This is a genomic window from Streptomyces sp. NBC_00286 (genome assembly GCF_036173125.1).
In the GTDB taxonomy this organism is placed as follows: domain Bacteria; phylum Actinomycetota; class Actinomycetes; order Streptomycetales; family Streptomycetaceae; genus Streptomyces.
This window is the reverse complement of record NZ_CP108054.1, coordinates 5480486-5536181: the sequence shown is the minus strand read 5'-3', so window position 1 is coordinate 5536181 and position 55696 is coordinate 5480486. Positions and strand designations below refer to the sequence as shown.

Here is a 55696-nt window from a genome sequence, read left to right as displayed (position 1 = left end):
CGGTGAACGCCCAGCAGGCGGCCGGCCGCCTTGTGCCGTACCTCCAGGCCCAGGTCCAGGGTGCGCAGCAGCTGGTCGCGGCGGCTCATGGGCAGGGTCAGCAGGGGGTGCAGCAGGGTTCCGGCCCAGCGGCGCGCCGTCTTCGGGGGCAGTACGTCCACGAGATGCATCCGGTCCTCGCCGAGCGCGACCCGGTCGGGCAGCCGGCTCGCCTGCGCGAGGGCGTTACGGGCCTCCTCGTAGGCGTCCGCGACCTCGCCGAGCTGGCACACCCGGCTGCCGCCCATACGGTGACTGGACAGCGAGGTGACGATCCGGCGCAGCTCTTCGGCCGTCTCCGATGGCGAGGTCAGCGGGAGGCCGGAAGGGTCGTACGTGTTCCCGGGGGCGCCGTCGCGCGCCGGATCCAGGATGATCAGGTGGTTGAAGGCGGGGCAGCGCACCATCAACGCGTGGTCGGCGACCGCACGTTCGGCGAGCCGGGCGGTGATCTCGCGGTCCTCGTCCGCGCAGTCGATCACGTAGACCCGTAGGGATTCCATGTCCAGCAGCCCCGGCGCGAGCGGAGCCATCACCCGCTGGGCGGCGGCCTCCTCGCCGATCATGAGGAGCTGGAAGGCGCTGAGCCTCAACTGCCGCTCGGAGTCGGCCACTTGGTGGTGCCGTCGGCCGGCCTGGTCGATCAGGCCCAGCACCTTGGCCGCATGCCGCGTCAGATCCGTACCGGCATCGTCGAACGGGCGACTCGCGGTCACCGCAAGGACCGCGCCCGAACCCGCCCCGGCGAGCGGCACGAACCGCGTGTTCGGCGTCACGGCACCGGGCGGCTCCACACTCCGGCCCACCAGCAGCGGCGCGAACGTCCCCGGCGCCGTCGCCGGCGACGCGGCCAGCACACCCCGCTGCGGATCGCTGACCAGCACCTCGCCTTCCAGCGCCGCCGCCAGCCAGTCGGCGACGCGCTGCATCACCGCCGCGTCCGCGTCGTCGAGGCGGTCGGGCAGCCGGTTCAGGAGGGCGGCGAGCTGCTCGGCCTGCCACTCCGCGTGCCGGCGCCGGTACTCACGCACCCGCGGCGCCAGCTCGCTCCACTGCTGAAGCGACTTCGTCGTGGTCAGCAACGGCAGGCTCAGCCGGGCCGCCGAGACGCGGATCGCGGCAGGAACGGCCGCGGCCCCGTGCCGGTCGACGGCCACGACCAGGGCCGCGGCCCGCTGCCGCGCCAGCTCGCGCAGTAACCGCTCGGCCGCTTCCCTGGCCTTGCTCTTGCCGTTGCCCGACTGCCGGTCGGCGAGCCCGTCCGCGAACGGGCGGATCACCACGAGCTCGTCGCCGACATCCGCGAGCGGATCACGTTCCCAAGAGGTCCCCGGCAGCACCCGTACGGCATCGACGACCCGGTCGGCGGCCGGCGGACTGCCGTCGACGATACGCAGCGAGAAGTCAGGCTCCGCGCACATGTCGCCCAACGTGAGCATGACGTCCTCCCTCCGGGATGCCCGGTGAGCTGGCAGTTTCGAGCGTCCGCCTGGACTTCGCAAAGCGTCATTGTCGCCCAGTCGACTCCAGGAAGCCACAGGGCACCGGGCCGCCGCAGCAGTCGTACGCGGCCGTAGCCGCGGTCATACGGACTCACCGTCCGCCCACATTCTCTGAGACGTCTCTGATGAAACCGTGATGGTGCTGTGAAGTACTTCCGCTTCACTGGCACTTGACCGGCGGCCCCCGCACCTCTTCTCGGCTCCTCAGCCTCTCCGACGCCGCCGGGCTCTGCTTTTCCCCCACGTAAGGCAAGACCGGCGTCATCCGGTGCCGGTGAGCAAGCAGGAGCGTACATACGTGAAATCCGCACTCAAGTCCGTGCTGAAGAGGGGCGCCCTGGTCACGATGACCACCGCCCTGGCCGTCACCGGCCTCGCGGCCACGGCCGGAACCGCCAACGCGGCCCCAGGCGGCCCGGGCGGCTCCACCAACATCCGGGGTGTGGACCCCGGCGACACGGACCTCATGATCGAGCGGCTCTGCAGCCAGGAGGCCGACGACGACGGCCGGGTCCACGGCTCCCTCAACGTCGAGACCGGGCAGTTCCGGACTTACGACGAGGTGTACGCCGAGGCCGAGCGCCTCGGCCACTCGCCCACCGGTCCCTGGGAGTACTTCAGCGGATACTGCACCTACCCACAGTCCTCCACCTGGTCCATCAAGGGCGAGACGGTCCGCACCTCCCGCTGGATCGGCAACCAGGGCACGACGGACGACAAGGAAACCATCGTCCGGAACTACACCACGAAGACGTCCGCCAAGAAGAGCGTGGGCGCCAAGATCAGCCTTTCCTTCGCCAAGGGCCTCTTCGGCGGTGGCGTGGAAAGCAGCTTCAGCTACGAGTGGGGCTGGGAGAAGAGCTCGTCCTTCGAGCTCCGCAGCGAGAAGTCCATCCCGGCGTGCGCCCAGATCGCCACGACGTGGACGCCGTACCAGCGCGTGGTGCGCGTGAACCCCGTCTTCAACGTCACCAACTACAGCTGGCACAAGGGCGGCGACCCGAACGACGCGGACAGCTGGGAGAACACCACCACCTGGCGCGGCCGTGACGCCTCCTGGCAGAAGATCTACTCGCACGGCTACTACATCGACGGCATCTCCGACAAGCTCCTCCCCGACGGCTCCCCCGACGGCCGCGAGGACAAGATCCAGGAGAACCTCGACCCGGCGACCTGCGCCAAGTGACGTAGCCTGCACCGCCCTCCACGGCAGCGTGCCTCCGCCCAACCTGAACTCGGGCGGAGGCACGCTCAGTTGATACCGGGGGCCGGGGGCGGGCCGGGGGCTAACCCCCGATCGACAGCCCCTCTCCCGTGACCCGCACCCGGATCCCGTCCTTCTGTACCCGTACATCCTGCAGTCGTACGTCCCCGTCCGCCGGCTTCGGGAGGCGGAAGCCGAGGGAGAGGCGGTCGACCAGGACCGGGCGGGTGAGCTGGGTGAGGCCGTCGAGGAGGGCCGGGTCGAAGCCGAGGCGCTTCAGCAACGCGGGGTTGTCCGCGGCGATGTCGATGAGGTTGAGGTTCATCGCCTCGCGGGCGAAGTCCGCGGAACCGGTGAGTTCGGCGAGCTTGGTGTCGTCGCGGAGCGCTTCCTGGACCGCCGACTGCGGTACGCCGAGGCGTTCGACGATCGCGGGGATGGCGAGCAGGGCCTTGGCCTTCTTGGTCTCCTTGGCCAGGCGCTCGGCCGACGTGGACGTCAGGTGCAGGCCCTCGGAGGGGCGGGAGCCCGGCCGGTAGGTCGCCAAGTCGCCGATGTCCAGGCGCATTCCGTCGATCTCGGTCGAGATCCCACGGTCGCCGTCCCGCTGGATCCGCGCGTCGGCGCGCAACCGCAGATTCTGCCCGGCGACGGGCAACGTGCCGCGCGCCCGCACCTCGTCCGTGCCATGACCGGTGAACGTGACCTGGGATGCGCCGAGTTCGCGGTTCAGGTCCGCGAAGGAGAGCAGCACCTCGCCCTGCAACTGGGGGATGGTGGCGCCCCGTACGGAAGTGAGGCCGCCCTCGATCCGGATGCCCGTGGCCGTGGCCGACACCTTCGCGAGCGAAACCCGGTCCGCCGCCACGTCCGGCACGGTCACCTTCACCGAGTCGACCCGGCTGTCGGCGAGCTGCGTAAGGAAGGGGAAGCCGCCGATCTCCACCTCGGGCGCGGCGCTCAGGTCCAGCTGGTCCTTGAGCTTGTCGGCCGCCTTGTGCTCGGCGTAGAGGAGGGCCCAGCGATCGGCGAGGGTCAGGAACGCCGCGAGGACGACGAGCCCGACCACCGCCTTCAATGCAAGCGGCAGGCCCGCGAAACGGTTCTTCCGGCGGCGAGTACGGGCGCCCCGGCGGTGGTTGGGCGGGGCCCAGTCCTCGCCGGTCTCATCGGAGGCCTCACGATCTTCGTAGTCGTCGTGCTCCTCGTGCAGAAACTCCTCCAGCGGCCCGTCGTCCAGGGCGCCGAGCTCGTCGTACGGGTTCGTATAGGGAGGCGTCGCTGCGGGATGCGTCTCTATGGGGTGGGGGGTACGCATCGGCTCATCTCACCATGCGTACCGACCCCACCCGCAAGTTCTACTGCTAGTAAGGGAGATTCCTCACGGGACCCCTCAGGACATTCCTGAGGAGATCCCTGACGAGGGTCCTGACGACGTCACTGCACGACCGTGATCCGGTTCGCCGCGGGAGGCGAAATCGGGTTCGTGGCCGATGAGTTGGCGGTGAGGTACTTCTCCAGGGCCGTCAGGTCGTCGGAGCCGACGAGCTCGTTCGTGCCCTGGCCCAGTGTGGTGAAGCCGTCGCCGCCGCCCGCGAGGAAACTGTTGGTGGCGACACGGTAGGTGGCGGCCGGATCGATGGCGGCACCGTTCAGCTTGACCGAGTCGGCGACGACACGGTCCGCGCCGGTCTTCGTCAGGTCCAGGGTGTACGTCAGACCGTCGGAGACCTGAAGGACCTTGGGTGCGGCCGCGTTGGCGCCGGTCACCTGCTCCTGGAGCACCTTGATGAGCTGGGCGCCGGTGAAGTCCTGCAGGTTCACCGTGTTGGCGAACGGCTGCACCGCGAAGCCCTCGGCAAACGTGACGACTCCATCGCCCTCGGCGCCCTTCGCCGCGAACGTCAGCCCCGTACGGATACCGCCCGGGTTCATCAGCGCGAGATCGGTCTCAGGGTCCAGCTCCTTGCCGTGCGCGAGCTGCGCGTCCGCGATCAGGTCGCCGAGCGGGGACTCGGTGCCGGTGGCGGGGATGTCGGCCGAGATATGGCCGATGGCGCGGTTGCCGATCGGCGCCGCGAGCGTGTTCCACTTCTTGATCAGCTCGGTCATGTCCGCGGCCTTCGGAACATCCCGGGTGACCACGTGGTTCGCGGAGTCGACGGCCGTACGCGCGATGTCGCCGGTCCAGCGGTCGTACGTCAGCGTCGTGTCGGTGTAGAGCCGGCCGAAGGACGCGGCCGAGGTGACCGTACGCGGCTTGCCCGAGGGGTCGTTGATCGTGCAGGCGTACGCGGTGTGCGTGTGGCCGGTGACCAGGGCGTCGACCTTCGGCGTGATGTTCTTCGCGATGTCCACGATCGGGCCGGAGATGCCGTCGCCGGCGCCCGGCGAGTCGCAGTCGTAGTTGTACGCCGTGGACGCCGGGAAGCCGCCCTCATGGATCAGCGCGACGACCGACTTGACGCCCTGCTTCTCCAGCAGCTTGGCGTACTTGTTGATCGTCTCGACCTCGTCCTTGAACTTCAGGCCCTTGACGCCCTCCGCGGAGACGATGCCCGGGGTGTCCTCCAGGGTCACTCCGATGAAGCCGACCTTGACGCCGTTCTGCTTCCACACCCAGTAAGGCTTGAGGATCGGCTTCTTGGTCTTCTCGTCGAGGACGTTGGCGGCGAGGTACGGGAAGTCGGCGCCCTTGAACTTCTTGCCCTCGACGTAGCAGCCGTCGGTGGGGTGGCAGCCGCCCTTCTGCAGACGGCCCAGTTCCTTGGCGCCCTCGTCGAACTCGTGGTTGCCGACGCTGGTCACGTCCAGGTCGAGCTTGTTCAGCGCCTCGATGGTGGGCTCGTCGTGGAAGAGCCCGGAGATCAGCGGGGAGGCGCCGACCATGTCGCCGCCGGCCGCGGTGACGGAGTACTTGTTGCCCTTGCGCGCCTGGCGCAGATGCGTCGCGAGGTACTCGACACCACCGGCGTCGATGGTCTCGGTGTGACCGTCCTCGTGCACCTCGGTGACGCGGCCGGAAGAACCGGACGGCGGCTCCAGATTCCCGTGCAGGTCGTTGAACGACAGCAACTGCACGTCCTGGTACCGGCTCGGCTTGTTATAGCCGCCGGGCTTCTTGCTCGTGGCTTCGCTCTTGGTCTCGCCCGCCGCCGCCGGCAACGCGGCGATCAGCGCACCAACGGTGGCGATTCCGGCGGCGGCCGCGACGAGCCTCCGGGTCCGGCGTCTCCGGTGGTGCGGCTGAGGTTTGGCTGACATGTGCCCCCCTGTGGGTCGGCTGAGTTCTGGGCCCCGTCCGGCGGCAGCCTAGAGTCAACGCGCGTAGCGCGAACAGGGGTTCAGGGTTACGGACTGGTTGCCGTTGGGGGCAAGTCGGCGCGAAGGGGGCAAGTCGCCGTGCCCCCGTTCCTCCGGGTGCGGTACCGCGCCCCGTTTGAGGGCCGCGGGCCCGAAAGGGGCGCGGGCCCGAAAGGGGCGCGGGCCCGAAAGGGGCGCGGGCCCGAAAGGGGCGCGGGCCCGAAAGGGGCGCGGGCCCGAAAGGGGCGCGGGCCCGAAAGGGGCGCGGGCCCGAAAGGGGCGCGGGGAACTGCGCGACCAGCCACGACGAACCCGCAGGTACGAACCAACATATCCAGTAGGGCCGCGAGCCCTTTACTCTCATACTCATGACCAGCGACGACACGGCCCCCGCCGTCCCCACTCGCACCCTCGACACCCTCTCCGAACTGACCCCCGCCCAGACCGAGGCAGTCCTCGCCCTCCTCGAGGAGTCCGCCCGGACCGACGGTCAGCAAGCGGTGTCCGAGCAGGGCCGGCTGCAGCTGACCGGAGGCCCCCAATCAGAAGGGGCATCGCGAAGCGATTCCGCCAAGGGTGGTGGTGGGCGACGGGAGGGAGTCCGGCACCTGCTGCTCACCGTGCAGGGCCAGCTCGTCGGCTACGCCCAGCTCGAGGACACCGACCCGGTCGAGGCCCCGGCCGCCGAGCTGGTCGTGCACCCGTCGCACCGCGGCCGCGGTCACGGCCGAGCCCTCGGCAGCGCCCTGCTCGCCGAGTCCGGCAAACGGCTACGCGTCTGGGCCCACGGCGGCCACTCCGCCGCCCGCCACCTCGCCCAAGTCCTCGGCCTCACCCTCTTCCGCGAACTGCGCCAGCTACGGCGCCCGTTGACCGACTTCGACCTGCCCGAGCCGACGCTTCCCGCGGGCGTGACGGTACGCACCTTCGTCCCCGGCGAGGACGACGCGGCCTGGCTCGCCGTGAACGCCGAAGCCTTCGCCCACCACCCCGAACAGGGCTCCCTCACCCAACGCGACCTCGACGACCGCAAGGCGCAGCCCTGGTTCGACCCCTCCGGCTTCTTCCTGGCCTTCCGCGGCGACGAGCTGATCGGCTTCCACTGGACGAAGGTCCACGCGGAGGAGGGCCTCGGCGAGGTCTACGTCCTCGGCGTACGCCCCGGCGCCCAGGGCGGCGGCCTCGGCAAGGCCCTCACCACGATCGGCCTCCGCCACCTGGCGGCCCAGGCCCTGCCCACGGCGATGCTGTACGTCGACGCGGACAACACAGCGGCGGTGACGGTCTACGAACGCCTGGGCTTCGTGACGTACGAGACGGACCTGATGTACCGGACGGAGTCGTAGAACCGCCTGTACTGGACGGGTCGTAGCACCGCCTGTACTGGACGGGTCGTAGCGCCGCCTGTACTGGACGGGTTGTAGCGCCGCGCACAGCGCGCGAGGCTCTAGCAGCCGCGACGGCCGCCTGATCGCCCGATGCGGTTGCCGTCACTTGCCGCCAACTGCCGTCATCTGTACGCAGCCGTCTCGCAGTCCCCCTTCTCGTTCACCCCGTCGTCCCCCTTCGGCACAGGCACATCCAACAGCTCAGCCGCCCGCGTCACCGAAGTCTCCGGAGATGTCAACTCCGTCCAGTGGGCCTTCACCTTCGCCGCGACGCTGTAGCGCGGCCGCTGGAGCAACTCCTTCACCACCTCCGTCTGTTGAGCCGCCATGGACAAGGGATTCGTGGGGGTACCGACAACAGCGCCGCCCATGTCGCTGCCGTCGAGCCGCAGAGCGCGGAGTTTCGCTATCGGGTCGTCCATCGTGCCGAGGGCCAGCCACATCACCGGAATGACGCGGGCGTCGCACAACAGTGAGCCGGCTTCCTCGTTGCCCGCGACCAGCACGGAGGCGACCCCGACGGCGAACTCGGATGTGTAGTTGCCGCCCCACAAGGTGCGGACGGTGACCTGGCCCGGCGTACGGGAGGGGTCGATCGCCGCGCTGCCGGTGATGCCGTAGAGGAGGTTGACGCGCTGGCGAACCGTCAGCTTCGCACCCGCGGCGGAACCGCCGGCGAGGGACTGCACGCGCCGGACGACCGAGGCCCAGTCCCCGGTCTGCCCCTCCCACTCGAGGAACGCGCAGTACGTCGACCGGCCGTGCGGGACGCACGTCTGGAACTCCTCCGGCGCCACCGAGGCCCGCTTCCGCTCCGCGAGCAGCGCGGGCGACTCGCCCCGCGACTGGCCCGCCACCCCCACCAGGGTCAACGCCGCCGCCCCCGCAGCGACAGCCTTGACCACACGCGTCCGCCCGCCACTGACCAGCACCGCCGCGCACGCCGCAAGCACGATCAGCCCCACCAGATACAGCGCGTGCCACTCGGCGGGACGGCCCAGCAGATCGGAGGGCACGGGTATGGACTGGTTGTTGTCGACGACCGGCATCAGCCATTGCACCCAGTGCGCGTCGTCCGTGGCCGAGGTCAGCGACTCGGCCGCGACGAAGGCGCCCACCACAAGCAGCGGCACGGCGAACGCCGACGGCACCACCCGCGCGAGCAGCACTCCGACGACACCGAAGAACAGAACGGACAGCGGCCCCACGACCAGCTCGAAGAACGAACCCGAGCCGACCGCTCCAGGCCGCACCGCCGCCCAGGTGTACTGGACAGCAACCACCAGCGCGGTCGCCAGGGCGAACGGCACCACCGACAGCGCATGCGCCACCGTGCGTCGCCACGGCTCCATGACCAGGGTTTCGATGTGCCGGTCCGTGCCCTGCTGACGGGACCGCAGCACGGCCCGGTGGACACATATCACCAGCGCTATCCACAGGAGCACCGACGACCACTGCGTGGAGCGGTCCACGTCCTGGAGCACCGGGTACGGCCCCGCCTCGTCATCGCCCTGCCACAATTCCCAGCCGGCCGCGACCACATAGGCCAGGAACAGGATGAACACCGGGATCTGCAGGAACAGTTCACGCGCCTCGAAGCGAGCGAGCGCGATCACGGCTCTCCAGCGCCTGCCGGAGTCCGTGGTCACCGCCGACCCGGCGGACCGTACCTCCGAAACGTCCGTACTCACGCCGCCACCCCCGAGTCCTCAGAAGCCTCAAGGGCCAGCAAGTACCCATCCTCCAGCGTGGGTTCGAGCAGCGACGCCCCCTCCGGCGGATCCCCGAGGTGCCGGAAAGCCCCCGTCCCCGTACGCCAGGCGGCCTTCGCCCGTGGATCCCGCTCCGTACCGCTCCACACCCGGCCCTCCGCCCGCGCGGTCAGCTCGGCCGGGGTGCCATCGAAGCGGACCCGGCCGCCGGCCAGGACGATCACGCGGTGGCAGAGCATCGCGACGTCCTCGGTCTGGTGGGTGGAGAGCAGGACCGTACGCCCCTCGCCCGCCGTGGCGATCAACTCCCGGAAGCGCATGCGCTGTTCGGGATCGAGCCCGACCGTCGGCTCGTCCAGTACGAGGAAACCGGGGTCGCCCACGAGCGCGGCGGCCAACGCGACCCGCTGCCGCATTCCGCCCGACAGCCGGCGGATCCGCAGGCCGCGGTGGTCCCCGAGATCGACCGCCTCGAGAACGCGCCGCACTTCCCGGTGCCGGGCCGCGCGGTCGGTCATCTCCTTGAGGATCGCCACATAGTCGACGGAGGCGAAGGCCGTGAAGTCCGTATGGAAGCCGGGCGTCTGTGGCAGGTAACCCAGCCTGCGCCGCACCTCCTGGCGCCCCGCCGCGGTGGCCGGATCGTGCCCGAGCACGGTGAACGCGCCCCGGTCGGGGGGCACGGCCGTGGCCAGCACCCGCAGCAGCGTCGTCTTGCCCGCGCCGTTCGGCCCGAGCAGCCCGGTCACGCCGGTCGTGAGCCGCAAGGACACGTCATCGAGGGCAGCCGTTCTGCCATAGCGCAGGGTCAGCCCGGAGGCGGACACCGTGGGTGTCGTACGGAGGTCGGTCATACGGAACTCCTACGGAAAGCGGGAGGGAGGGAAGAGGCGAAGGTAAGAGCGAACGCTGTTGCCCTCAGCCGTCGTCCCCTCCGCTGGACGAAGACCCCCGGCCACGGGACGACGGCCCGAATATGAGCACGACCTCGAGCACGAAACGCAGCACCCAGACGACAACCGACGCGATCATCACCACCGTGGCCTTGAGCAGCTTCCACGTCTTGCGTGAGGCGGTGGAGAAGGTGAGGTTCATACGGCACTCCCGGTGCTCCCGTTGGAGAAGTCGAAACGATCACGTACGTAGTAGAGAAGCCAGCTGGCGAGACCCGCGACCAGTGCCGCCGCCCCCTGCCCCTGAGCCGTGAACGGCGCGAGTGTGCTGCCCGAGGACGCCATCAGGTGGGCCACCACCAGCAACACCACCCAGCCCCCACCCACCAGGGCAGGCGCGGTGCCGGGGCCGAGTCTCGGGGTCAGCGCGAGAGCGAGGGCCGTGAGCGCCAGTGCCGGCAGGAGCCAGGCCGCCGCGAGCAGGCCGTACGAAGGCATGGCCAGGCTCGCCAGGCCGTTGACCCCGAGCCCGACCGGCAGCACGGCCAGCGTTCTGATCATCAGCAGCCGGAAGCCGTGCATCGGCGAGACCACCGCCATCTCGTACGTCGGGTCCAGCACGGGCCCGTACGACAGCGCGACCCCGGCGAGCGGCAGCAGCGGTGCGAGGGCGAGGAACAGCGTGGGCGAATCCGCGGACCGTACGGAATGGGTGGCCACTATCGTCATGACCAGCACGGCGATGAGCGCGCTCAGCCAGGACAGCCGCAGCACGGGCGTGGCCGCGAGCAGCCGCGCGGTGTCGTCCCCGACGCCGAACCGCACAAGCAGCGACTCGACGAACCCGGGCCTCGGCGCGTCCAGCTCGGCGTCCAGCCGCTCCCAGCCCTCGTCCAAGGCCACCGGGTCGCCCACCTCGTTCAGCACGGACCGGCACTCGGCGCAGGCGGCGAGGTGCGCGTCGGCGGACCAGAGCATGGGCGGCGCCAGTTCGCCCCGTACATAGGCGCGGAGATCGTCCTCCGCTACATGCCAGCTCATGCCAACTCCTCCCGCAGCTGCTTGCGGGCCCGCAGCGCCCGCGTCTTGACCGTGCCGGGCGGGATGCCCAGCAGGACGGCCGCTTCCCGGGTGGTCAGCCCGTCGATGACCGTGGCCTGGAGGACGGCCCTCAGCTCCGGCGACAGCCGGACGAGGGCGCCCGCGAGGTCCCCGTGCTCAACCCCCGCGAGCACGCGCTCCTCCGCGGACGCCTCGTCCCGGTGCCGCAGCCGGGCGAGCGCCTGCCGCAGCCGGCCTCGCGCCCCGTCGTTCCGCAACGCGTCGATCAGCCGGCGCGAGCCGATCCGCCACAGCCAGCCGGCCACATCGCCGTCCTCCCGATAGCGGGCGGTGCCCCGCCACACGGCGAGAAACGTCTCCTGCACGACGTCGTCGACGACCCCGGCATCGGCGCAGCGCCCGCGCAGCCGTGCGGTGAGCCACTGCGCATACCTCCGATACAGCTCTTCGAAGGCGCGCCGGTCCCCGTCGGCCGCGACTGCCCGCAGCAGCTCCCCGTCGCTTCGTTCTTCGCTCACATCTCCTCATCGGACGAGCCCCGCCGATCGGTTCACGGATCGGTTCACATGATCCGGAAGAATCCTCGGGATCCTGAAAGACCTTGACACCCAACCCCATGTGCACCACCCTTTCACTACTCAATTAGTGAAAGGGTGGTTGTCCGAGTGGTCGCGTACCGCATCGACCGGCGCACAGGCGTCGCCACCTACGTCCAGATCGTCCAGCAGACCAAGCAGGCCCTCCGCCTGGGCCTGCTCGAACCCGGCGACAAGCTCCCCACAGCCCGCGAGGTCGTGGAGGCCACCGCCATCAATCCGAACACCGTCCTGAAGGCCTACCGCGAACTGGAGCGCGAGGGCCTGGTCGAGGCGCGGCGCGGCCTCGGCACGTTCGTACGGCGCTCCCTGGGCGCCGCCCGGGCGGACTCAACGCTGACGGCCGAGCTGTCCGACTGGGCATCCCGCGCCCGCGCGGAGGGCCTGGACCGGGACGACGTGGCCGCGCTCTTCACGGCCGTACTCGACGAACAGTTCGCCGCGGAACTCAACGAAGAACACGAAGACCACAAGCACGAAGACCACAAGGAAGACCTCAAGGGGGACCAGGAATGACCGACACCGCCATCGAGGCGGCCGCGCTGGGCAAACGGTTCGGGCGGCGGGGAAAGTGGGCGCTGCGCGACTGCACGCTCCGGCTCCCGGCCGGACGCGTCTGCGCGGTCGTCGGCCCCAACGGCGCGGGCAAGACGACGCTGCTCGCCGTCGCCGCAGGCCTGCTCGGGCCGACCGAGGGTTCGCTCACCGTGCTCGGCACGCACCCCACCGAGGCCCGCGCGCGCATCGCGTACGTCGCCCAGGACAAGCCCCTGCACCTCCAGCTCACCGTCGCCGACACCCTGCGCCTCGGCCAGGAACTCAACCCCGGCCGGTGGGACACGACCGTGGCCGAACGAGTAGTGGCACAAGGGGACTTGGACCCCAAGGCGCGCGTCCGTTCCCTCTCCGGCGGCCAGCGCACCCGGGTCGCGCTCGCCCTCGCGCTCGGCAAGCGCCCCGAACTCCTCCTCCTGGACGAGCCGATGGCCGACCTCGACCCGCTGGCCCGCCACGAACTGATGGGCACCCTGCTCGCCGAGGCCGCCGAGAGCGGCACCACGGTGGTGATGACCTCCCACGTCGTCGCCGAACTCGAGGGCTCCTGCGACTTCCTGCTGCTCCTCGGCGCCGGCCGGGTGCGCCTCGCGGGCCCGCTGGAGGACCTGCTCGCCGCGCACACCCTGCTCACCGGCCCGGCCGACGCCGTCGACACCCTCGCGCCGCACACCGTCGTCGAGTCCCGCACCACGGGCCGCCATCTCTCCGCCCTCGTCCGCGCGGCCGGACCTCTGGACGGCGCCTGGCAGACCGCCGAGCCGTCCCTCGAGGAGCTGGTCCTCGCCCATCTCCGCAGCCCGGACGCCCCGGCGCTGACCCTCGACCCCGCCGCCCGGGAGGCCGCCGTATGACCGCCCTCGCCGCCGTCCCGACGGCCGCCCGCCTCCGCAGTCGGTTCGCACCACGCGGCCTGACCTGGTCGGTGCTGCGCCTGCACCGCACGGCGCTGTACGTCGGGGGCGCCGCCCTCGTGGCCTTCGCGGCCGCCATGGTCTGGATGTACGTCATCGGGGACACCGCCCGTGCGAGCACCGGCCCCTGCACCCCTTCCGCGTACTGCCTCAACCTCACCGCGTCGACCTTCGACGACACGACGTACCGCCGCATCGTGTCGCTGACGGCCACGGCCTTGTCGTACGTGATGTTCCCCGTCGCCGCCTGGGCGGGCGGCGCGCTCATCGGCCGGGAGCTGGAGAGCGGCACCGCGCGACTGGCCTGGACCCAGTCGGTCACCCCGCTGCGCTGGCTCGCCGCCAAGCTCGCCGTCCCGGCCCTGCTGCTGACCGCCGGCACCACCACGGCCGTCCTGCTGAACGTCTGGGCCCGCCAGGACGGCGGCCCCGACCTGGCCCTGGACTGGTACTTCGGCCACACCTTCGTCACCACCGGCCCGACCGCCGTCACGTATGCCCTCGCGGGCCTCGCCCTCGGGGCCCTCGCCGGGCTGGTCACGAAAAGGGCCCTGCCCGCCGCCGGCCTCGGCTTCGCCGCCGCCCTGGCCTTCTTCAACCTCATGGACCGGTACCGGTGGGACCTGTGGCCCACCTCGTCCGTGACGGCCTCCGACCCGGACGGGTACCAGCTGCCGCAATCGGCCCTCCACATGAGCAGCGGGTACGTGCTCACCTCCGGCGAACGGAGCGAGAGCCATCCCTGCCGCGCCCTGCCGGGCCCGGGCTGCGTGAAGGAAGGGGACATCACCGGGCACTACACCGTCTTCCATCCCCAGTCCCACCACTGGCCGCTCCAGCTCATGGACGCCGGCATCGCGCTGGCCCTCGCGGTCCTTGCCACCGCCGGCGCCTTCTGGCTGCTGCGGCGTAGTACGCCCTCACGGGGGTAGGGCGTATCCGTCTCCCGGGGGTGCGGACCCCCGGGAGACGCCCCTCCATGTCCCGTACGTCATGTTGCCGTAACCATCGATTCAGACGAACTTGCGACGCTCAGTGAATGAGCCCCTCCGTCCCCGAGCCTTCGCCTCCCCCGGAGAACGAGCCCCCACCGGTACAGGAGAGCAGGAGCCTGCAGTTCGTCGCCGCGCTCCCGCCCGCTTCTTCTGACGCGCCCGTTTCGGTTCCGACGCGGAACAATGGGTTCATGACCCAGCCCGACCTCCAGGTCCAGCACGCCCAGCCCTCCGTCGGCTCCATCGCCGCGCACCGACCGCACACCGTGTCGGCCGTGGTCTCCGACCTCGAGCCCGACATCGACGCCGACCTCGACGCGTACGAGGAGACCGACGGCGTCGGCCCCCAGCTCCCGCCGAACCGCTTCCTGGACCGGGAGCGCAGCTGGCTCGCGTTCAACGAGCGCGTCCTGGAGCTCGCCGAGGATCCGGACACGCCCCTCCTGGAGCGGGCGAACTTCCTCGCGATCTTCGCCAGCAACCTGGACGAGTTCTTCATGGTCCGCGTGGCCGGCCTGAAGCGGCGTATCGCGACCGGCGTCGCGACCCGTTCGGCTTCCGGTCTGCAGCCGCGTGAAGTGCTGGAGATGATCTGGGCCCGCTCCCGTGAGCTGATGGCCCGGCACGCCGCCTGCTACCAGGAGGACGTGGCCCCTCAGCTCGCGGAGGAGGGCATACACCTGGTCCGCTGGAACGAGCTGACGGAGAAGGAACAGGCCCGTCTCTTCACGCTGTTCCGCAACCAGATCTTCCCGGTCCTCACGCCTCTCGCGGTCGACCCGGCGCACCCCTTCCCGTACATCTCGGGCCTGTCCCTGAACCTCGCGGTCGACCTGAGGAACCCGATCTCCGGCCACCGCCACTTCGCGCGCGTCAAGGTCCCCCCGCTGCTGTCCCGCTTCCTGGAGGCCTCGCCCGGCCGTTACGTCCCCCTGGAGGACGTGATTTCCGCACCGGCCCACCTGGAGGAGCTGTTTCCGGGAATGGAGGTCCTGGAGACCCACATGTTCCGGGTCACCCGGAACGAGGACCTGGAGGTCGAGGAGGACGACGCCGAGAACCTCCTCCAGGCCCTGGAGAAGGAGCTCATGCGGCGCCGCTTCGGGCCGCCGGTGCGCCTGGAGGTCGAGGAGTCCATCGACCCGTACGTCCTCAATCTCCTCCGGCGTGAACTGAAGGTCTCCGAGGCCGAGGTGTATCCGCTGCCCGGCCCCCTGGACCTCACGGGCCTCTTCGGTATCAGCCGTCTCGACCGGCCCGAGCTGAAGTACCCGAAGTTCGTCGCGGGCACCCACCGCGATCTCGCCGAGGTCGAGTCGGCGTCGGCGCCGGACATCTTCGCCGCCCTGCGGGAGCACGACGTCCTGCTGCACCACCCGTACGACTCCTTCTCCACCTCCGTGCAGGCCTTCCTGGAGCAGGCCGCGACGGACCCGGACGTACTCGCGATCAAGCAGACGCTGTACCGCACCTCCGGCGACTCGCCGATCGTGGACGCCCTCATCGACGCCGCCGAGTCCGGCAAGCAGGTCCTCGTCCTGGTCGAGATCAAGGCACGCTTCGACGAGCAGGCCAACATCAAGTGGGCCCGCAAGCTTGAGGAGGCGGGCTGCCATGTCGTGTACGGGCTGGTCGGCCTGAAGACGCACTGCAAGCTGTCGCTGGTGGTCCGCCAGGAGGGCGAGTCGCTGGCCCGCTACTCCCATGTGGGCACGGGCAACTACCACCCGAAGACGGCCCGCCTGTACGAGGACATCGGCCTGCTGACCGCCGACGCCCAGGTAGGCGCGGACCTCTCCGACCTCTTCAACCGGCTCTCCGGCTACTCCCGCCGCGAGACCTACCGCCGCCTCCTCGTCGCCCCCAAGTCCCTGCGCGACGGCCTGATCGCGCGGATCAACAAGGAGGCGCAGCACCATCGCGCCGGACGTCCCGCGTATGTCCGTATCAAGGTCAACTCGATGGTGGACGAGGCGATCATCGACGCCCTCTACCGCGCGTCGCAGGCGGGCGTCCCCGTGGACGTGTGGGTGCGCGGCATCTGCGCGGTACGGCCTGGAGTGCCTGACATGTCCGAGAACATACGGGTACGTTCCGTCCTCGGCCGTTTCCTCGAGCACTCCCGCATCTTCGCCTTCGGCAACGGCGGCGAACCGGAGGTGTGGTTCGGCAGCGCCGACATGATGCACCGCAACCTCGACCGCCGGATCGAGGCCCTGGTCCGGGTCAAGGACCCGGCCCACCGGGCCTCGCTCAACCGGCTCCTCGAGACCGGCATGTCCGACAAGACCTCCTCCTGGCACCTCGGCCCCGACGGCGAGTGGACTCGCCACGCGACCGACGGCGACGGCCAGCTGCTGCGCAACGTCCAGGAGATGCTCATTGACGCCCGGAGGCGCCGGCGTGGCAAAGCAACACCTTGACCCTGCGGCAGGACCCGTGGCCGGGGACTCCCTGGAGGCCTACCTCCAGGCCCAGGCCACGGAGTTCCTCCGCGCGCTGCGGCAGCACCGCGAAACGGGCGGCAGCACGGCGTCAGGCGGCAACGGCACGGAGGAGACCGTCGACGCGGCCCGCGCCCTGCGCCGCTCGGCCCGCCGCATCAGCGGCACCCTGCACACCTTCCGCCCGCTCCTGGACACGGACTGGTCGGAGGCCATGCGCCCCGAACTTGCCTGGCTGTCGGGCACACTGGCGCGCGAGCACGCGTACGCGTCCCGCCTCGACCGCCTGCTCGGCGCCCTGAACCGGCTGTCGGGCTGCTCCCCGATACCAGCACAAGCGTCGTCAGAACCGCGTCAGGAGAAGAGCAACCTCACCGTGGGCGCGGCCAAAGCGGGCGCCCTACTGGAACGCCAGCTGACCCTGGCCCGTACGCGCGCCCACTCCGCGGCCCTCCAGGCACTCGGCTCCAGCCGCTTCCACGCCGTCGCGGACAACGTCGCCGTGCTGGCCAGCGAGGTCCCGCTGAGCCCGGCCGCGACCAGCGCCGGCCTCAAGCCGCTCGCGGCAGCCGCGGAGGACCGCCTCACCGACGCCATCGCCGGACTGCCCCTGGTCAGCGCGGGCCACCCGTACAACGCGGAAGCCCTCGTCCACGGCCTCTCCGCGGACCCGGCCCCGCAGCCACAGGACGCCCCCTGGCACCAGGTCCGCCTCCTGCTGCGCCTGCACCGCTACGCTCGCGAGGTCCTGTACGGCACGGAAGCCCCCGTAGACGTACGCCTGTTGGACGCAGGCCAAGCCCTCGACCGGCACCGGGACGCGGCGGAGGCGGCCACGGCGGCGGCATCGGCGGCCCGTACCCCGCGGATCGCCCCGGCGACGGCGTACGCGCTCGGGGTGCTGCACGCGGACCAGCGACACGAGGTGGAAGCGGCCAGGTTCGCGTTTCGGCAAGCCTGGTTAAGGGAGACGGTCGGTACTTCGTGACCCAGGGAGGGACTGTGCAGACGACCGACGGCAACCCCGTTCTCGCGGCGGGCTGCGTCCTGTGGCGCCGCTCGCCCGTCGACAGCGAACTGGAGATCTGCCTGGTCCACAGGCCCAAGTACGACGACTGGTCACACCCCAAGGGCAAACTGAAGCACGACGAAGACCCCCTGGCAGGGGCGGTACGGGAGGTAGAGGAGGAGACAGGCTTCGCCTGCGTCCCCGGCCCCCGCCTCCCCACAGTCCGCTACCTGGCAAACGGCCGCCCCAAGGAGGTCACCTACTGGGCAGCCGAAGCAACAGAGGGCCACTTCACCCCCAACAACGAGGTAGACCGCCTCCGCTGGCTACCCCCAACGGAAGCCAGGGACCGCCTGACCCAACCACGCGACCAGCTACTGGTGGACGAACTACTGGCAGTACTACGCCACGCAAGGGGCGCCCCGTAAGAGGCGCCCGTAAGGGACGCGGGGAACTGAGCGAGCAACCCCAGCGCACCCGCAGCGAAGATACGACCCGTCGAGGGCGCCCCGTAAGGGGCGCGGGGAACTGCGCGACCAACCACAACGCACCCGCAGCGGAGATACGACCCGTCGAGGGGGTCCGGGGCGCAGCCCCGAAAGGGGGCCTGGGGGCGCAGCCCCCAGCGGGGTCCAGGGGCGGAGCCCTTTGGTATGGGAAGGGTAAGGGCGGCGGGGGCGAAAACCCCGCCTACAGAAACGCCAGGTTCACAACCCAAAAGCTCAGCGCAGCAACCAGCGCCGCCGCCGGCATCGTAATGAACCAGCCCAGAACGATGTTCTTGGCAACCCCCCAGCGCACGGCATTCAGCCGCTTCGTCGCCCCCACCCCCATAATCGCCGACGTAATCACATGCGTCGTAGAGATCGGCGCCTTGAAAAGGAACGCCGTGACGAACATGATCGACGCCCCCGTAGTCTCCGCAGCAAACCCCTGCGGCGGATCAAGCTCAATGATCTTCCGCCCCAGCGTCCGCATAATGCGCCAGCCCCCCGCATACGTCCCCAGCGACAACATCACCGCACAGGCCACCTTCACCCACACCGGTATCGGATCGCCGTAGTCCTCCACATCGGCGATGACCAGCGCCATCACCACGATGCCCATCGTCTTCTGCGCGTCCTGAAGCCCGTGCCCAAGCGCCATCCCCGCCGCCGACACCGTCTGCGCTATACGAAAACCCCGCTTCGCCTTGTGCGGATTCGCATGCCGGAAGATCCACATGATCGCGGTCATCACCAGATAACCCACGCCCAGCCCCACCAGCGGCGAGACGAACATAGGGATGACGATCTTCTCCAGCACCCCGGACCAGTACACGGTCGTACCGCCGGCCAGAGCCGCCCCGACCATGCCACCGAACAGCGCATGGGACGAGGACGACGGCAGCCCGAAGTACCAGGTGATCAGGTTCCACGTGATCGCGCCGACCAGCGCCGCGAAGAGAATCCCCATCCCCTTCGAGCCCTCGGGCGTGGAGATCAGCCCCTCGCTGACGGTCTTGGCGACCTCGCTGCCCAGAAAGGCACCGACCAGGTTCATGACCGCGGCCATCATCAGCGCGGCCTTCGGCGTCAGCGCCCGCGTCGACACGGACGTGGCGATCGCGTTCGCCGAATCGTGAAAGCCGTTGGTGTACGTGAAGAAGAGCGCGACCCCGATGGTCACGACCAGAGCGAAGGTGTCCATGGAGTGCTCAGGACTCCTTGACGGCGATCGTCTCCACCGTGTTCGCCACGTGCTCGAACGCGTCCGCCGCTTCCTCCAGCACATCCACGATCTGCTTGAGCTTGAGCACCTCGATGGCGTCGTACTTGCCGTTGAACAGGTGCGCAAGAAGCTTTCTGTGGATCTGGTCGGCCTGGTTCTCCAGGCGGTTGACTTCGATCCAGTACTCGGTGAGATTGTCCATCGTGCGCAGATTCGGCATGGCCTCGGCCGTCAGCTCGGCCGCCCGCGCCAGTACCTCGATCTGCTGTTCGACGCCCTTCGGAAGCTCCTCGACGTTATAGAGGACGACCAGGTCGACGGCCTCCTCCATGAAGTCCATGATGTCGTCGAGGCACGAGGCGAGTTTGTAGATGTCCTCACGGTCGAACGGCGTGATGAACGAGGAGTTCAACTGGTGGAAGATCGCGTGTGTGGCATCGTCACCGGCATGTTCCGCGGCCCGCATACGCTCGGCGATCTCGGTCCGGCCGGAGGCGTCAGCCCCGAGCAGTTCCATCAGGAGCTTGGAGCCCGTGACGATGTTGTCCGCGGAAGCGGCGAACATGTCGTAGAAGCTCGTCTCCCTGGGGGTCAGACGAAATCGCACGTGGGTTCCTCGGATTGCTTCGGTTTCGGTCAGGCTGATGCTAGGTGCACCATCCAGCCACGGGAAACGGGCCGTCCCCCAGTGTCACCCATCAGGCAAAGTGCTCCGCACAGGGTCCATTGAGTGGTCGACCGGGGGTATCGGCGCATGGGCCAAGAGCCGTATACCCAGCAAAATTCGTTATCATATACCCATCCCGGGTATACGTAACCCGACGAACCAGGCACGTTCGCCGGCACGAGCACAGGAGGACGCGATGACGACGACCGAGGCCGGAAACACCGCGCCCTCCGCGGGCGCCCCGGACGTGGTGACCGACCACGACCGCGGGATCCACGGCTACCACAAGCAGAAGGACGAGCACCTCAAACGCCTGCGCCGGATCGAGGGCCAGATCCGCGGACTGCAGCGGATGGTCGACGAGGACGTCTACTGCATCGACATACTCACCCAGGTCTCGGCCTCCACGAAGGCCCTCCAGTCCTTCGCCCTCCAACTCCTCGAGGAGCACCTCCGCCACTGCGTCGCGGACGCGGCCCTCAAGGGCGGCGCGGAGATCGACGCGAAGGTGGAGGAGGCGACCAAGGCGATCGGCCGGCTGTTGCGGACGTGACCCTCCGGGGGCGGCCGTGCGTTGTCCATCTGCGGGCCGGTGGGGGCTGGTCGCTCCCCCACTCTCGACTTCGCTCGAGCGGGGGGGGGACCCCCATCGCGGCGGAGCCGCAAATTGACCCAGCCCCGCGCCCCTTAAGGGGCGCGGTCGCCCCTCGCTCTTATCCGTCCGCGTCCTCGCCGTACTCCTCGAGGAAGCGCTCCTCGGCCAGTTTCAGCACCTCGTCGATGCGGGCGGGGCTGAGCCGGTCCTCACCGGCGGCCGAGGCCGCGATGATCAGGTCGCCGCACAGCTCGATCTCGGCGAGGGCCACGTGGTCCTGAACTGCCGTACCGTGCGCCGGAGCCACGTGCATCACCTCTTCCTGCCGTCACCGACTTCCTAGAGTAGGGAGCGGCCTACACACAGCGCATGGCACCAACGGACCATTTCCGGCCCCGCACATTCCGGCCGTGCCAGGCTGCTCCGGGCCACCACAGGGCTGCGACTACTCGGCGATCTTCCCCGCGTAGATGTCCCCAGCGTCCGGCAGTCGTACGTCGACGGGGGCGCCGAAGTCGTACAACAGCAGCGTCGAGGCGACCGCGACCGTACCCTCCTGCTGCCCGTTCACAAAGCTGAACCGGTGCCGGAGCTTGCGGATGCGTCCTTCTGCGTCGAGGTAGGCGTCGAAGGGAACGTCAGCCGTGGCGAACCCCTTCGCCGCCGCCCGCAAGGGTCCGCGATTGCCGTCCGACGCCCGCTCGGCCGCCTTGTCGAGGTCGGCGGTGCCGCGATAGTGCCGTACGGAAGTGCCGGCCACGCTCGTCGTCCCCACGTACGTCGCTTCGCGCGTGCCCCGCAGCAGTTCGGCGGCGGCGAAGGGGTCGGTGGCGCCGCCGGTGACGAGGTTGCCGTCGGAGAGGGTGGTGGTGTCGACGCGGACCCATTTGTCGGCGGGCACTCCGGCACCGCGGTTCTTCATGTAGAGGGCGCCCGGGGCGAGCAGTTCGGTGATCGGGCGGTGCCCGTCGGTGCCGGCCGGGTCCTGAGGGAGGCGTACCTTCAGGCGGCCGACCTGCCGCCGGTAGTCGTAGACGCCCTCGCCGCGAATGGTCACGCGGGTGCCGCCGGTGGCCATCTCCATAGAGGTGTGCGCCTTGGAACTACCCGCACGCACAAGGCTCTTGGAGGCCTGCCGCAACACCTCGGCCGGAGCGGCAGCGGTGCCCGAGCTCTCAGCGGCGGCTCCACTCCCCGTGCACCCGGTGGCGCACACCATCACCCCCGCCACCGTGACGGCCAGGGCAACCACCCCGGCCCCACCCGTGTGCTGCCGCTCCACCATCGCCTGCCTACCCCCAGCCGGGCCGTCCTCAGCGCGCCTCCTGTCGTTGCCCTTAACGACGACTCAGGGACCCCGTCACGCCGCAACGCCCTTTGAGCAAGCGTTTACTCAACCCTCTGTACGGTGGTGACGTGGCAGAGCAGTCCGAAGCCGACCCCCCGGAACACCACACAACAACGGTCGACCAGGGCCGCTTCTGCGTAGCCCGCTGCACCTGCGGCTGGCGAGGCCCAGCAAGAAGAGCAAGAAGCCTGGCAAGAAGAGACGCAGAAACCCACGCAACGGCACCGCGTTAGGGGGGAACGGCGCCCCGATAGGGGGCGCCCCGTAAGGGGCGCGGGGAACTGCGCGACAAGCCACAACAAACCCGCAGCCGCGCCACGACATGTCCACCCACCCCGCGTGGGGCCTGGGGCGCAGCCCCAGGGATGGGACGGGAAGGGGCGGCGGGGGCGAAAACCGTGGTGGCGCCAGGGGCGGAGCCCATAGCGGGCCGGGGGCGCAGACTCAAGCGGGGTGAGGGGCGCAGCCCCAGGAAGGTCCGAGGCACAGCCCCAAGCGGGGTGAGGGGCGCAGCCCCAGGAAGGTCCGAGGCACAGCCCCAAGCGGGGTGAGGGGCGCAGCCCCAGGGAGTCCTGGGCCGCAGCCACGAACGGCCCCGGGGGCGAAGCCCCAAAGACGGACCCGCCCCCGGGAGCCAGGGGCGGGCCCTATCAACCTCGCGGTGGCACCGCCATGCAGCACCGCGAGGGGCCTGGCGTCAGCCAAAGCGCCCCGAGATGTAATCCTCGGTCGCCTGAACAGACGGGTTAGAAAAGATCCGCTCCGTCTCATCGATCTCAATGAGCTTCCCCGGCTGCCCAACCGCCGAGAGGTTGAAGAAGGCCGTACGGTCAGAAACCCGAGCCGCCTGCTGCATGTTGTGCGTCACGATGACAATCGTGAACCGCTCCTTCAGCTCCCCGATCAGATCCTCGATCGCAAGCGTCGAGATCGGGTCGAGAGCCGAGCAGGGCTCGTCCATCAACAGCACCTGCGGCTCGACCGCAATCGCACGAGCGATGCACAGCCGCTGCTGCTGACCACCGGAAAGCCCCGAACCAGGCTTGTTCAGCCGGTCCTTGACCTCGTTCCAGAGGTTCGCCCCCTTCAGGGACTTCTCGACGACGTCCGCCAGCTCGGACTTCTTGTACGAGCCGTTGAGCCGAAGCCCCGCCGCGACGTTGTCGAAGATCGACATCGTCGGGAAGGGGTTCGGCCGCTGGAAGACCATGCCGATGGTGCTGCGCACGGCGACGGGGTCGACCCCGGCCCCGTACAGGTCCTCGTCGTCGAGCAACACCTTGCCCTCGACCCGGCCACCGGGGGTGACCTCGTGCATACGGTTCAGCGTGCGCAGGAACGTCGACTTACCGCAGCCGGACGGGCCGATGAAGGCCGTCACGGAGCGGGGCTCGACGGTCATGGAGATGTCTTCGATCGCCTTGTGGGCGCTGTAGTAGGCGGTCAGACCGCTTACGTCGATTCGCTTGGCCATGGGGATCACTGCTTCTTTCGGGAGTTCAGTCCGGTCGCTGTATGGCCGCGTCAGCGACCAGCCTTCGGGGCCTTCCAGCGGGCGATGCCGCGAGCCCCGAGGTTGAGAATCATCACGATGGCGATCAGCACGAGCGCGGCGGCCCAGGCACGGTCGTACGACGGGGTCTCGCCCGCCCCGTACTGCTGGTAGACGTAGAGCGGCAACGACTGCTGCGGGTCCTCGAACGGGTTCGAGTTGATGAAGTCGCCGCCGAACACCACCAGCAGTACGGGGGCGGTCTCACCTGCGATACGGGCTACCGCCAGCATGATGCCGGTGGTGATGCCGCCGATAGAGGTCGGCACGACCACCTTGATGATGGTGCGCCACTTGGGGACGCCCAGCGCGAGGGAGGCCTCGCGCAGCTCGTTCGGCACGAGCTTGAGCATCTCCTCGGTGGAGCGGACCACGACCGGCATCATCAGGATGGCCAGCGCGAGCGATCCGGCGAAGCCGAAGGGCTGCATGTCGAACATCAGCATGATGCTGAGGATGAACAGACCCGCGACGATCGACGGGATACCCGTCATGACGTCGACGAAGAAGGTGACGGACTTGGCGAGCTTGCCGCGCCCGTACTCCACCAGGTAGATCGCGGTGAGCACACCGAGGGGCGCACCGATCAGGGTGGCGAGGCCGACCTGCTGCACGGTGCCGATGATGGCGTGGTTGATACCGCCGCCCACCTCGTCGTCCGCGACCACACCCATCGAGTGGGTGAGGAAGTAACCGTCGAGGACCTTCACACCGCGCGAGACGGTCGTCCAGACCAGGGAGACCAGCGGGATGACGGCGAGCAGGAAGGCCACCCAGACCACGGAGGTCGCAACGCGGTCCGTGGCCTGCCGCTTGCCCTCGACCTTGGTGGAGATGACGTACGTACCGAGGACGAAGAGGATCGAGGCGATCAGGCCCCACTGGACCTTGCTGTGCAGGCCGGCCGCCAGGCCGATGCCGACGGCGAGGGCGAGGGAGCCCGCTGCGGTGGCCCAGGCGAACCACTTGGGGAGGTGGGCGCCGCGCAGGGTGCTGGGGCGCTTGTCGGTGACGGCTGCGTGGCTCATGCGTTGGCCCCCGAGTACTCCTTGCGGCGGGCGATGATCGCGCGGGCCGCACCGTTGACCAGCAGGGTGATGACGAACAGGACCAGACCGGAGGCGATGAGCGCGTCCCGGCCGAACTGGGTCGCCTCGCTGAACTTGCTGGCGATGTTCTGGGCGAAGGTGCCGCCGCCCGGTTCGAGCAGGCTGGCGTGGATCAGGAAGTCCGGCGACAGCACGGTGGCCACAGCCATCGTCTCGCCGAGCGCGCGGCCGAGACCGAGCATCGAGGCGGAGATCACGCCGGAGCGGCCGAAGGGCAGGACGGCCATGCGGATGACCTCCCAGCGGGTGGCACCGAGGGCGAGAGCCGCCTCCTCGATCATCTGCGGGGCCTGCTTGAAGACCTCACGGCTCACGTTGGTGATGATCGGCAGGATCATGATCGCGAGCAGGATGCCGACGGTGAGCATCGTGCGGGGGGCGCCGCCCTGCCACTCGAAGATGCCGGTCCAGCCGAGGTATTCGTCCAGCCAGCTGTAGAGCCCGACCAGATACGGCACGAGGACGAGGGCGCCCCACAGGCCGTACACGATGGACGGCACCGCGGCGAGCAGGTCGATCACGTACGCGATGGGGCCGCTGAGGCGGCGCGGGGCGTAGTGCGTGAGGAAGAGCGCGATGGCGACCGCGATCGGCACCGCGATGACCAGGGCGATGATCGAGGAGATCACCGTGCCGAAGGCCAGGACGGCGATGCCGAAGACCGGCGGGTCGGCCGAGGTGTTCCACTCGAGGGTGGTGAGGAAGTTGCCCTCGTTCTTGCTGAGCGCGAGCGTGGCGCGATACGTGAGGAAGACCGCGATGGCGGCCATGATCACCAGCAGCAGGATGCCCGAACCGCGGGTGAGACCGAGGAAGATCCGGTCTCCGGGCCGGGTGGCGCCGCGGGCCGCTCGCTTCTGTTCGGTCGCGGAAGGCTTGGGGGTGGGGGGAGGCGCTGTGTCTTGTGTCGATATACCCATGGGGTTCTCCGGTCTGCGGAGCCGTCCGTGATGAGCGGCTCCTGGCGGCGGTGCACCGGAAAGTGCGGCCCGGCCCGGTCAGAACGGGCCGGGCCGCACTCAGGTCAGCTCAGGCCCTCGACGGTCGTACGGACCTTGGCGATGATCTCCTGGGGCATGGGGGCGTAGTCGTTCTCGGCGAGAATCTTCTGGCCGTCCTCGCTCGCCATGTAGCGCAGGAGCGCCTTGGTGGCGGGCAGGGTGTCGGCCTTGTTGCCCTTGTCGCAGACGATCTCGTACGTGACCAGGACGATCGGGTAGGCACCCTCGGCCTTGGTCGCGTAGTCGAGCTCCAGCGCCATGTCCTTGCCGGTGCCGACCTGCTTGGCGGCGGCGATGGCCTTGCTGGCGTTCTCGACCGTGGCCTCGACCGGCGTGCCGGCGCCGGTGTCGAGGTCAACCGTGCCCATGCCCTCCTTGGCGTACGACAGCTCCATGTAGCCGATCGCGCCCTCGGTCTGCTTCACCTGCGCGGCGAGACCGGAGGACTGCGGAGCGGACTGGCCGCCCGGGGCCTCCCAGGCCTTACCGCCCTCGTACTTGCCCCAGACGTCGGGAGCCGCTTCCTTCAGGTACTTGGTGAAGTTGTCCGTGGTGCCGGACTCGTCCGAGCGGTGGAAGGCCTGGATCTTGGTGGCGGGCAGCTTGGCGTCGGGGTTCAGCTCCGCGATCGCCGGGTCGTTCCACGTCTTGATCTGGTCGTTGAAGATCTTGGCCAGCGTGTCGGCGTTCAGGACCAGGTTGTCGACGCCGGAGAGCTTGTAGCCGACCGCGATCGGGCCGCCGACCATCGGGAGGTTGATGCCCTGGCCACCCTCACACTGCTTCTTGGAGGCGGCGACCTCTTCGGGCTTCAGCGCGGAGTCGGAACCCGCGAAGGCGACCTGCCCCTGGGTGAACGCCGTGACACCGGCACCCGAGCCACCGGCCTTGTAGTTGATCTCCACCCCGCAGGCGGGCGAGAACTGCTTGACCCAGGCGTCCATCGCGTTCTTCTGCGCGGACGAACCATCGGCGAGCAGCTGCTGCCCCTTGGTGTCGTCACACTTGATGTTGCTTTCCGCGGCGGTGCTGTCGCCGCCACTGCCGCCGGTGTTGCCGCCGGTGTCGTCGGAGCCGCACGCCGTCAGGGCCAGGGCGCTGGAGACGGCGACAGCACCGAGGGAAAGGGCGCGAAGCCGGTTCTTGCGCTGAAGCTTCACTTTCGGGAGTTCCTTCCAGGAGCCGCCCCATGGGCGGCGTGCGAAGTCGTGGTGCAGCCTCTCGTCCGCACGAGGCTGCCGTCTGTAACTTGCCAACGTCGTACATGCCGATACGTACCGATTCAGGCACGCACCCGCCGAATTCGAGTGATACGCGTGCGAACCTCAGCTCGCACAACGCACCGCGTAAGGCCGAAATTAGGCAGAAGAGGTGAAGCGGCCGATGGCCGTGAGTGAACGGAAGGTGAACCCCTGCCGTCAGTGCGGTGAGGTCACGGAATGCTCACGGGGAGAACACGTGAGGGTTTCCGCACCTCCCTGCTTCCTGGTCAACGTATATGGAAGCCGCCCGGGCCTCACCGACCATCTCCCGAAGTCTCGCTCACCTCCCACTCACCGGCAGGAGATGGAACCCTCGACTCCGCAAGCCCGTCTCGTTCCACGTGAAACCACGGGAGGCGACCATGCGACGGCGTACGTTCGTAGGCGGAGGCACCGCGGCCCTCGCCGCCGCGGTCACCGCAGGGTGCAGCGGCAGCGGATCCGAGCCGCAGCCCACCGAGGGGGCGCCTACGTCAAGTACGCCGATCAAGACGCAGAGCGGGCCGGTCGCGGCCAACCTCACGGGCCTCGCCAAAGACCTGGACGGCAGCCTGGTCCGCCCGGGCGACGAGGCCTGGGCAGCCGCCCGCCAGCTCTACAACACCCGCTTCGACGCGCTGAAGCCGGCGGCCGTCGCATACGTCTCCCACGCCGAGGACGTCCGTACGGCACTGGCGTACGCCCGAGCCCGCAAGGTCCCCGTCGCCATCCGCAACGGCGGCCACTCCTACGCCGGCTGGTCCTCGGGCAACGGCCGCCTCATCGTCGACGTATCGACGATCGCCAAGGTCCGGGCCTCGGGCAACGAGGCGGTCATCGGCGCGGGCGCCAAGCTGATCGACGTCTACCGCGCGCTCACCGCGAAGGGCGTCACGATTCCGGCCGGCTCCTGCCCGAGCGTCGGCGTCTCGGGCCTCACGCTCGGCGGCGGCCACGGCGTGGTATCGCGTGCGTACGGCCTGACCTGCGACAGCCTCACCCAGGCCACCCTGATCACCGCCGACGGCAAGGAGCTGACCGCCGACGCCGACGACAACAAGGACCTCTTCTGGGCGCTGCGCGGCGCGGGCAACGGCAACTTCGGCGTCGTCACCGAGCTGCGTTTCCGCACCCACCCGGCCCCGCAGGCGGTCACCGCGAACCTGACCTGGCCCTGGTCCCGGGCCGCCGCCGTGCTCGCGGCCTGGCAGGAGTGGGGCCCGGACCAGCCCGACGAGATCTGGTCCTCGCTCCACCTCGCGAACACGGCCGGCGCCGCCCCGACCATCTCGATCACCGCTTTCTCCCTCGGTACCCAGGGCGAGCTGCAGAACGCGGTGGACCGCCTGGCCGACCGCCTCGGCGCCCAGCCCAGCAACGCCGCCCTTCAGCGCCGTACGTACGAGGAGTCGATGGAGGTGTACGCGGGCTGCTCCTCCTTCTCCTCCGACGCCCAGTGCCACCTGCCCGGCACCACCCCCGGCCGCTCCCCCGAGGGCGCGCTGAGCCGCGAGACGTACGCGGCCCGCTCGGACTTCTTCGACCGCGCGATCTCGACGACGGGCACCCAGACGCTGCTGAACCAGATCGAGTCGGTACGGGGCGGAGCCGGCACCGTCCAACTGACCGCGCTCGGCGGCGAGATCAACCGCGTGGCGCCCACGGCAACGGCCTTCGTCCACCGCCGCTCCCGCCTGCTGGCCCAGTACATCGCGTCCTGGCGCGCGGGAACCTCGGGCACGGCGGCCCAGTCGTGGCTGGGCGAAGCGCACGCCGCGATGAGGCGCCACGCTTCGGGAGCGGCGTACCAGAACTACACGGACTCGACGCTCAAGGACTGGCGCACGGCGTACTACGGACCGGCGGCGAACCGCCTGACGAAGCTGAAGAGGCGGTACGACCCGGACGGCTTCTTTGCTTACCCGCAGGCGCTGTAGGGCGGTGCGGGTCGCCGAGGCGGAACTGGTGGCGGGACGGGTGGTGGCGCGGGTCGCTGGGGCGGAACCCGAGGCGGGACCGGTGACGCAAGCCCCGTACGCCCTTCTACGCCGCGAGGCCCCGTTCCTCCGCACCGGCCCCGGCTTCAGCCTCGGCGTCGGCCTCGGATATCGCCTGCTCGTCCCCCTCATCAGCCCCATCGGACCCCTCAGGCCCATCAGGGAAGTTGCCGCGAGCCCGGATCACCCACCCCGCCCGAGCCGACCGCTCCGCGGCCCGTGTCACCGGCGTCAGCAACGCCATGGCGAGCGGCGAGAGCAGCAGCACGACGGCCGTCCCCAGGGCGAACCCGCCGATGACGTCGGTCGGGTAATGCACGCCCATATAGACCCGGAGGAACCCCTCGACCAACGCAAGCCCGAGCCCCAGCAGCCCGAACTTCCGGTTCGCCATGAACAGCCCGACGGCCAGCGCCATGACGAGCGTCGCGTGATCGCTCACGAACGAGTAGTCGGTCTTGCCCCCGATGAGGACCTCGAGCCCTTCGTGCTCACGGAAGGGCCGCGGCCGTTCCACAACGCCCCGTATCGGCACGTTCACCAGCACAGCGATTCCCGCCGCGAGCGGTGCCCAGATCAGCGCGGCCACGGAGGAGGCGGCGTCCTCGCCACCCCGGCGCCGTACGGTCCACCAGCACCCGAGCACCAGCAGGACCATGGCGAGCAGGATTCCCCACTCACCCACGAACTTCATGATCCCGTCGAACCAGCCGGGGGCGTCCTTGGCCAGTCCGTTGATGTCATAGAGCAAGTCGACGTCGGGGTTCGACCCGGATTCGGCGAGTCCAGCCATGGTGCAGCGGCCCCTTCGTCATGATTTTTCGTCGTGCAATTCGTGCAATTCGTGCGCACCTGTCCGATGCGCCGAGCCATCAACCCCCGTGATCGGCTACGTCGTACGTCCATCGCTAGTCACTGGTCGCTCTAGTCAGGCGTACGTCCATGGAACGCATGGTCCCCTCCTCTACGTTCCACAGTCCACCGAATGATCACGCAGACGTTATCGAAGAGAGATACGTTCTCGCAGCTCAGAGGCTGGGCGAGAGAGCGACTGTAACAGCCAGTAACAGAAGGATTCGGCCAGATCACACGGGAGTGGGCAACGCCTTCGCGCCATCTTCGGTGACCCTGGTCGCCCCGAAGTAGTCGGGCGTATCGATCGGGTCGAACCGGATCACGGCGCCCGGCCGCGGCGCGTTGATCATGTACCCGCCGCCCACGTAAATGCCCACATGCCGGATGGCCCGGGAATTGGTGAGGTCGTCCGAGAAGAACACCAGATCGCCCGGCAGCAGTTCCTCGCGCTTCGGGTGCGGCCCGGCGTTGTACTGATCGTTGGCGACCCGCGGCAGCTCGATCCCCACACTCTCGTACGCGGCCTTGGTAAGCCCCGAACAGTCGAAGCGTCCGCCCTGGTCAGCGGTCCCGTTGCCACCCCACAGATACAGCGTCCCGAGCTTCTTCTGCGCGTACCCGATCGCCCCGGCCGCCTGTTGCGAGGGCTGCACGCGCCCCACAGGTGCGGCAAAGCTGTCCTGCAGCGTGGTGATCGTCTTGACGTAGTTCTGCGTCTCCTTGTACGGCGGCACGCCCCCGTACTTGATGACGGCGTACGGCCCCGCGTTGTACGCGGCGAGCATGTTCGTCGTCGGGTCGCCGGGCGCGTCCTTCACATACGAGGCGAGCTTGCAGTCGTACGAAGCGGCCGACGGAATCGCGTCATTCGGATCCCATACGTCGCGATCACCGTCGCCGTCCCCGTCAAGCCCATGCGTGGCCCAGGTCCCCGGAATGAACTGAGCTATCCCCTGCGCGGCGGCCGGACTCTGCGCCTTCGGATTGAACCCGCTCTCCTGATACAACTGCGCAGCCAGCAACGCCGGGTTGATGGCCGGGCACAGATTCCCCCACTTCTGCACCAGCGCCTGATAAGCCCCCGGCACAGCACCCTTGGCCAGCCCGACAGCGCCCTTCCCGACCCCGTTGGCAAGGTTCCCCGCGGTCATGTAGACCCCGACAACGAGCAGCATGACGAAGCTGAGCCCCGTCCCCGTGACGGCGATCCCCACGACCCACGCCTTACGCACCGTCAACCGCCCCTCGCCGCACGGTAGTCCTAGTCCGCCGACCGTCAGTGTAGAGGCGGGCGCCCCACCACGGAATGATCACCGCCCGCCCACCGGCCGGCAGAGCACCAGACTTCGTCCCGGCCGGCCGCTTCCTACGAGCCAGTCCTCCGCCCGGCACGTGGCGAATCCCCGTACAAAGGGAAGCGATCCGTGGCGACTTCGAACCCGAGAGGCGCGGGACACATCAGGGATGAGTGGTGACTGGATAACAACTGTTGTCTCTAGATAAGCCTTTGAACCCTGATCATGTACTGCTTAAGGTCCCCCTTGTGCCGACTCCTGTAGTGCGGCGCAAACCTACACAGGGGGAAGACCACCACAGTGAACCGATTCAAGACCACTCTGGCTGCCGTCGCGGCAACAGTCATACTCGGCGGCTCCGCCATTCCGGCAGCTGCTGCAACCAGCGGTGAAGCCGAGGCGGCCGCGTCCAACCCGGCGTACAGGATCCTCAAGCACCTCGACTACTCCGGCCCGGGAAAGGCTTCTCTGCGGGTCGGCTACTACAACCGCGCAGAGGACAAGGGCTTCGGCTGGAACAAGGTCAAGAAGAAGCACAACATCACGAAGTACGCTGCGGTCGAGTACATCGCGAAATCCCCGAACCGCAATCGTGTCGGGAACACGACGACGTATCACATGACGGGCTATGCGGGAAAGTACAGGTGCACCAACGGGAGGTGCACCCTCGTCAAGCAGTACAAGATGATCCTTTCGGTCAACCAGAAGGTGCAGCGTGACGGCCAGGACAAGGGCGTCATCACCATGTACTGCAAGGGCGTCGTGCGGTGCCCGAACTGGGTCAGTAAGGCCCTGGCGAAGGAGAACCGACGCTCGCTTGCCGCCGAGGACAGCGTCGTCGCGGAGGAAGAGAACAACGTCGTCATCGCAGAGGAAGACGCTCCTGACAACAGCGACGCCCCCGCGGACGAGGTAGTGGAAGAGGGCGATGTCGCCGACGAGAACACGCCCGTGGATGGGAGTGCTCCCGCGGAGGAGGGAGATGCTTCAGACGGCAGCGAGACGTACGTGAGCTCCTATGAACCCCTGGCAGCCTCCGCGTCCACCGGGACGCTGCAAGCCGCACGAGCGGTACCGACGGCCACAGACAGCGAGAACCTGGCCGCGGGCTACAGTCCGCTCAAGCAGACGATCCCAGCCGCTGTCACCGAGGACCGGTTCCGCTACGTCGGGTCCTACACCAAACTGCGGTAGGCCTCTACTCCCGCTCGGCCGCCCCCGCCGCATCGGCCGGGGCGGTCGACTACCTCAGAAGGGGACCTGTGGCTGCTTCGGACAGCGAATTCCTCACCCATGCATCGGAAGTCGCCTTCGAACTCGGACTTGACCGCTTCCGCGTCACCGGACTCACTGTCGACTCACGGCAGATCACGTTCACTGAGATCGACGGCGCGTCAGCGCCACCCGTGTATTCCGAGGGCGAACCGCCCGAGACCGGACGTGAGGGGCGCCGCAAGTACGACTGGCAGCCCGCCGCGGATGCTCCGTCCTGGATGAACATGGCGTGGCTGTTGGAGGACTTGGCTGCCTGGGTCGGGCCGATGGCCGAGGACCGCATCACCTTGATCGGCCTCGAAGCACCGGAATCGGACTGGTGCGACATCCTGGTCCTCGACGGAGACAGCCACTATCGGGTCCGGATCGCCCTCGCGAACCGACGTGATCTGCTGGACTTTCCTGGAATGTACCTACGGGAAATGTTCGCCGAGGGCCGTTACCGCACCTACCTCGCATCCGATCTCGCACAGGACCAGCCGGTAGTCGACTTGCGCAACGTTCTCTGAACCAAACGCCAACATCGCAGGGCACCGCCCTGACACTCGGCCCACAGCAGCTTGCCGCCCTCGGACCCGCCCAGTTCGGGCGGGGCGGAAGCGCCCCACGCGTCGGCACAGGCCCGCACGAGGTGCAGACCGCGGCCGTTTTCGGCCTCCGGGGCGGCTTCCGGATGTACGTCGGCGGCGTCGCCGAAGCCGGGCGGGAGTCTCGGGTCGGAGTCCCATACGGCGACGTAGAGCCCGTGGGATTCGGTCGAGCGGAGCCGGAGGGCGTATGGGCCCTTGGTGTGCAGGTGAGCGTTGGTGAGGAGCTCGGACGCCAGCAGCTCGGCGGTGGGGGCGAGTTCGGTGAGGTCGTGTGCGGCCAGCACCGTACGGAGGGTTGCGCGGGCGATACCCGGTGCGCGTGGATCGTGCGGGAGTTGGAGGGTGTAGGACCAGGGCGGAGATACGGTTGCCATCGGAAGTCTCCTGATTCGGAGGGAAGTTGGGTGGTTTGGGGTGAGGGTTGATTACGTTGCCCAGTGACCGCGGCCGCTCCGTCGAGCGGGGTGCTTCTGGGTGGAGGCGCCGAGTTATAAGCTAGCGGCATCCGTGTAATGCATTACACGGTCTCCCTTAAATTCGTGATACACCACCCGTGTGGGTGACCCGCAACGAGGAGGCGGACCAAGCCCGTGAGAAGCAACCCGACGGGTCGTCAACTCCGCTTGGGCGTTGAGCTGCGCAAGCTTCGAGAGCGCGCAGGGCTGAATGCCACCGAGGCCGGTCAACTGCTTCGCGTCAAGCAGAACCAGATCAGCAACATGGAGGCCGGACGCGCGGGCGTGAGCCCTGAGCGCGTACGCACCATGGCCTGCCAGTATGAGTGCTCGGACAAGGCACTGATCGAAGCCATCGTCGCGATGACCGGCGACCGCAGGCGCGGCTGGTGGGAGCAGTACCGCGAAATCCTGCCGAGTCCGCTACTCGATCTCGCCGAACTGGAGCATCACGCCCAGTCGTTGCGCACCACCGTCACGGCACGCATCCCCGGCTTGCTCCAGACCGTCGACCACGCTCGCGAGATCTTCCGCCAAGGCGTCACGGAGCTCTCCCCGCCGGACATCGAGCACCGCATCTCGTTCCGCGTCAAGCGGCAGGCCGTGCTGTACAGGGACGACCCCACTCCGTACGAGGCGATCATCCACGAGGCAGCGCTGCGGATGAAGGTCGGCGGCTCGTCCGTGTCCCGCCAGCAGCTCAAGCATCTGCTCGACGCAAGCGAGCGGGAGCACATCACCTTGCGTGCGATCACGTTCGACGCCGGCGCCTACCCCGGCTCAGGCCAGTCCATCTACTACGCCCACGGCCCGGTGCCAGAACTCGACACGGTCCACCTGGACCAGTCCCACGGCCTCAAGTTCCTGGATGCCGAGGCCCAACTACGCAAGTACCGCATCCTCTTCGAGCGCCTCGATGCCGTCGCTCTTGCACCCGACAAGACGCGAGACCTGATCCTCGCCGTCATCCACGACCTATAGGGAGCACCCATGAGTGCGTACGCCTGGCAGAAGTCGACCCACTGCTCCGAGGGCGACTCCTGCGTACACGTCGCCGCAAGTGCAGGAAGGCTCCATCTCACCGAAAGCAGCGACCCGGCCAAAGCGATACTCAAGACCACCCCAACCGCCTTCTCCACCCTCCTCACCACCCTCAAAACCCCCAAGGAAACCCACCGTGGCTGATATCCCCCCGAACCTCGACTGGGTCCGCGCCGCACCCGAAGACGCCGAGGGCCCCGGCCCCTGGATCGAGATCGCCTTCGGCGAGGGAGACGACGCCGAATCCCCCGTCTACATCCGCGAAACGAGCGACCCGGAAAACGTCGTCACCACCAACCGCCGCAAGTGGGACGCCTTCGTACTCGGCGTCCAGGCAGGCGAGTTCGACCACTTCGTGGAGGGCATCGAGGACGCGGGGGACATCACGCCGCCGCCTCGGAACCCGTCATAGCAGTGACGGATCAACCTCAGCGAAGGAGTTCATCCCAAGCGGTTGATGGGCCATTCAACGCCGGCCTCGTCCAGCATTCGGCGGTACTTGGCAGCCCAGCGACGTGACAGCCTCCGGCCCAGCACGTATGCGGCAAGGAACAACAGGCTCAAGCCTCCGATTACAGGCAGGATTCCGGTCAGGAATCCATCCACGGAGGCGGCAGTGAAGGCCCCCCGTACGAGGATGACAACGAGTCCGATCACAGCGGCGGTGACCGCGAACCGGATCCGCTTCCTTCTGTACTGACTGCCGGTGACGTCCACCATGATCCGCGCCAGAAGCAGAGCGACTTCGCGACTCGCCTCGGGCAGCGGCCTCAGGCCGCTGCCGCCCGGACGCATTCCGGGGAGAGGCCCGCCGCGAAGCGCGTCAGGATACTGCTCCATGGTGGATGCGGCGCGTTGCTGGGCGTCTGCGGTTCGGCGGAAGGCGAAAACGTGAGTAGGAGTCGAAGGTGAATACTCCGGGGCGAATCCGTCATAGCGGTACCCGTACTGCTCGGCGACGTATGCGAAGGAAGCCAGCTTCCGGTGGGAGAGCCACGGCATGGGCAGGACGTGCAGTTCCTCGCCCCGTTCTGCGCTGAGCAGCAGTTTCCTCAGGTGTCGCCGCGCCGCGGCCATACGCGCTCCCAGTGATCGGATCCGGCAAGGCTGTCGAACACCATTGGCTACAAGGATCACGAGCTATGGCTGGTGTGGCTGATCTGCTGCGGGGAGATCGTCGAACTTCAGACTGCGGCCGATATGCGCGAGGCGAGCGCTGTAGGAGTCAAGGAGGAAGACAGAGGGGGTGGAGATGGTGACGTATACGCAGTAGCTGTGCGGTGCGGGTACGACAAGTTGGAGCGCGGCCATCGGAAGCGGAGGCATTTTGAGCCCGGCATCGAGATCGGGCAAGCGGAGGGTGCGCAGGGACGTAGACATGACGGCAGGCCCGCCGGGCAGTTTGGCGGCCAGCACCATGTCCTGGGGCCCCTGGAGCCCTTCGCCAAGCGGAAAGCCGATCTCCTCAAGGCGTTCCTCGGGCATTCCGGAGAAGAACTTCTGCGCGGTGGCCTGATAAATCCCTTCAGCAGTGAAGAGACGAGTGGAAGGGGTGTGTTCGCTTGGCCGGACGGTCACGGCGAGCAAGCCCATGGACAAGCGCTCGTCCCCGTCCACCTCCTCGGTGCCGACGCACATGGCGGTGAGGACCACGTTCTCCCTCGCGCTCAAAAGCGGCAGCTGGCGGCGGAGGCCTTCACTGGCGGCATCCTGCTGTTCTTCGTCCGACTCGGGCAGCAGCTCTGCCATGGCCTGCCGCCAGCCGTCAGAGGCCGTCGGCTCGGGGAGCCGAACGAATTCATCAGGGACTTGATGGTGGAAAGCGTAATGAAAGGGTGCCCTGTCACTGCGAGTTACGTCGCCGGTCATACCTTCGTTGAAGCTCATGCAGCCGTACCCATCTGCGACGGGTCGAGTTGCTGGGTGAAGGTGCTGCCGGAGGAGGCGAGAGCGGTCGGGGCGTCGAAGGTGGACGGGAAGGGGCCCGGAGCCACTGGTTTGTCCTCGTCGACCGGGCCGAAGTAGTCCATGAACGGCCCGACTACCGGAATGTCACCGATCTTGAACTCTCCATCTGTCCAACGGCCCTGATCCCAGGTTCCGTTGTGCATATTGGAGCCAATGGCCAAGGAAGCGCCCGCCCAAGTGGCGGCCTTGTCGATCGCAACGCCCGAGGCGACGAACGACCATCCCTTTCCTGCGGTGGCCAAACCGCGTGCGGAGTTGGCGACACCGCTGGGCAGTCCCTTCAGCCCGCCCCGGATGTTGCCGAACCTGACGTTCCCCAATGCCTTCATGAAGCCGGAGGAAAGGCGGAGTTCGCGCCCGGCCGCGACGAGGGCGCGGCCGGATTGAGCGAGACGCCCACCCGCCAGGCTGAGACCGCCGGCGAATACACCAACGGCGTCCCAGGCAATTGTCTCCCAGGTCACGTCGGCGCCACCGGCCTTGGCGGCCAGATGAAAGGCGAGAGCGAGCCCAGCAATAATGAAGGCCGCCACCCCGAGGCCGGAGAAGAAGAGCGCGAGGACACCGACAACCATGGCGATATCTGCCAGGATATCGCCGATCATCTTCCAGAAGTTGGGGTCCGTGATGGTGTCCCAAGCGTCCCCGAGCAAGTCACTGGCAGCGTTCAGCGCATCCTCGAACCAACTGGGCTCAGGAGGGGCGTCGTCAGCCGCTCCCTTGACCAGACGCGAGATGTCCGTCGCGGCACTTTCATGTTCGGTGTGGAGCGAGCGGGCCCGGCTGCGGATCGCAGAAAGCTCGCTGTTCGCGGAGTCCAGGGAATTCTTCTTGCTCTTGGAGTCCTTCTCGTGCTGCTCCTTCTCCTTGTCCGACATCCCGGATGTGGAGGAGGGCAGACCATCCATCGCGACCTGGGCGGAGTTCACGCGCCGCACTGCTTCCGCTGCCTCCTCTTCCAGCTTCCTGGCCCTGGCTTGAAAGCCGTCAAGCTGCTTCTCCCAGGAGGTGAGGGCCCGGTGTGCTGTACTCAAAGAACCCAGAGATTTCTTCAAGTACGGGGGGACTTCGGAGAAGGTCTCTTTGAATGCGTTGGCCGACTTGCCTGCCCATACACCGTCGGAAGTGCCCATTTTGCGCAATTCCGTCTGGGCCGTGTCGCCACCCTGAGTGACTCGCCCGATGGCCCTCGCGAGGTCTCTCACAGAATCAAGATCGCCTGGTGCCGGATCAAAGCCCAGATTTGGATACATTTCAGAACTCATCAGACTTCCCCCCGTGGTCGCGTGTCGCCCATCCGTACCATGCCCCTTCCTTCCGGAAGGAGCTCTCGATGGGGCGGTAAGTTACCAGTGGTGCGTGGATGGCACTATGGGCACCCTCATCTCTCAGTGGTCGAAGGAGGAAGGGTCGTGGATGAGCGGCATCTGCTGAACGAACTGATGAAGGCTGTTTCGGAGGAGAAGAATGAGCATTCGATAAGGCCCCACTTCCCAGGAATGAAAAAATTTGCCGCCTTCGCGTATGTCGCAGAAAGACTTGGATATCGCTATATGGGCCACATGCCGGGAGGCGCCGCTCTGAATAATCCGTATTTTCTCTTCCAGCGCACATCCGATGCTCGACAGCGTGTTGCTGCCACCATGGCTGACTATCCAGATCTGATGCGCGGCGGCGCGCTCCCCGGGATGCGGCCAGGCCATGGGCTCAGCCCAGATCCAACAGCTCGACCTGAAGTGGATCTGCTGTATTCCCGGATGGTCGTCGATGCGTGCGGTAGGTATAACCCACGAGTCTTGAGTAATGTCCTCCTTCTTCCAGTTGTCATGGCGATCTTCCTCGCCTTCCCTGGCTACACGGTCGAACGCGTACTCATCGCGGGAGGGATTTGGCTCGTATTCTTCGCTCTGTACCTCGTGGGCCTTGCCGTAACTCGCCACCGGCGCACCAAGCACCTGGCCCGCCTAACCGCAGCGGGCGTGGAGTGGCCCCCAAGACGGGCCGCCTGAGGAATACGGTGAAAACTTGACTTCGGGTCACTTAATATAGCGGGCCAAACTCACTGCTTTTCCTTCTCTGCGGACTTCTTCAATTCGTCGTATAGCTTCTGGTCCAGCTTGAGGAACTCCTCTGAAGCCTTGTTGGCGAATTTGGAAACGCCCTTCGTCAGCTTGGAGAGCTGACCGAAGCCGTAGTCCCAGGATTCGGCGAAGTCGTCGCACGCGGACTGAAGGCCTTCGTGGCCGACCTGGCTGGAGTCCGCCCGCGCCATCTCCTTCGACGCCTCCTTCATACGGCCACCGCTGTTCTCCAGGGTGCGAGCCATCTCCTTCACTTCGTCGGAGAAGAACCTCAGGAACGACATGCGAACTTTCCCCCGCGTGCTGTTTAGCGATTGATGGCCTGGATCTCCTGCACGATCACGTCCTGCTCGGCACCGAACTCGCCGTTGGGAAGCGGCTGTTCCTCAGCGGCACGCGTCAAAGCCGCAGCGGCGGTCAGCGTGATCGCTGCGAGCAGGTTGGGGCGGCGGTTCACTGACGACTCCCGGTGGGGCGAGGGTTGACATGAGCGAAGTAACGCTATCGATGCGGCACTGGTCACACCAGAGCGAATGACGTCGCCGGCAGCTCCGTATCGACCTCAAAGCGCCCAAAAGACCATCAAATGGCGGCCACCAGGCTCCCGTTGAATGGCCTCAGGTACGCGGCACCACCGAGCTCTTGGCTGGTGCAATGCGTCGTCCCGCTTGCACGCCGGGGCAGTTCGGCCGACTGAGGTTCATGGCCCAGCGAACCGGAGTGAGTGGAAGCCTCATGCTCGGCGACATGCCCGGGGCCAGACCGTCGTACCGATAGCCGAACTGCTCGGCGTTATAGGCGAAGGCCGCGAACTTACGCCGCGAGGTGTCGGGAGAGAGTCGTCGCAGGCGGTTTGTAGCTCGCTGTGCCCGATCCGGGTGGCGTCGGCTGCCGACATCTTTTTGGATGCGCTCTTCATGTGACCGTCGCCGGTCTCGAGTTTCCTCGACATCTCCCTGACCTCGGCGCCTGCGAATCTCAAGAACGACACCGCCTCATCCCCCTTCATCCTTTGCCCCGTTGGTTCATCCGACGCTGAGGGGCTGCTGCGACGGACGGTATCTGCGATGCGATCATGGACGCCAGGATGATGGGCAGTGCGGTGCCAGAAGTGAGTCACGCCCCGGGCCAAGGGGAGGCGAAATGGGCGTCGAGCGGCACATCAGGTCTCTGCTCCGTGAAGACGAGCGCGGCGCTGAGACCTTCACGTTCCAGACCCCTTGGAACTCCAAGCGGAAGTTTGCGGCGTACGCCTACATTGCCGAGCAGTACGGTTACCTGTACGCCGGTCTCGAACTCACCTTGTCGGGCAGCGCCCGTCCCGTGTTCCTCTTCCGCAGGGATTCCAGCCCCAAAGCGCGTGAGCGCGCCGCGGCAACCCGGGCACAGTACCCCTCGGCTGCGCGCGGCGGGCCCACGCCCGGCATGAAGCCCGTGGCGAGCGGACTGCGGCCACTTCCGGAAACCCGGCCCGCCGTCGATCTTCTCCGCGCGCGCATCGAGGTCGACCTCAGCGGTGACGTCCAGAGAAAGCGCACGCTGCCCTTCCTCTTCATCGCACCGGTCCTTATAGTCATCGCCCTTGCCAAGGTCGGTTTCACCGCGAAGAGCATGACGGTTGGGGCCTGCGTGTGGCTGGCAGTCTTCGGCCTGTACTTCCTGGGCATGCGAATGGCCCGCCGAAGGTACGCCAAGTACTCGCAGATCCTGGAGGCTGCCAGCCGGGGCGTGCCGGGGGACAATTCCCCACAGCACTGACCCACCGCCCGTCGTCCCGGCCCTTTGCCGCCCACCGCCTGAGTCGGCGGCTCACCGGCCTCCAGTACCGGCTTTCGCGACAGTCCACCCCGGCGCTCCCGGTCCAGGCCGCCTCCGACGCAAGGCTCGGACGGCCTGGGGTTCGCGCTGCTTCAGTTATCCGGCTGACAGCCGGGACGCCAGGTGATACCGGCCCGGTCGAGCATCCTCTGGTACGCCATGAGCCGACGGCGCATGAGCATCCTGGACGTGACGAGCAACGCGCTCAAGGTCACTGCGGCGCCCGCGGCGAACAGCACTCCTGCGGAGTTGAACTGACCGTTCACCACGATGAGGGCCAGGCTCACCACCCCGATGGCGATGAACCATGGCTTCAGGCGCTGCCTTCCCAGCACGCTGAAGTAGTCGACTCTGATCCGGGCATGCAGCAGCTTCACTTCACGCCGCACCTCCGGCTGTGACAGGACCGGAAATGGCCATGGGCGCATCCCGGGCAGTTGGCCACCGCTCAGAGCCTTGGGGAACCGGGCATGCGCCTGTTCCGCGCGAAGCCGCGCGTCAGGTAGGCGACGGAAGATGAAGAAGGGTCTGCCTGTGCCGACCAGGTCAGGATTCAGTCCGCCGTAGCGATATCCGTACTGCTCGGAGATGTAGGCGAACCTTGCAAAGGCCCACATCGACGGCCACGGGATGTCTGTGGTGTAGTGCAACTCGGGTTCTGCGAAACCGGGAAGTGTGAATTCCGTGATGCTCTGATCGTCTTGCTCGACTTTGTTGAGCAGCTTCTTGAGATGACGCCGCAGGCCCACTGTTCCACCCTCCAGGACATGCGCTGCAAGATCATCTTCGCTCCCCGTGAGCCTTTCCCAGCTGACTTTGAGTAGGCCCTGAGAATGCTCATGGGGTTCCGGGACGGTGTTCTGAGCGGAGCAGGCCGTAGACAAGCACATCGACGTATTCGCCATGCTGGAAGGATCTGCCGCGCATGACTCCTTCCTGACGGAACCCCACGCGTTCGAGCACCTTCTGCTCGCCGAAGTTGCCGCCATTTGTGAGGGCTTCGATTCGGTTCGCAGTCGTGTGGTCCAACAGGTAGTCCACGAGTTGCTTCTGCGCCGCCGTGCCCACCCCCTGCCCTCGATGCTCGGGCAGCACCGCCGCGCCGATCTCGTAGGTGACACCCAACGGGGATCCGCCGCGCTTCCAGCTGGCGATGCCGATAACCGTGTCGTCGGCCCGCACGATCGCAACCGCCGCGGACTCGGCGGAGATGTACCCGTCACTCTCCCACCGCTTACGGCGTGCCCTCGGATCACCGAATCCGGGCCACTCGAACTCGCCGAGCGCATCGGGATCCGTGCAGAGCCGATCGAGGAAGTCGAGGTCGCCCTCGGTGAACGCACGTAAGTGAACTGTGCCCGGGCGGTTCGCTGGAGTCATAAGGCCAGTATCGCCTCGAGGGCATCACGCGTCAGGCGCTGTGCTCACCACGCCGGGTACGTCGAAGAACAGCATCCCGGCCTGCGCACTCCCTGCCTCCTCCATACGCCTGACGGTGTGGAGCAACACCTCGTTCACGGACGCACAGAAAGCGGAGCATACGGCGTACGGATCAGACGCGATAACTCCACAGCACCTCGCCGCCCTCGACCTCCCCGAAGGGATCCGTGCCGCCTAGCAGGGCACGGACTCTTCTGCACAGCACGAGCCCGGCGCCGGCCTCGGTTCGCAAGGCGAGGGCGATGTGGCGTACGCCTGCACCTGACTGAGCCAATGCCTCCAGTTCCGCGCGCTCGCGCTCTGTAGCGAGCAGCACTTCGGGGGCGACGTACCGGATCCCGAGCTGGACAGCAGCAACGCCCTCAAAGTGCAGGTCGACGCAGCGGGGCTCAGCCCCGCCCGGGGTCGCACGTAGCAGCAACTGGGAGTGGCCCACTCCGTAACGCCACATTCGGAAGGTGCGGGACGACTTGAACCGGACCTCGCTCCCAACTTCCTCTGCAGCCATGGCCCTACGTTACGAGGGTTGCTGTTGGCGAATCCTCTCCGGCCAGGGGGCCTCTCGCGGGAATGTGACAGACGGGCGGCAGACTGTCACATTCCCGCGACTGCATACCGAGAGTCCGGGAGCGTCGGGCGATGCGCTCGCACTGCCGCCGGGATTCGCCAACAGCATCCCTACGCGACGAGGAAAGGGGCATTCGCGGAGAGCGCGTCGTCGTCGGCGTGGCCACTTCGGCCGCAACTGAGCCCGTTCCCCGAGAGGCGATCCATGCACATCACGTACGACCGCGAGAACGACACCGCTTACGTCTATCTCGTCGCGCACATCGCGGACGGTGCCGCCGCCCGGCAAGTCGTCGTCGACGGGATCGGTGCGGACGCAGACGTGATCCTCGACGTGGACGCAGAAGGGCGTCTGCTCGGCATCGAGCTGATCGGTGCCCGCAGTGCGCTGCCGGCTGAACTGCTGGAGCAGTCCTCCTCTGCGGGCTGATGCCGCGCGAGCGGGGGACCACGTCAGGCCCACCGTCGGCGGGGGCTGTTGGGGCCGTTGCTCACAGTCAGGCACGTACGCATGGCAATGGGCCCGGGCGGAACGGCTCTGTCGCCGTCGCGTCCGGGCCCGCGGTAGAGGGGAGGGAGTGCGGAAGGATCAGGATCAGTCCGCGGAATCCGCCGAGCCGGCTGAACGGGCAGAGTTCGCGGAGGAGGCGCTGGCCGCACTGGCGGCGCTGTTGCCCGAGTCGGCGCTCCCCGGTGCCGGAGCGGCAGGCGAGTCGGCCGAGTCGTCCGCAACCGGCTTCGGCGCGGCGGGCTTCACGGGCGCGTTCGGGCTGTCACCGGAGGCGGCCAACGGGCTGTCAGCCGAGGAACCCGCCGGGCTGTTGCCCGAGTCCGCCCCGCCGCCAGGCGCGTTGGGCGAGTCCGCCGAGTCGAACGGCGAGGCCAGCGGGCTGTCCGCAGACTCCGGCGAGCCGTCGCGGGAAGCCGGAGACCCGGCCGACGAATCCGCGGAACCCGACGAGTCGTCGGCGTCGTCTCCACGGCCGTCATCATCGCGGCCGTCATCGTCGCGGCCGTCGTCCCCACGACCATCATCGTCACGGCCGTCATCGTCGCCGAGCTGCGTGCTGACATTCACTGCGTCGGACTTGTCGTGCAGGTCGATGCCGCGGTCGGTGGCTGCCGCCGCGCCGCCCAGTCCGGCGAGTACTGCGGTGGCGCCGACACCGGCAACGGCTATGCGCCACGGTCGAGTGATGCGCATGATGTGGTTCCTTCCTGGGTGCCCGCTCCGGAGCGGTTCGGGCTCTGCTTCCAAGTTCGGCCCCGGCCATGAAGCCTTCATGGGGCGCCCGTGAAAGACCCCTCATCCCAACGTGAAAGACCCCTCATCCGGGATGCAGCCAGCGCATAGCCATATCCAGCCGGGCGCGCGTAGCCGCCTGCCACCCCGCCTCCTGCACCCGATGCGGACCGGTGGCAAGCGACAACACCACGGCAGCGGTACGACGCCGCAGCTCGACGGGGTCCACAAGTCCCGCAAACGCCGTCAGATAAGCGGCGCCCAACCGATTGATGGCATCGGCGCGCTCCCGGTCGATCTGTGCGAGAACGGACAGATGCCCGAGGAGACAGCCCAGGTCATCGACACGTTCACCGGGCCCCGCGGTGTCCACGTCCAGCAGCCCGCTGATCCGGCCGCCGTCCACAAGGAGTTGACTCTCGTACAGATCCCCGTGCACGGTGACTACGGGCCCGGAGCCGACGCCCACCGCCACCTCCTCCGCCAACTCCCTCGCCCGAGCGGCCAGTTCAGGCACCGCAGCCCCGATAACAGCCGCGTAATGCGGAGCCTTGGCAGCCCACGAGGGCCGGGGCGTCCCCGAAGCCAGTTCGGGCGGCAGCCGGTCGAGCAGGCCGAGGACCGCCTGCGCGGACGGCGCGCGGCCCCCGCCCCTGCCACCGCCACCGCCCTCACGCAGCACCTCCCGCAAGGTCCGGCCGGGCAGAGCCTGCAGTACGACCAGCCCGTCCGGCGTGAAGCCGAGGCTGGCCGGTGCGGGCACACCGGCGTCGGTGAGCAGACGATGCCGCCGATGCAGGGCATCGACACGACTCGGACGTACGACCTTGATGAACAGCCGCCCGTACGAACCGGTCACCTCGACGACGGCACGACGACCGGGCCGGTACGCACGCACCCGATACCGAACCGGACCACCCCCACAACCGACGTCCTCCAGCAACCGCGCGAGCGCCCCCGAATCACAGGCCGAAGGAAGAGCGGGCAGCCACGGGTCGTACGGGAAACGCCACACCGCGACCCGGTTGGCCCCGTCCTCCAACACCGTCGCCCCGCGCGGCAGACGCCCGACACGGGCACCGATCCTCTCTTCATCGGTTCGCCCGTCGGGCCCCCGGACCTGCACCCGATACACAGCGGTAGAACTGTCACCGGGCTGATGGTCGACGTTCTCGACGCGCCAGGACAGCAACTGCCGACCGGCCGGCTCCAGGGCCGCCGCCAACAACTCACCGGCGTCGGGACCGGTCAGCAGACGCAGATCCGGTACGCCGTCGGAGGCACCGCCCGCCTCGGGCACGGACTCGGACGCCGAAGGCAGCGGCAGAGAAGACTGCTCAGAAGGTACAGGCAGAGGCAGAGGCAGAGACATGCGTACGACGGTGCCCGCCCTTGATGAATCGCCCCCGCGCCTTGGATGAAGGTTCTTTCATCTACCGCCGCCCTCTCCGCATCAGGCCTCCGGCGGCGCCTCCGCCCCGGTGTACGCGGCAGTCGTCGCGTCCGCAGCCGCCCGAGCCGTAGCCGGGTCCTCGCCGGAGGCAACGTTCGCCTCGTACCAGCCCTCGCTGCTCAGCTCGACGAAGCGCTTGCCCTCATCGGACATGACCCAGGCCTCCGCCGCCTGGTGATCCACAGGGCGACCGGAGGACAGATGCAGATACAGGCCCATGACCATCAGGTCCCAGCCGACACCGACCGCGCCGGGCCCGTACTCCGGCCACTTCGTGTCGTCGTCGACATGGGCGATGTGGTCGACCTCGAAGCGCGTCCGGCCCTCCGCCTCCGGCGTGAGCCGCAGCTCGATCCAGGTGACGCTCTGCTCGAACTCCCACGTGGCGGCGAAGCCCTTGGGCGGGTCGCAGCGCTCGATCGTGCCGTGCGCGTTGCCGTGCAGCTGGTACTGGCCGCCCAGTCTCAGATCGCCGGAGACGGGCATGAGCCAGCGCGGGATGCGTTCGGCGTTGGTACAAGCGTCCCAGACGTCCTCGATGTCCGAGTCGTACGTCTGGCTGATGGTCACGACGCGCGCCTCGCCGGCCTTGAACACGCGCTTGCCGACCTGGCGCCGTACGGCATTGATCTGCTGGGTGACGTCGATCATGGCTTGCTCCTTGGAGGAGGTACTTGGTCTTCTGCGCCCCCGTCCCCGCCCCCGTCCCCGCCGGCTTCGCGGAGCCGCCGCTCGCGCTTGCCCCGGGCGAGTTCGGTGGCCAGGGCCTCGAGCGGCGGGGTCCAGAACCGCCGGAAACGGTCCAGCCACGCGTCGATGTCACGCAGCGGCTCCGAGTTCACGGCATAGAGCCGCCGGGTGCCTTCCGGCCGCACGGTGGCGAACCCGTTCTCCCGCAGCACCTTGAGATGCTGCGAGACCCCAGGCTGCGATATCCCGAACTCCCGCCGGATGACCTCGCTGACTTCCCCCGAGCTCATCTCCCCCTCGGCGAGAAGCTCAAGAATCCGCCGCCGCACGGGATCTCCGAGCACATCGAACGCGTGCATACGGAGCACTGTATCACTGCCCACTTATATAAGCGTGGGCTGAGGAAAGGTGGCGTACTACTCGGACCAGGCCAAGGTCACTCGAAGCCCGGCGGACGGCGCACGGTCCAGTCGGCCGGCTCTTCAAGGGCGGAGGCCAGCCGCAGGAGTGTCGCCTCGTCCCAGGGACCGCCGATCAGCTGGCTGCCGATGGGCAGACCGTCGGGCGAGGTGTGGACCGGCAGTGAGATGGCGGGCAGGCCGGTGATGTTGCAGACGGAGGTGAACGAGATCATCTGGTTCTCGGTCATCCGGAACCCGCCGGGATCGGCGGTGGCCTCGGCCAGGCAGGCTCCGGCCGGCGGGGGCGGGCAGGCCAGGGTCGGGGTGAGCAGCACGTCGAAGTCGCGGCCCCACTGGGCCCGGACCTCCACGGCCTCCTGCTGCAGAAGCGCGGCCATCCGTGTGTACTCGCCCGCGTGGCGCGTCTTGGCTCGCTCCATCCGGAACCGCAGATGCGGTTCGGCCAGCTCCGGCCGGTCGTAGGGCGCGGTCCACAGTGCCGCGTCCAGGACGGTCTGCGCGTACCCGAGGCCCGTCTCCTCGCTGAAGAAGCGTGGCGACACCGGGAAGACCGCGTGGCCGAGCGACTCCAGTAGCTTTCCGGTCCGCTCGGCCGCCGCCACGCACACCGGGTCCACCGGAACTCCGGTGGGCGCCTCCAGCAGCAGGCCCACCCGCAGCGGTACGGACTCCCGCCCCACTTCCTCGGAGAACGGCCGCTCCGGCGCGGGCGCGCCGTACATGACCAGGTTGTCCGGCACGCTCATGACATCCAGCAGTGCCGCCGCGTCCTGCACCGTCCGGGTGATCGCTCCCTCGACCGCGGCGTGCTCCCAGGCCGCCAGGTACTGCGGTACCCGGCCGCGGCTCGGCTTGAGCCCGACCAGCCCGCAGCACGAGGAGGGCATACGGATCGAGCCTCCGCCGTCGTTGGCGTGGGCGACGGGCGCGAGCCCCGCGGCGACGGCCGCCGCGGCACCGCCGCTCGATCCTCCCGGCGAGTACTCGGTGTTCCAGGGGTTGCGGGTGATGCCGTAGCGGGAACTCTCCGCAGCCGTCAGCATGCCCATGTCCGGGGTGCTCGTCCTGCCCATCAGCAGGAAGCCGGCGTCCAGGAACCTCGTCACGACCGGGTCGGTGACCGTGCGAGGCGTGTCGTCACACCCAAGGCTGCCGAACGTGGCGGGCTGCCCGGCGACCAGGTTCACGTCCTTGATGGGTATGGGCACCCCGTGGAAGGCGGGCAGTCCCCCGCCCTCCATCACCGCCCGCTCGGCCTTCAGCGCGGCCTCGCGGACCTCCTCGTCGTTGCGCCAGACGAACGCTCCGATCTCACGATCGAACCGCTCGATGCGCTCCAGATAGGTGTCGGCGATCTCGACAGGGCTCAGCTCGCGCTCGCGTACCGCCTCTGCCAGACGCACGGCGGAGTCGAACGGGTCCATGGGGGCTCCAACCTGTAGCCATTTGGGGGGAGTTGAGGGAAGGGGGTGGCGGAGAAGTGGCGGGCAGGGAGTCAGGCGACGGCGAGCAGCCGGTCGAGCTCCTCGCGGTTGTCCGTGCTGCTCGTGCCGTCGAAGACGACCCGGCCCGTCTGCATGACGATCGCGCGGTCGCAGCGCTCGAGAAGGAGCCCGGCATGCTGGTCGACCATCACCACTGCCACTCCGGTGGCGGCGATACGGGTCATCGCCTCCAGGACCTGCTGGACGAACGACGGCTGCAGACCCTGGGTGAGCTCGTCCACGACGATCAGCGACTGCCCGGACAGGATCGACCGGGCGATGCCGAGCTGCTGTTTCTGCCCGCCGGACAGCGTTCCGGCGGGCTGCCGACGGCGTTCGGTCAGCAGGGGGAAGATCTCGTGGGGATCGACCGCGGGGACGAAGCCCCGGCGCGTGGCCAGGCGGAGGTTCTCCGCGACGGTGAGGGTGGGGAACACTCCCCGGTCCTCGGGCATCAGTGCGGCGCCCCGGCGCGCGAGCAGGTCGGGGCGGCCGCTCGGCACGGGGCGTCCCGCCAGACGCACCTCGCCGCCCTGCCGGTCGGCCAGCCCGAAGACGGTGCGCAGCAGGGTGGTCTTGCCGGTGCCGTTGCGTCCCAGCAGGGCGATCCGCTCGCCCTCGGCGACCCGCAGGGTCACATCGCGGACGACGGCGGCCTGACCGTACCCGCCGCCAAGTCCCTCCAGTTCCAGCATCATCGGCTCACCCCCAGGTAGGCCTGACGCACCGCCGGGTCGGCGGCGATCTCGTCCATCGACCCATGGGCGATCACCTGACCCTCGTGCAGGACCACGACGTCGTCGGCCAGCTCCCGGACGATCGCCATGTCGTGTTCGACGACGACCAGTGCGCATCCCGTACGCCGGGAGACCTGCTTCAGCTCGTGGACGAGCGCGCGGGCGTCGTCGGGTCCGAGCCCGGCCGCGGGTTCGTCGAGCAGCATCAGCCGGGGCGCTCCGGCCAGCACCATGGCCAGCTCCAGCCGGCGCCGGTCGGCCAGCGGCAGGGCCCCGGCCTCACGGGTCTCGTCGCCGGCCAGGTCGTCGTACTCGGCGGGCAGCTCGACATGCCGTGGCGCGTCCAGGCGGGCCAGCCGGATGTTGTCGGCCGGAGACAGTGCCGTCAGGACGCTGGGGATCTGGAACATCCGGCCCACCCCCAGGCGTACGCGGTCCTGGACCGGGAGCGCGGTGGCGTCCGCGCCGAAGATCCGCACCTCGCCCGCGTCGGGGGCGAGTTGGCCCGCGACGACGGCGAGCAGGGTGCTCTTGCCCGCGCCGTTGGGGCCGATCAGGCAGACGGTTCGGCCGTCCTCGACCGTGAGGTCCACGCCGCACAGCACGTCCACCGGGCCGAAGGACTTGCGGATGCCCGTCAGCGCGAGGGCGGCTCCCCCGCGGGCCGTGTCGTCAGCACGGTGCCGTGGCGCCGCCGCAGCCGGGGGCAGCTTCACCGCCGGGCCGCGTGCCCATGGGCGGGCCAGCCCCGCCAGACCCGCCGGGGCTACCTGTACGACCAGAACGAACAGGGCGGCGAGCGCGAGGACGTACCAGCCCTGCCACGTACTGCCGAGCATCTGAGCGCCCGCCGTGATCAGGATGGCGCCGAGGAACGGGCCCACGGTCGACTCCCGTCCGCCCAGTGCGAGCCAGACCAGCACGCTGGTCGACAGGGCGAGCCCGAAGACCTGCGGTGACACCAGCCCGGCGGCGGGCGCGTACAAGGCGCCCGCGACCGCCGACACGGCCGCCCCGACGGCGAACGCCCCGGTCCGCACGCGCACCGGGTCGATGCCGGCCTGGGCGGCGCGCTCGGGGTTGCGGGACGCGGCGATCAACCGCGCGCCGAACCGGCTGCGGACCACCGTCACGCTGGTGACGGCCACCACGGCGGCCACCACCACGAGCGTCAGGTAGTAGGCGGAGACCACTCCCCGGCCGCTCACCGACAGCCCGTTGGTCCCGCCGGTCAGATCCGTGAGGCTGTTCGCCGCGTGCTGGAGCAGCAGGCCCACTCCGATCGTCAGCAGGATGAGCGGCGCGTCGGGCACACGGGACGCCAGCCCGATCCGGACCACCAGCACCGCGATGCCCACGGCCGCCGCCAAAGCCGCCGCCAGCAGGACGGCAAGCGGCCAGCCGTGCTCCTGGCTGAGCGCGACGGCGTAGGCACCGAGCCCGAAGAAGGACGCGTGACCCACGCTGAGCAGCCCCGCCCGCCCCCAGGAAAGGTCCAGGCCGTAAGCGAACAGCCCGTTGCACAAGCCCAGCGTCAGGGTGGCCACCGCGAAGGCGCTCAGCCCGAACGGAGCCGCCGCCAGCAGCACGAGCAGCAGCGCGAAGCGCACCGCCGGCCCCACTCGGGCGCTACGTCCGACTCGGGTGCTACGTCCGACTCGGGTGCTACGTCCGACTCGGGTGCTACGTCCGAGAGGCGCGGCCGGGAGCCGACGGCGTACACCGCGCGCGGACGATGCCGACAGCACCTTGACCTGCTCGTCGCCGCGCCCGTCGGTGTCATGGCCAGGGCTGATCATGAGCACCCCGGCATGGGTGTGGTGTCGGCGACACGACCGAGCTCACGGCTGACCTCGTACGCTCCACCCGGCTTGATCGTCGCCTGGAACATGTCTGCCTGCAGGATGTGATTGGCCGCCGAGAAGCGGGTGTTCTCGCCGAGCGGCGAGTCGAAGGTCAGCCGCCCGATCTCGGTGTTGATCGCCTCACCGTCGGCGCTCTCGGCCTTCTCGGCGGCGCCCAGGAAGAACTGGATGCCGAAGTACGCGTTGCCCGCCACCTCGGGCATCGGGCCTTTGAACTTGTACGCCTTCCGGTAGTCGGCCACGAAGGCGCGGCTGTCCGGGTCGTCCAGCCGGTCGGTCCAGCGCACGGTGTGCGTACGGCCGTTCACCAAGGCGTTGAGGGCGGGGTAGTAGTCGCTGTCCAACGGAGCGCCGTCGTAGCCGAGTTGCGGGCTGAGCAGACCGAACTGCTTGGCCTGCTGGCTGAACGACACCGCGTCGGAACCGACGACCATGGCCAGCAGCACATCCGGCTTCGCGGCCTTGAGCCGCTTGATCACCGGCTGCCAGTCGGTCTGCCCGATCGGGCTGAACTCCTCGCCGACGACCGAGCCGCCGGCGCGTTTCACCTGCTCCTTGGCGACGCGCAGGTAGTAGTGCGGGAAGTTGTAGTCGGAGCCGACGACGGCGACCCTCTTCCCGTACTTCTCCAGCAGCGCGGGGATGGTCGGGGTGAGCAGCTGGCGCGTGCTCTCGCCGAACCCCCACGCGTAGGGATGGCACTGCCCGGTGTCGCCGAGGATCGCCGTCCCGAACGGGACCTTCGCGTCATCGGCGACCTTGGTCACGGCCTCGGCCGTGTCCCCGGTGATCGTGCCGAACAGCATCGACACCTTTTCCCGCTGGACGAGTCTGCGAGCCAGCTGGGTGGACGTGGCCGGGTCGCCCCCGTCGTCGACGACGACGAACTCGACGTTCGCGCCGTTCACGCCACCGTCCTCGTTGACCTTCTCGACGCCCAGTTCGAAGGCGTTGCGCAGGGCCTTGCCGGTCGAGGAGACGGGCCCGGTGAGCGGCACGATCAGGCCGACCTTCAAGGGTCCGTCCCCGTCGCTTCCGGTGTCCGAGATCGCCGAGCCGCCGCAGCCGGTCACCGCCAGCAGAGCGGCGGCGGTCAGGATGCCCGTGCCGGCACGCGAACGCGTGTGAGCCATGACATGTACCTCCGAATCCAGGGACGCGAGCGCAGCGCCGCGACCGCGACGACGATCAGGTAGAAGAAGACCTCGGCCAGCACGTCGGTCAGCCAGGTGCGCAGCAGCACCGACAGCGTGGCGATGGCCAGGGCGGCACCCGCCGCCGTCCCGAGCGCGCCGGGGCGGCTGAGCAGCAGACCGAAGAAGACGGGGACCAGCAGGCCGAAGCCCATGGTCGGATTCACCGCGAGGAGCGGGCTGTACAGCGCTCCCGCCAGCACGGCCAGCAGCCCGCCGACGATGAACGCGATGGTGCGCAGCCGGCGCGGGTCGGTGCCCAGCAGCGCCGCCATGGCCGGGTTGTCGGCCACCGCGCGCAGGGTCAGGCCCCAGTCCGTACGGTAGGCGGCGAGCAGCACCAGCCCGATGACCGCGACCGCGATCAGGCCGCACACCAGCCGGTACGCCGGATAGGGCGTGCCCAGGACCGTCACCGTGCCGCCGACCGGCGCATCGACCGACCGGGAGGTGGAGGTGAACCACAGCTCCGCCGCCTGCCGCAACGCCATGCCGACACCCCAGGTCACGAGCATGGTCGCCAGCCCGTCCGCGAGGGGACGCCGCAGCAGCAGCCGTTCGATCAGCAACAACAGCGGTGCACTCGCCACCAGGGCGAGGGTCACGCGCCAGCCGAACGCCGGGCCCGTGAGGACCGCCGCCGTGTAGGCGCCCACCATGATGAGGTCGCCCTGCGCGAGGTTCACCACCCGGGTCGCCGCGAAGATCACGGCCATGCCGAGGGTGGTGAGCCCGTAGAGGCCGAAGAGCGTGAGGATGGCCAGGAGTACGTCCACGTGGTGACGTCCTTCCACTTCCGCGGACCGGGGATGAGTGGGACTATCGGCCAATTCCCGCCGCCGTGCTGTCACCAGAGCGCACGCTTCTGGTGCTGGAGTGCAGAGGAGGAACCGATGCCTCTCGAAGCCCGGACGGACGGCACCCTCGTCTTCGGCTACCTGGACACCGTGTCCAACGACCGCGCCAGGGCGTCCGACGCCGTACTGGTCAAGACGGCGACGCCCTGGGCCGCCGAGCTGCGGGCGGAGCGGTTCGGCGCGATCACCACGTGTGACATCGCCGGCGAGCAGCGGGCGCAGGTCGTGCCGCACGCGTCGGTCTCCCCTGTGGGAATCGACTCCCTGGTCGGGGTGCTTCTGGCCGGAGAGGTGACGATCGAACAGAACGGCCGCCAATGCGCCCTGTCCCCGGGCGACTTCGTCCTCTACGGCGGCGGGCGTCGGTTCCGTCTCGACCTCGGTCGCGACTACCGCTGGTTCCTGATGAGACTCGACCCGGGCACGAGCACGCTCCTGCAGCAGACCCCCGACGCGATGGTCGCCCAGGAGCTCACGTCTTCCCCCGGCGGCCGGATCCTCTCCTCAATGCTCGTCGAACTCGCCGACCGCGGTCATCGCCTCGGACCGCTGTCGAAAGGGGAGATGGGCGAGCACGTGACCGGCGTTCTCCGGACCCTCGTCCGCGAGTACGCAGGCCGGCACACGCCCCCTGCGCACGCGCACCGGCTGCTGCGCGTCCTGGAACACATCGACCGGCACCTGACCGAAGAACTCTCGCCCGCCCGGATCGCCGCCGCCCACCACATCTCGGTCCGCTCCTTGCACGCCCTGTTCCAGCATCGAGGGGAGACACTCGGCGACCACATCCGGCAACGGCGCCTGAGCCGCATCCGCCAGGACCTGGCCGACCCCGCCCTGGCCGATGTCCCGGCGTACGCCGTGGCGGCCCGCTGGGGCATCACCGACCCGAGTTACTTCGGCAGAGTCTTCAAAAGCGAATTCGGCCTCTCCCCACGGGAGTTCCGCCGCCGGTCACTTCCCGGCGGGTACGCCCCGTAAGGGACGCGGGAAAGTCGCAGGCTTTGCTTTTCCAGGGGCGCGGGGCTGTGACATTTGCGGATCCGCCGCGATGGGGGTCCCCCCGCTCATGGGGGTCCCCCCGCTCGAGCGAAGCCGAGAGTGGGGGAGCAGCCGAGAGTGGGGGAGCGACCAGCAGCGACGCCCGTTTAGGGGCGCGAGGCTGTATCTATTTGCGGCTCCGCCGCGTGGGCGCGACAAGCCACATCAAACCCGCAGCCGCGACACGCAGTGTCACCCACCACCCCCTGGCGGGGGTCTGGGGCGCAGCCCCAGTTTCGGGAAGGGGCGGGACTGGGGAAAGAACCCCCCACCAGCGAACCGCACAGCGAACGCCACATTGACGCCAGCCAAACCCGAGCCCCAGGCTCAACTCCATGACCACGCACCCGTACACGAGATACGTAGCCATCGGCGACAGCCAAACCGAGGGCATCGGCGACGGCGACGAGGCAATCGGGTACCGAGGCTGGGCAGACCGCCTCGCAGAATTCCTGGCGGAAGGCCAGCCAGACCTCACGTACGCCAATCTCGCCGTACGCGGAAAAGTGACCGCCGAGATCAAGGCGGAACAGCTCGCCCCAGCCCTGGCGCTCAAGCCGGACCTGGCAACCGTGGTGGCCGGCATGAACGACGTACTGCGCCCCAGCTTCAACGCCGACCGAGTCATGGCAGACATAGAGGAGATGTTCGCGAGACTCACCGAGGCAGGCGCCCAGGTGGCCACCGTCACGTACCCCGACATGGGCAAGCTCTCCCCGCTCACGCGCCGCGCACTGCCCCGAGTCCTCGACCTCAACTCCCGCCTGCGCGCAGCCGCGGAGCGCCACGGAGTCGCCGTCCTGGACGTGTTCCCACACCCCGTCACCACCGACCCCCGCCTCTGGAGCCAGGACCGCATCCACGCAAGCCCACTCGGCCACACCCGCATCGCCGAGGGCATGGCCCACACCCTCGGCCTGCCGGGCCACGAGGACTGGTACGCCCCGCTGCCACCGCTCGCCCCCGTCCCCGCCCTGCGCACCCTGACCGCCGACACACGCTGGGCGCTGGGCTTCCTGGGCCCATGGCTCTGGCGGCGCCTGAGGGGCCGCTCCTCGGGAGACGGACGTACGGCCAAACGCCCCGACCTGACACCGTGGACGACCCGGACCGCAGACCCTGCCCCGGAGCCCCACTCCTGACACCCCGACAGCTCCCCCACCGCCACATCGAGATAGCCTTCGCGAAGCCGGAACGGGCGGCGTCTACACACCAGGAGACGCAACGACCCAGAGGGCATCGTCTCGACGGACCGGCGCACATGGGACGTGAGCGGACTCACGAAGGCGGGGCGGAGTAGTCGGCCGTCGCGTAGAGGGGGTCGACGACGGAACCACACAGCAGGTTCCGGAAGTACTTCATTGCCCGGCGTGACCTGCCGTGATACACAGAGTGACTGTACTACTACTTGCATACCGTCCCACGCACCGCACGGGTTCCCGAGGGCCGGCGGCAAGCCGTACGTACGAAACCCGCCAATCAATGACGCCAAGTCGACATACGACAGCGTCATCGTCGGCGACAATGATGCCTGACCTCTGCGCGGAGGCAGGGGATACGGAACTACCCACAAGGGGCGGTGACTTACATGTTCTTCGCAGCCGAAGAGGGCGACATCACCACGATCATCGGCGGAATCGCCCCGGACTGGGGCCCGTTCGGCGACTTGGGCAACGAAGCCCGAGTGATGATCGAAGTCGTGATGGCGGTCGCCATCCTGCTCTGCCTCGGCATCGCGATCTGGGGCGCGGCCAAGCAGCGTATCGGCGCGACGGCCCTGCGCGACACCTTCAGTGCGGAACAGGGCAAGGGCCTCATCATCGCGGGTCTCACCGGAGTCTTCATCATCGGCTCACTGGGCACGCTGTTCACCATCGTGTACGGAATGGCCGTGTAGGCCCGCCCGGCCCGTTGACCCGGCCGGGTGCGCCCGGTTCCCTCCAACCCACCCGTCCGACGTGCCCACCGGCTGAGGTTGCGTTTCCCTGATGTCGAGTCACCACACCGCGCCCGCGAAGGAAGCAGCGCGGCTACCGTCGTACTACGACTACGCGGTCCAGCACGAGGTTGAAGGGGCGTACGCGGCATGAGTCTCGGCGACGAGCACGGTTCGCGCGGCGACAACGGCGGATACGGGGGCTCCGGCCAGACCCGTACGCGCTACCCCGACAGCGCCGGCGACGTCTACGGCGGCGCACGCCGCGGCGGCCGTTCGTCCTCCCGCAGCCTCATCACGGTGGTGGGCGTGGTGGTCCTCCTGATCGCGGCCATCGCCTTCGCGAACCGTGGCGGCGGCGATTCCGGTTCGTCGGACGAAGGCGGGGAGAGAGCGGAGGCGGCGCCTACGGCCGCGTCCGGGGAGCAGCCCGTTAAGACGAAGGCCGGGGGGATTCCTTCGGGGTTCGCGCAGGATGGGCAGGGGGCGGAGTCGGCGGCGGCGAACTATGCGGTGGCGTTGGGCTCCGCCGAGATGTTCGACGCTGACCGGCG

The 55696-nt window shown here is 68.4% G+C and carries 58 protein-coding genes (2 of these 58 cut by a window edge); 22 read left to right on the top strand and 36 right to left on the bottom strand.

Annotated elements, in window-relative coordinates; all coding sequences use genetic code 11:
* Positions 1–1478, bottom strand: partial view of a helix-turn-helix domain-containing protein gene (locus OHT21_RS25460; RefSeq protein WP_328770651.1) — the 5' portion only. The gene continues 493 nt to the left of window position 1, outside the view; 1478 of the gene's 1971 nt are visible here — the first part of the coding sequence; the start codon lies at positions 1476–1478; its stop codon lies off the left edge, out of view.
* A gap of 361 nt (positions 1479–1839) precedes the next feature.
* Here OHT21_RS25460 and OHT21_RS25455 point away from each other — a divergent pair, with 361 nt between their 5' ends.
* Complete coding sequence (locus tag OHT21_RS25455; protein ID WP_328770650.1) at positions 1840–2727, top strand: hypothetical protein; 888 nt, start codon at positions 1840–1842, stop codon at positions 2725–2727.
* Positions 2728–2827: 100 nt separating this feature from the next.
* Here OHT21_RS25455 and OHT21_RS25450 read toward each other — a convergent pair whose 3' ends face one another.
* A complete protein-coding gene (locus OHT21_RS25450; RefSeq protein ID WP_328770649.1) occupies positions 2828–4063 on the bottom strand; it encodes an LmeA family phospholipid-binding protein in 1236 nt (411 codons plus the stop codon).
* 119 nt (positions 4064–4182) lie between these two features.
* Positions 4183–6009 (bottom strand): bifunctional metallophosphatase/5'-nucleotidase, encoded by a 1827-nt coding sequence (locus tag OHT21_RS25445; RefSeq protein ID WP_328770648.1) that lies wholly within the window; start codon positions 6007–6009, stop codon positions 4183–4185.
* A gap of 407 nt (positions 6010–6416) precedes the next feature.
* Between OHT21_RS25445 and mshD the strand changes: the two genes are divergently transcribed.
* The gene (gene mshD / locus OHT21_RS25440) at positions 6417–7394 is read left to right on the top strand and encodes a mycothiol synthase (RefSeq protein ID WP_328770647.1); all 978 of its coding nucleotides are present in this window, start codon (positions 6417–6419) and stop codon (positions 7392–7394) included.
* A 164-nt stretch (positions 7395–7558) separates the two neighbouring features.
* On the opposite strand, the gene OHT21_RS25435 is transcribed toward mshD, so the two are convergent.
* The 5 genes from OHT21_RS25435 to OHT21_RS25415 form a co-directional block, all read right to left on the bottom strand.
* Entirely contained in the window at positions 7559–9127 is a 1569-nt protein-coding gene (locus OHT21_RS25435; RefSeq protein WP_328770646.1) for an ABC transporter permease, read from the bottom strand.
* Positions 9124–10002: an ABC transporter ATP-binding protein gene (locus OHT21_RS25430; protein WP_328770645.1), complete on the bottom strand. Its 879-nt coding sequence runs from the start codon at positions 10000–10002 to the stop codon at positions 9124–9126. Before OHT21_RS25430 ends, OHT21_RS25435 begins: the two co-directional genes overlap by 4 nt.
* A gap of 64 nt (positions 10003–10066) precedes the next feature.
* Positions 10067–10243, bottom strand: coding sequence for a hypothetical protein (locus OHT21_RS25425; protein ID WP_328770644.1), 177 nt, complete (start codon positions 10241–10243; stop codon positions 10067–10069).
* Positions 10240–11082 (bottom strand): zf-HC2 domain-containing protein, encoded by an 843-nt coding sequence (locus OHT21_RS25420; protein ID WP_328770643.1) that lies wholly within the window; start codon positions 11080–11082, stop codon positions 10240–10242. Before OHT21_RS25420 ends, OHT21_RS25425 begins: the two co-directional genes overlap by 4 nt.
* Entirely contained in the window at positions 11079–11621 is a 543-nt protein-coding gene (locus OHT21_RS25415; protein ID WP_328770642.1) for an RNA polymerase sigma factor, read from the bottom strand. The genes OHT21_RS25420 and OHT21_RS25415 overlap by 4 nt, the downstream gene beginning before the upstream one ends.
* A 147-nt stretch (positions 11622–11768) precedes the next feature.
* Between OHT21_RS25415 and OHT21_RS25410 the strand changes: the two genes are divergently transcribed.
* The 6 genes from OHT21_RS25410 to OHT21_RS25385 all read left to right on the top strand — a co-directional run bounded on the left by OHT21_RS25410 (position 11769) and on the right by OHT21_RS25385 (position 18044).
* Positions 11769–12215 carry a GntR family transcriptional regulator gene (locus OHT21_RS25410; RefSeq protein ID WP_328770641.1) on the top strand — a complete coding sequence of 149 codons (447 nt, stop codon included), beginning with the start codon at positions 11769–11771 and terminating at the stop codon, positions 12213–12215.
* Positions 12212–13108, top strand: coding sequence for an ABC transporter ATP-binding protein (locus OHT21_RS25405; protein WP_328770640.1), 897 nt, complete (start codon positions 12212–12214; stop codon positions 13106–13108). The genes OHT21_RS25410 and OHT21_RS25405 overlap by 4 nt, the downstream gene beginning before the upstream one ends.
* Positions 13105–14100, top strand: a complete 996-nt coding sequence (locus OHT21_RS25400; RefSeq protein WP_328770639.1) for a hypothetical protein — start codon at positions 13105–13107, stop codon at positions 14098–14100. The genes OHT21_RS25405 and OHT21_RS25400 overlap by 4 nt, the downstream gene beginning before the upstream one ends.
* 107 nt (positions 14101–14207) lie before the next feature.
* Positions 14208–16586 (top strand): RNA degradosome polyphosphate kinase, encoded by a 2379-nt coding sequence (locus tag OHT21_RS25395; protein WP_443050425.1) that lies wholly within the window; start codon positions 14208–14210, stop codon positions 16584–16586.
* Entirely contained in the window at positions 16567–17595 is a 1029-nt protein-coding gene (locus tag OHT21_RS25390) for a CHAD domain-containing protein (RefSeq protein WP_328770637.1), read from the top strand. Before OHT21_RS25395 ends, OHT21_RS25390 begins: the two co-directional genes overlap by 20 nt.
* A 14-nt stretch (positions 17596–17609) precedes the next feature.
* Positions 17610–18044, top strand: a complete 435-nt coding sequence (locus OHT21_RS25385; protein WP_328770636.1) for an NUDIX hydrolase — start codon at positions 17610–17612, stop codon at positions 18042–18044.
* Between the two features lie 262 nt (positions 18045–18306).
* Here OHT21_RS25385 and OHT21_RS25380 read toward each other — a convergent pair whose 3' ends face one another.
* Positions 18307–19305, bottom strand: coding sequence for an inorganic phosphate transporter (locus tag OHT21_RS25380; protein ID WP_328770635.1), 999 nt, complete (start codon positions 19303–19305; stop codon positions 18307–18309).
* Between the two features lie 7 nt (positions 19306–19312).
* Positions 19313–19933, bottom strand: a complete 621-nt coding sequence (locus OHT21_RS25375) for a DUF47 domain-containing protein (RefSeq protein WP_328770634.1) — start codon at positions 19931–19933, stop codon at positions 19313–19315.
* 256 nt (positions 19934–20189) lie between these two features.
* Between OHT21_RS25375 and OHT21_RS25370 the strand changes: the two genes are divergently transcribed.
* A complete protein-coding gene (locus OHT21_RS25370) occupies positions 20190–20546 on the top strand; it encodes a metal-sensitive transcriptional regulator (RefSeq protein WP_328770633.1) in 357 nt (118 codons plus the stop codon).
* A gap of 160 nt (positions 20547–20706) precedes the next feature.
* On the opposite strand, the gene OHT21_RS25365 is transcribed toward OHT21_RS25370, so the two are convergent.
* The 6 genes from OHT21_RS25365 to pstS all read right to left on the bottom strand — a co-directional run bounded on the left by OHT21_RS25365 (position 20707) and on the right by pstS (position 26758).
* Positions 20707–20901, bottom strand: a complete 195-nt coding sequence (locus OHT21_RS25365) for a hypothetical protein (protein WP_328770632.1) — start codon at positions 20899–20901, stop codon at positions 20707–20709.
* 132 nt (positions 20902–21033) lie between these two features.
* Entirely contained in the window at positions 21034–21873 is an 840-nt protein-coding gene (locus OHT21_RS25360; RefSeq protein ID WP_328770631.1) for a hypothetical protein, read from the bottom strand.
* A gap of 760 nt (positions 21874–22633) precedes the next feature.
* On the bottom strand, positions 22634–23410 hold the full coding sequence (gene pstB, locus OHT21_RS25355) for a phosphate ABC transporter ATP-binding protein PstB (RefSeq protein WP_328770630.1): 777 nt from the start codon (positions 23408–23410) through the stop codon (positions 22634–22636).
* 50 nt (positions 23411–23460) lie between these two features.
* Entirely contained in the window at positions 23461–24516 is a 1056-nt protein-coding gene (gene pstA / locus OHT21_RS25350) for a phosphate ABC transporter permease PstA (RefSeq protein WP_328770629.1), read from the bottom strand.
* The gene (gene pstC / locus OHT21_RS25345) at positions 24513–25517 is read right to left on the bottom strand and encodes a phosphate ABC transporter permease subunit PstC (RefSeq protein ID WP_328770628.1); all 1005 of its coding nucleotides are present in this window, start codon (positions 25515–25517) and stop codon (positions 24513–24515) included. The genes pstA and pstC overlap by 4 nt, the downstream gene beginning before the upstream one ends.
* A gap of 104 nt (positions 25518–25621) precedes the next feature.
* Positions 25622–26758 carry a phosphate ABC transporter substrate-binding protein PstS gene (pstS, locus tag OHT21_RS25340; protein WP_328770627.1) on the bottom strand — a complete coding sequence of 379 codons (1137 nt, stop codon included), beginning with the start codon at positions 26756–26758 and terminating at the stop codon, positions 25622–25624.
* Positions 26759–27222: 464 nt separating this feature from the next.
* Between pstS and OHT21_RS25335 the strand changes: the two genes are divergently transcribed.
* The gene (locus tag OHT21_RS25335) at positions 27223–28776 is read left to right on the top strand and encodes an FAD-binding oxidoreductase (RefSeq protein WP_328770626.1); all 1554 of its coding nucleotides are present in this window, start codon (positions 27223–27225) and stop codon (positions 28774–28776) included.
* A 106-nt stretch (positions 28777–28882) separates the two neighbouring features.
* Here the strand turns inward: OHT21_RS25335 and OHT21_RS25330 are convergent, their stop codons facing one another.
* Positions 28883–29629 (bottom strand): phosphatase PAP2 family protein, encoded by a 747-nt coding sequence (locus OHT21_RS25330; protein ID WP_328770625.1) that lies wholly within the window; start codon positions 29627–29629, stop codon positions 28883–28885.
* Positions 29630–29921: 292 nt separating this feature from the next.
* Positions 29922–30923 carry a C40 family peptidase gene (locus OHT21_RS25325; RefSeq protein ID WP_328770624.1) on the bottom strand — a complete coding sequence of 334 codons (1002 nt, stop codon included), beginning with the start codon at positions 30921–30923 and terminating at the stop codon, positions 29922–29924.
* Between the two features lie 363 nt (positions 30924–31286).
* Here OHT21_RS25325 and OHT21_RS25320 point away from each other — a divergent pair, with 363 nt between their 5' ends.
* Positions 31287–32180 carry a hypothetical protein gene (locus OHT21_RS25320; RefSeq protein WP_328770623.1) on the top strand — a complete coding sequence of 298 codons (894 nt, stop codon included), beginning with the start codon at positions 31287–31289 and terminating at the stop codon, positions 32178–32180.
* A 68-nt stretch (positions 32181–32248) separates the two neighbouring features.
* Positions 32249–32770, top strand: a complete 522-nt coding sequence (locus OHT21_RS25315) for a hypothetical protein (protein ID WP_328770622.1) — start codon at positions 32249–32251, stop codon at positions 32768–32770.
* Here the strand turns inward: OHT21_RS25315 and OHT21_RS25310 are convergent.
* The gene (locus OHT21_RS25310) at positions 32710–33225 is read right to left on the bottom strand and encodes an ATP-binding protein (protein WP_328770621.1); all 516 of its coding nucleotides are present in this window, start codon (positions 33223–33225) and stop codon (positions 32710–32712) included. The two genes, OHT21_RS25315 and OHT21_RS25310, sit on opposite strands and share 61 nt — an antisense overlap.
* Positions 33226–33441: 216 nt before the next feature.
* On the opposite strand from OHT21_RS25310, the gene OHT21_RS25305 reads away from it, so the two are divergent.
* Genes OHT21_RS25305 through OHT21_RS25295 form a run of 3 tightly spaced genes read left to right on the top strand, consistent with a single transcriptional unit; the run spans position 33442 to position 34759 of the window.
* Positions 33442–34287, top strand: a complete 846-nt coding sequence (locus OHT21_RS25305) for a helix-turn-helix domain-containing protein (RefSeq protein ID WP_328770620.1) — start codon at positions 33442–33444, stop codon at positions 34285–34287.
* Positions 34288–34296: 9 nt separating this feature from the next.
* On the top strand, positions 34297–34491 hold the full coding sequence (locus OHT21_RS25300) for a DUF397 domain-containing protein (protein WP_328770619.1): 195 nt from the start codon (positions 34297–34299) through the stop codon (positions 34489–34491).
* On the top strand, positions 34484–34759 hold the full coding sequence (locus OHT21_RS25295) for a DUF397 domain-containing protein (protein WP_328770618.1): 276 nt from the start codon (positions 34484–34486) through the stop codon (positions 34757–34759). Before OHT21_RS25300 ends, OHT21_RS25295 begins: the two co-directional genes overlap by 8 nt.
* A 29-nt stretch (positions 34760–34788) precedes the next feature.
* On the opposite strand, the gene OHT21_RS25290 is transcribed toward OHT21_RS25295, so the two are convergent.
* The 3 genes from OHT21_RS25290 to OHT21_RS25280 form a co-directional block, all read right to left on the bottom strand.
* Positions 34789–35424, bottom strand: a complete 636-nt coding sequence (locus tag OHT21_RS25290) for a hypothetical protein (RefSeq protein WP_328770617.1) — start codon at positions 35422–35424, stop codon at positions 34789–34791.
* Positions 35425–35487: 63 nt separating this feature from the next.
* Entirely contained in the window at positions 35488–36234 is a 747-nt protein-coding gene (locus OHT21_RS25285) for a hypothetical protein (protein ID WP_328770616.1), read from the bottom strand.
* Complete coding sequence (locus tag OHT21_RS25280) at positions 36231–37580, bottom strand: putative T7SS-secreted protein (RefSeq protein WP_328770615.1); 1350 nt, start codon at positions 37578–37580, stop codon at positions 36231–36233. The genes OHT21_RS25285 and OHT21_RS25280 overlap by 4 nt, the downstream gene beginning before the upstream one ends.
* A gap of 147 nt (positions 37581–37727) precedes the next feature.
* On the opposite strand from OHT21_RS25280, the gene OHT21_RS25275 reads away from it, so the two are divergent.
* A complete protein-coding gene (locus OHT21_RS25275) occupies positions 37728–38324 on the top strand; it encodes a hypothetical protein (RefSeq protein ID WP_328770614.1) in 597 nt (198 codons plus the stop codon).
* Positions 38325–38374: 50 nt separating this feature from the next.
* On the opposite strand, the gene OHT21_RS25270 is transcribed toward OHT21_RS25275, so the two are convergent.
* On the bottom strand, positions 38375–38680 hold the full coding sequence (locus OHT21_RS25270; RefSeq protein WP_328770613.1) for a hypothetical protein: 306 nt from the start codon (positions 38678–38680) through the stop codon (positions 38375–38377).
* A 23-nt stretch (positions 38681–38703) separates the two neighbouring features.
* Positions 38704–38853 (bottom strand): hypothetical protein, encoded by a 150-nt coding sequence (locus OHT21_RS25265; RefSeq protein WP_328770612.1) that lies wholly within the window; start codon positions 38851–38853, stop codon positions 38704–38706.
* Between the two features lie 686 nt (positions 38854–39539).
* On the opposite strand from OHT21_RS25265, the gene OHT21_RS25260 reads away from it, so the two are divergent.
* A complete protein-coding gene (locus tag OHT21_RS25260) occupies positions 39540–40154 on the top strand; it encodes a hypothetical protein (RefSeq protein ID WP_328770611.1) in 615 nt (204 codons plus the stop codon).
* A 152-nt stretch (positions 40155–40306) separates the two neighbouring features.
* Here the strand turns inward: OHT21_RS25260 and OHT21_RS25255 are convergent, their stop codons facing one another.
* The 3 genes from OHT21_RS25255 to OHT21_RS25245 all read right to left on the bottom strand — a co-directional run bounded on the left by OHT21_RS25255 (position 40307) and on the right by OHT21_RS25245 (position 42162).
* Positions 40307–40963 carry a hypothetical protein gene (locus OHT21_RS25255; RefSeq protein ID WP_328770610.1) on the bottom strand — a complete coding sequence of 219 codons (657 nt, stop codon included), beginning with the start codon at positions 40961–40963 and terminating at the stop codon, positions 40307–40309.
* An 88-nt stretch (positions 40964–41051) separates the two neighbouring features.
* Positions 41052–41594 (bottom strand): GNAT family N-acetyltransferase, encoded by a 543-nt coding sequence (locus tag OHT21_RS25250; protein ID WP_328770609.1) that lies wholly within the window; start codon positions 41592–41594, stop codon positions 41052–41054.
* Positions 41595–41766: 172 nt separating this feature from the next.
* On the bottom strand, positions 41767–42162 hold the full coding sequence (locus tag OHT21_RS25245) for a hypothetical protein (RefSeq protein WP_328770608.1): 396 nt from the start codon (positions 42160–42162) through the stop codon (positions 41767–41769).
* 264 nt (positions 42163–42426) lie between these two features.
* Here OHT21_RS25245 and OHT21_RS25240 point away from each other — a divergent pair, with 264 nt between their 5' ends.
* Positions 42427–42651, top strand: a complete 225-nt coding sequence (locus tag OHT21_RS25240; RefSeq protein WP_328770607.1) for a DUF2283 domain-containing protein — start codon at positions 42427–42429, stop codon at positions 42649–42651.
* A gap of 165 nt (positions 42652–42816) precedes the next feature.
* Here OHT21_RS25240 and OHT21_RS25235 read toward each other — a convergent pair whose 3' ends face one another.
* The 9 genes from OHT21_RS25235 to OHT21_RS25195 all read right to left on the bottom strand — a co-directional run bounded on the left by OHT21_RS25235 (position 42817) and on the right by OHT21_RS25195 (position 52084).
* Positions 42817–43425, bottom strand: coding sequence for a hypothetical protein (locus OHT21_RS25235; RefSeq protein WP_328770606.1), 609 nt, complete (start codon positions 43423–43425; stop codon positions 42817–42819).
* A 124-nt stretch (positions 43426–43549) separates the two neighbouring features.
* Entirely contained in the window at positions 43550–44836 is a 1287-nt protein-coding gene (locus OHT21_RS25230) for an aminoglycoside phosphotransferase family protein (protein ID WP_328770605.1), read from the bottom strand.
* A gap of 81 nt (positions 44837–44917) precedes the next feature.
* Positions 44918–45568, bottom strand: a complete 651-nt coding sequence (locus OHT21_RS25225; RefSeq protein WP_328770604.1) for an SRPBCC family protein — start codon at positions 45566–45568, stop codon at positions 44918–44920.
* Positions 45565–45966, bottom strand: a complete 402-nt coding sequence (locus tag OHT21_RS25220; protein WP_328770603.1) for an ArsR/SmtB family transcription factor — start codon at positions 45964–45966, stop codon at positions 45565–45567. Before OHT21_RS25220 ends, OHT21_RS25225 begins: the two co-directional genes overlap by 4 nt.
* A gap of 77 nt (positions 45967–46043) precedes the next feature.
* Positions 46044–47453, bottom strand: coding sequence for an amidase (locus tag OHT21_RS25215; protein WP_328770602.1), 1410 nt, complete (start codon positions 47451–47453; stop codon positions 46044–46046).
* 71 nt (positions 47454–47524) lie between these two features.
* On the bottom strand, positions 47525–48211 hold the full coding sequence (locus OHT21_RS25210; protein ID WP_328770601.1) for an ABC transporter ATP-binding protein: 687 nt from the start codon (positions 48209–48211) through the stop codon (positions 47525–47527).
* The gene (locus tag OHT21_RS25205; protein WP_328770600.1) at positions 48208–49860 is read right to left on the bottom strand and encodes a branched-chain amino acid ABC transporter ATP-binding protein/permease; all 1653 of its coding nucleotides are present in this window, start codon (positions 49858–49860) and stop codon (positions 48208–48210) included. The genes OHT21_RS25210 and OHT21_RS25205 overlap by 4 nt, the downstream gene beginning before the upstream one ends.
* A gap of 185 nt (positions 49861–50045) precedes the next feature.
* Entirely contained in the window at positions 50046–51248 is a 1203-nt protein-coding gene (locus tag OHT21_RS25200; protein ID WP_328770599.1) for an ABC transporter substrate-binding protein, read from the bottom strand.
* A complete protein-coding gene (locus OHT21_RS25195) occupies positions 51209–52084 on the bottom strand; it encodes a branched-chain amino acid ABC transporter permease (RefSeq protein ID WP_328770598.1) in 876 nt (291 codons plus the stop codon). Before OHT21_RS25195 ends, OHT21_RS25200 begins: the two co-directional genes overlap by 40 nt.
* A 117-nt stretch (positions 52085–52201) precedes the next feature.
* Here OHT21_RS25195 and OHT21_RS25190 point away from each other — a divergent pair, with 117 nt between their 5' ends.
* From OHT21_RS25190 to OHT21_RS25175, 4 genes are all read left to right on the top strand, one after another.
* The gene (locus OHT21_RS25190; protein WP_328770597.1) at positions 52202–53146 is read left to right on the top strand and encodes a helix-turn-helix domain-containing protein; all 945 of its coding nucleotides are present in this window, start codon (positions 52202–52204) and stop codon (positions 53144–53146) included.
* 395 nt (positions 53147–53541) lie between these two features.
* Positions 53542–54348, top strand: coding sequence for an SGNH/GDSL hydrolase family protein (locus OHT21_RS25185; protein WP_328770596.1), 807 nt, complete (start codon positions 53542–53544; stop codon positions 54346–54348).
* 446 nt (positions 54349–54794) lie between these two features.
* Positions 54795–55103 carry a hypothetical protein gene (locus OHT21_RS25180; RefSeq protein WP_033328619.1) on the top strand — a complete coding sequence of 103 codons (309 nt, stop codon included), beginning with the start codon at positions 54795–54797 and terminating at the stop codon, positions 55101–55103.
* A gap of 189 nt (positions 55104–55292) precedes the next feature.
* On the top strand, positions 55293–55696 hold the 5' end (the start) of the coding sequence (locus OHT21_RS25175) for a hypothetical protein (RefSeq protein WP_328770595.1). 439 nt of this gene lie beyond the right edge of the window; the window shows 404 of its 843 coding nt (coding positions 1–404); its start codon is at positions 55293–55295; the stop codon falls past the right edge of the window.

Excerpts from the sequence above, each read along its gene's own strand:
- OHT21_RS25450 (WP_328770649.1), bottom strand. The coding sequence starts at position 4,063 with ATGCGTACCCCCCACCCCATAGAGACGCATCCCGCAGCGACGCCTCCC.
- OHT21_RS25445 (WP_328770648.1), bottom strand. The coding sequence starts at position 6,009 with ATGTCAGCCAAACCTCAGCCGCACCACCGGAGACGCCGGACCCGGAGG.
- mshD (WP_328770647.1), top strand. The coding sequence starts at position 6,417 with ATGACCAGCGACGACACGGCCCCCGCCGTCCCCACTCGCACCCTCGAC.
- OHT21_RS25430 (WP_328770645.1), bottom strand. The coding sequence starts at position 10,002 with ATGACCGACCTCCGTACGACACCCACGGTGTCCGCCTCCGGGCTGACC.
- OHT21_RS25425 (WP_328770644.1), bottom strand. The coding sequence starts at position 10,243 with ATGAACCTCACCTTCTCCACCGCCTCACGCAAGACGTGGAAGCTGCTC.
- OHT21_RS25420 (WP_328770643.1), bottom strand. The coding sequence starts at position 11,082 with ATGAGCTGGCATGTAGCGGAGGACGATCTCCGCGCCTATGTACGGGGC.
- OHT21_RS25405 (WP_328770640.1), top strand. The coding sequence starts at position 12,212 with ATGACCGACACCGCCATCGAGGCGGCCGCGCTGGGCAAACGGTTCGGG.
- OHT21_RS25400 (WP_328770639.1), top strand. The coding sequence starts at position 13,105 with ATGACCGCCCTCGCCGCCGTCCCGACGGCCGCCCGCCTCCGCAGTCGG.
- OHT21_RS25395 (WP_443050425.1), top strand. The coding sequence starts at position 14,208 with ATGAGCCCCTCCGTCCCCGAGCCTTCGCCTCCCCCGGAGAACGAGCCC.
- OHT21_RS25380 (WP_328770635.1), bottom strand. The coding sequence starts at position 19,305 with ATGGACACCTTCGCTCTGGTCGTGACCATCGGGGTCGCGCTCTTCTTC.
- OHT21_RS25370 (WP_328770633.1), top strand. The coding sequence starts at position 20,190 with ATGACGACGACCGAGGCCGGAAACACCGCGCCCTCCGCGGGCGCCCCG.
- OHT21_RS25365 (WP_328770632.1), bottom strand. The coding sequence starts at position 20,901 with ATGCACGTGGCTCCGGCGCACGGTACGGCAGTTCAGGACCACGTGGCC.
- OHT21_RS25360 (WP_328770631.1), bottom strand. The coding sequence starts at position 21,873 with ATGGTGGAGCGGCAGCACACGGGTGGGGCCGGGGTGGTTGCCCTGGCC.
- pstB (WP_328770630.1), bottom strand. The coding sequence starts at position 23,410 with ATGGCCAAGCGAATCGACGTAAGCGGTCTGACCGCCTACTACAGCGCC.
- pstA (WP_328770629.1), bottom strand. The coding sequence starts at position 24,516 with ATGAGCCACGCAGCCGTCACCGACAAGCGCCCCAGCACCCTGCGCGGC.
- pstC (WP_328770628.1), bottom strand. The coding sequence starts at position 25,517 with ATGGGTATATCGACACAAGACACAGCGCCTCCCCCCACCCCCAAGCCT.
- OHT21_RS25335 (WP_328770626.1), top strand. The coding sequence starts at position 27,223 with ATGCGACGGCGTACGTTCGTAGGCGGAGGCACCGCGGCCCTCGCCGCC.
- OHT21_RS25330 (WP_328770625.1), bottom strand. The coding sequence starts at position 29,629 with ATGGCTGGACTCGCCGAATCCGGGTCGAACCCCGACGTCGACTTGCTC.
- OHT21_RS25310 (WP_328770621.1), bottom strand. The coding sequence starts at position 33,225 with ATGGCAACCGTATCTCCGCCCTGGTCCTACACCCTCCAACTCCCGCAC.
- OHT21_RS25300 (WP_328770619.1), top strand. The coding sequence starts at position 34,297 with ATGAGTGCGTACGCCTGGCAGAAGTCGACCCACTGCTCCGAGGGCGAC.
- OHT21_RS25290 (WP_328770617.1), bottom strand. The coding sequence starts at position 35,424 with ATGGCCGCGGCGCGGCGACACCTGAGGAAACTGCTGCTCAGCGCAGAA.
- OHT21_RS25285 (WP_328770616.1), bottom strand. The coding sequence starts at position 36,234 with ATGAGCTTCAACGAAGGTATGACCGGCGACGTAACTCGCAGTGACAGG.
- OHT21_RS25280 (WP_328770615.1), bottom strand. The coding sequence starts at position 37,580 with ATGAGTTCTGAAATGTATCCAAATCTGGGCTTTGATCCGGCACCAGGC.
- OHT21_RS25270 (WP_328770613.1), bottom strand. The coding sequence starts at position 38,680 with ATGTCGTTCCTGAGGTTCTTCTCCGACGAAGTGAAGGAGATGGCTCGC.
- OHT21_RS25260 (WP_328770611.1), top strand. The coding sequence starts at position 39,540 with ATGGGCGTCGAGCGGCACATCAGGTCTCTGCTCCGTGAAGACGAGCGC.
- OHT21_RS25250 (WP_328770609.1), bottom strand. The coding sequence starts at position 41,594 with ATGACTCCAGCGAACCGCCCGGGCACAGTTCACTTACGTGCGTTCACC.
- OHT21_RS25245 (WP_328770608.1), bottom strand. The coding sequence starts at position 42,162 with ATGGCTGCAGAGGAAGTTGGGAGCGAGGTCCGGTTCAAGTCGTCCCGC.
- OHT21_RS25240 (WP_328770607.1), top strand. The coding sequence starts at position 42,427 with ATGCACATCACGTACGACCGCGAGAACGACACCGCTTACGTCTATCTC.
- OHT21_RS25235 (WP_328770606.1), bottom strand. The coding sequence starts at position 43,425 with ATGCGCATCACTCGACCGTGGCGCATAGCCGTTGCCGGTGTCGGCGCC.
- OHT21_RS25230 (WP_328770605.1), bottom strand. The coding sequence starts at position 44,836 with ATGTCTCTGCCTCTGCCTCTGCCTGTACCTTCTGAGCAGTCTTCTCTG.
- OHT21_RS25225 (WP_328770604.1), bottom strand. The coding sequence starts at position 45,568 with ATGATCGACGTCACCCAGCAGATCAATGCCGTACGGCGCCAGGTCGGC.
- OHT21_RS25220 (WP_328770603.1), bottom strand. The coding sequence starts at position 45,966 with ATGCACGCGTTCGATGTGCTCGGAGATCCCGTGCGGCGGCGGATTCTT.
- OHT21_RS25215 (WP_328770602.1), bottom strand. The coding sequence starts at position 47,453 with ATGGACCCGTTCGACTCCGCCGTGCGTCTGGCAGAGGCGGTACGCGAG.
- OHT21_RS25210 (WP_328770601.1), bottom strand. The coding sequence starts at position 48,211 with ATGATGCTGGAACTGGAGGGACTTGGCGGCGGGTACGGTCAGGCCGCC.
- OHT21_RS25200 (WP_328770599.1), bottom strand. The coding sequence starts at position 51,248 with ATGGCTCACACGCGTTCGCGTGCCGGCACGGGCATCCTGACCGCCGCC.
- OHT21_RS25190 (WP_328770597.1), top strand. The coding sequence starts at position 52,202 with ATGCCTCTCGAAGCCCGGACGGACGGCACCCTCGTCTTCGGCTACCTG.
- OHT21_RS25185 (WP_328770596.1), top strand. The coding sequence starts at position 53,542 with ATGACCACGCACCCGTACACGAGATACGTAGCCATCGGCGACAGCCAA.
- OHT21_RS25180 (WP_033328619.1), top strand. The coding sequence starts at position 54,795 with ATGTTCTTCGCAGCCGAAGAGGGCGACATCACCACGATCATCGGCGGA.